42 protein-coding genes, 1 pseudogene and 1 riboswitch are annotated in these 42887 nt (G+C 70.9%); of the genes and pseudogenes, 11 read left to right on the top strand and 32 right to left on the bottom strand.

The features are described 5' to 3' along the window. Positions 1 to 1864, bottom strand: a 1864-nt coding sequence (locus RT051_RS07290; protein WP_313074337.1) for an RNA polymerase sigma factor region1.1 domain-containing protein, incomplete at its 3' end; no start/stop codon positions are given. A 281-nt stretch (positions 1865 to 2145) separates the two neighbouring features. Continuing rightward, positions 2146 to 4008, bottom strand: coding sequence for a DNA primase (gene dnaG / locus RT051_RS07285; RefSeq protein ID WP_313074334.1), 1863 nt, complete (start codon positions 4006 to 4008; stop codon positions 2146 to 2148). Positions 4009 to 4109: 101 nt separating this feature from the next. Between dnaG and RT051_RS07280 the strand changes: the two genes are divergently transcribed. Then, entirely contained in the window at positions 4110 to 5765 is a 1656-nt protein-coding gene (locus RT051_RS07280) for an acyl-CoA synthetase (RefSeq protein ID WP_313074331.1), read from the top strand. Positions 5766 to 5844: 79 nt separating this feature from the next. Here the strand turns inward: RT051_RS07280 and RT051_RS07275 are convergent, their stop codons facing one another. The 4 genes from RT051_RS07275 to RT051_RS07260 form a co-directional block, all read right to left on the bottom strand. Beyond that, entirely contained in the window at positions 5845 to 6906 is a 1062-nt protein-coding gene (locus tag RT051_RS07275; RefSeq protein ID WP_313074329.1) for an Ldh family oxidoreductase, read from the bottom strand. A gap of 153 nt (positions 6907 to 7059) precedes the next feature. After that, the gene (locus tag RT051_RS07270) at positions 7060 to 8148 is read right to left on the bottom strand and encodes an inositol monophosphatase family protein (protein WP_313074327.1); all 1089 of its coding nucleotides are present in this window, start codon (positions 8146 to 8148) and stop codon (positions 7060 to 7062) included. Positions 8149 to 8338: 190 nt separating this feature from the next. Next, positions 8339 to 9382, bottom strand: a complete 1044-nt coding sequence (locus RT051_RS07265) for a YsnF/AvaK domain-containing protein (protein ID WP_313074324.1) — start codon at positions 9380 to 9382, stop codon at positions 8339 to 8341. A 96-nt stretch (positions 9383 to 9478) separates the two neighbouring features. Continuing rightward, positions 9479 to 9997: a YsnF/AvaK domain-containing protein gene (locus tag RT051_RS07260; RefSeq protein ID WP_313074322.1), complete on the bottom strand. Its 519-nt coding sequence runs from the start codon at positions 9995 to 9997 to the stop codon at positions 9479 to 9481. Positions 9998 to 10229: 232 nt separating this feature from the next. Here RT051_RS07260 and RT051_RS07255 point away from each other — a divergent pair, with 232 nt between their 5' ends. Together RT051_RS07255 and cysE are read left to right on the top strand one after the other, a co-directional pair. Next, positions 10230 to 11015, top strand: a complete 786-nt coding sequence (locus RT051_RS07255; protein ID WP_313074320.1) for an RNA methyltransferase — start codon at positions 10230 to 10232, stop codon at positions 11013 to 11015. A gap of 31 nt (positions 11016 to 11046) precedes the next feature. Continuing rightward, positions 11047 to 11853 (top strand): serine O-acetyltransferase, encoded by an 807-nt coding sequence (gene cysE, locus RT051_RS07250; RefSeq protein WP_313074318.1) that lies wholly within the window; start codon positions 11047 to 11049, stop codon positions 11851 to 11853. A 47-nt stretch (positions 11854 to 11900) separates the two neighbouring features. Here cysE and mog read toward each other — a convergent pair whose 3' ends face one another. Together mog and yjgA are read right to left on the bottom strand one after the other, a co-directional pair. Next, on the bottom strand, positions 11901 to 12530 hold the full coding sequence (mog, locus tag RT051_RS07245; protein ID WP_313074349.1) for a molybdopterin adenylyltransferase: 630 nt from the start codon (positions 12528 to 12530) through the stop codon (positions 11901 to 11903). A 16-nt stretch (positions 12531 to 12546) separates the two neighbouring features. Next, positions 12547 to 13203: a ribosome biogenesis factor YjgA gene (yjgA, locus tag RT051_RS07240; protein WP_313074315.1), complete on the bottom strand. Its 657-nt coding sequence runs from the start codon at positions 13201 to 13203 to the stop codon at positions 12547 to 12549. Positions 13204 to 13312: 109 nt separating this feature from the next. Here yjgA and pmbA point away from each other — a divergent pair, with 109 nt between their 5' ends. Next, entirely contained in the window at positions 13313 to 14752 is a 1440-nt protein-coding gene (pmbA, locus tag RT051_RS07235) for a metalloprotease PmbA (RefSeq protein WP_313074312.1), read from the top strand. A 165-nt stretch (positions 14753 to 14917) separates the two neighbouring features. On the opposite strand, the gene RT051_RS07230 is transcribed toward pmbA, so the two are convergent. The 4 genes from RT051_RS07230 to RT051_RS07215 are packed head-to-tail and all read right to left on the bottom strand — an operon-like array spanning position 14918 to position 17963. Further along, the gene (locus tag RT051_RS07230; RefSeq protein WP_313074309.1) at positions 14918 to 15868 is read right to left on the bottom strand and encodes a thiamine phosphate synthase; all 951 of its coding nucleotides are present in this window, start codon (positions 15866 to 15868) and stop codon (positions 14918 to 14920) included. Further along, positions 15865 to 16692 carry a thiazole synthase gene (locus RT051_RS07225; RefSeq protein WP_313074306.1) on the bottom strand — a complete coding sequence of 276 codons (828 nt, stop codon included), beginning with the start codon at positions 16690 to 16692 and terminating at the stop codon, positions 15865 to 15867. Before RT051_RS07225 ends, RT051_RS07230 begins: the two co-directional genes overlap by 4 nt. Before the next feature lie 21 nt (positions 16693 to 16713). Further along, positions 16714 to 16911, bottom strand: coding sequence for a sulfur carrier protein ThiS (gene thiS, locus RT051_RS07220; protein WP_313074304.1), 198 nt, complete (start codon positions 16909 to 16911; stop codon positions 16714 to 16716). Further along, entirely contained in the window at positions 16908 to 17963 is a 1056-nt protein-coding gene (locus RT051_RS07215) for an FAD-dependent oxidoreductase (protein WP_409520568.1), read from the bottom strand. Before RT051_RS07215 ends, thiS begins: the two co-directional genes overlap by 4 nt. Before the next feature lie 145 nt (positions 17964 to 18108). Beyond that, positions 18109 to 18217: riboswitch (TPP riboswitch) on the bottom strand. Positions 18218 to 18299: 82 nt separating this feature from the next. On the opposite strand from RT051_RS07215, the gene thiD reads away from it, so the two are divergent. Beyond that, positions 18300 to 19157: a bifunctional hydroxymethylpyrimidine kinase/phosphomethylpyrimidine kinase gene (thiD, locus tag RT051_RS07210; RefSeq protein ID WP_313074298.1), complete on the top strand. Its 858-nt coding sequence runs from the start codon at positions 18300 to 18302 to the stop codon at positions 19155 to 19157. Positions 19158 to 19185: 28 nt separating this feature from the next. Here thiD and RT051_RS07205 read toward each other — a convergent pair whose 3' ends face one another. Then, on the bottom strand, positions 19186 to 19626 hold the full coding sequence (locus RT051_RS07205; protein WP_313074346.1) for an SH3 domain-containing protein: 441 nt from the start codon (positions 19624 to 19626) through the stop codon (positions 19186 to 19188). Between the two features lie 193 nt (positions 19627 to 19819). On the opposite strand from RT051_RS07205, the gene hyi reads away from it, so the two are divergent. Both hyi and RT051_RS07195 read left to right on the top strand, forming a co-directional pair. Next, positions 19820 to 20602: a hydroxypyruvate isomerase gene (gene hyi / locus RT051_RS07200; RefSeq protein WP_313074296.1), complete on the top strand. Its 783-nt coding sequence runs from the start codon at positions 19820 to 19822 to the stop codon at positions 20600 to 20602. 47 nt (positions 20603 to 20649) lie between these two features. Next, positions 20650 to 21936: a glycerate kinase gene (locus tag RT051_RS07195; RefSeq protein WP_313074294.1), complete on the top strand. Its 1287-nt coding sequence runs from the start codon at positions 20650 to 20652 to the stop codon at positions 21934 to 21936. 36 nt (positions 21937 to 21972) lie between these two features. Here the strand turns inward: RT051_RS07195 and RT051_RS07190 are convergent, their stop codons facing one another. After that, complete coding sequence (locus RT051_RS07190) at positions 21973 to 23289, bottom strand: cytosine permease (RefSeq protein ID WP_313074291.1); 1317 nt, start codon at positions 23287 to 23289, stop codon at positions 21973 to 21975. Positions 23290 to 23538: 249 nt separating this feature from the next. Between RT051_RS07190 and RT051_RS07185 the strand changes: the two genes are divergently transcribed. After that, a complete protein-coding gene (locus RT051_RS07185; protein WP_313074288.1) occupies positions 23539 to 23721 on the top strand; it encodes a BrnA antitoxin family protein in 183 nt (60 codons plus the stop codon). Positions 23722 to 23768: 47 nt separating this feature from the next. On the opposite strand, the gene RT051_RS07180 is transcribed toward RT051_RS07185, so the two are convergent. From RT051_RS07180 to RT051_RS07135, 10 genes are all read right to left on the bottom strand, one after another. Then, on the bottom strand, positions 23769 to 24848 hold the full coding sequence (locus tag RT051_RS07180) for an NAD(P)/FAD-dependent oxidoreductase (protein ID WP_313074286.1): 1080 nt from the start codon (positions 24846 to 24848) through the stop codon (positions 23769 to 23771). Between the two features lie 64 nt (positions 24849 to 24912). After that, positions 24913 to 25239, bottom strand: coding sequence for a ferredoxin FdxA (gene fdxA, locus RT051_RS07175; protein ID WP_209421353.1), 327 nt, complete (start codon positions 25237 to 25239; stop codon positions 24913 to 24915). A gap of 133 nt (positions 25240 to 25372) precedes the next feature. Further along, positions 25373 to 26689: a GTP-binding protein gene (locus tag RT051_RS07170; protein ID WP_313074343.1), complete on the bottom strand. Its 1317-nt coding sequence runs from the start codon at positions 26687 to 26689 to the stop codon at positions 25373 to 25375. 200 nt (positions 26690 to 26889) lie between these two features. Further along, complete coding sequence (gene cysD / locus RT051_RS07165; RefSeq protein WP_313074280.1) at positions 26890 to 27825, bottom strand: sulfate adenylyltransferase subunit CysD; 936 nt, start codon at positions 27823 to 27825, stop codon at positions 26890 to 26892. A gap of 56 nt (positions 27826 to 27881) precedes the next feature. After that, positions 27882 to 28529 carry a phosphoadenosine phosphosulfate reductase family protein gene (locus tag RT051_RS07160; RefSeq protein WP_313074277.1) on the bottom strand — a complete coding sequence of 216 codons (648 nt, stop codon included), beginning with the start codon at positions 28527 to 28529 and terminating at the stop codon, positions 27882 to 27884. Continuing rightward, positions 28526 to 28921, bottom strand: coding sequence for a DUF934 domain-containing protein (locus tag RT051_RS07155; protein ID WP_313074275.1), 396 nt, complete (start codon positions 28919 to 28921; stop codon positions 28526 to 28528). Before RT051_RS07155 ends, RT051_RS07160 begins: the two co-directional genes overlap by 4 nt. 181 nt (positions 28922 to 29102) lie before the next feature. Then, a complete protein-coding gene (locus tag RT051_RS07150; protein ID WP_313074272.1) occupies positions 29103 to 30893 on the bottom strand; it encodes a nitrite/sulfite reductase in 1791 nt (596 codons plus the stop codon). 173 nt (positions 30894 to 31066) lie between these two features. Then, complete coding sequence (locus RT051_RS07145; protein ID WP_313074269.1) at positions 31067 to 33004, bottom strand: FAD-dependent oxidoreductase; 1938 nt, start codon at positions 33002 to 33004, stop codon at positions 31067 to 31069. 15 nt (positions 33005 to 33019) lie between these two features. Beyond that, complete coding sequence (locus tag RT051_RS07140) at positions 33020 to 33685, bottom strand: trimeric intracellular cation channel family protein (RefSeq protein WP_313074266.1); 666 nt, start codon at positions 33683 to 33685, stop codon at positions 33020 to 33022. A 77-nt stretch (positions 33686 to 33762) separates the two neighbouring features. Then, positions 33763 to 34035, bottom strand: a complete 273-nt coding sequence (locus RT051_RS07135; protein ID WP_313074263.1) for an oxidative damage protection protein — start codon at positions 34033 to 34035, stop codon at positions 33763 to 33765. Between the two features lie 141 nt (positions 34036 to 34176). On the opposite strand from RT051_RS07135, the gene RT051_RS07130 reads away from it, so the two are divergent. Further along, entirely contained in the window at positions 34177 to 35199 is a 1023-nt protein-coding gene (locus tag RT051_RS07130) for a sulfate ABC transporter substrate-binding protein (protein WP_313074261.1), read from the top strand. 54 nt (positions 35200 to 35253) lie between these two features. On the opposite strand, the gene RT051_RS07125 is transcribed toward RT051_RS07130, so the two are convergent. The 4 genes from RT051_RS07125 to RT051_RS07110 are packed head-to-tail and all read right to left on the bottom strand — an operon-like array spanning position 35254 to position 38233. Beyond that, on the bottom strand, positions 35254 to 35757 hold the full coding sequence (locus tag RT051_RS07125) for an NAD(P)H-dependent oxidoreductase (protein WP_313074258.1): 504 nt from the start codon (positions 35755 to 35757) through the stop codon (positions 35254 to 35256). Between the two features lie 13 nt (positions 35758 to 35770). After that, positions 35771 to 36223, bottom strand: a complete 453-nt coding sequence (locus RT051_RS07120; protein WP_313074255.1) for a CopD family protein — start codon at positions 36221 to 36223, stop codon at positions 35771 to 35773. Positions 36224 to 36280: 57 nt separating this feature from the next. Further along, positions 36281 to 37729 (bottom strand): L-lactate permease, encoded by a 1449-nt coding sequence (locus RT051_RS07115; protein WP_313074252.1) that lies wholly within the window; start codon positions 37727 to 37729, stop codon positions 36281 to 36283. 51 nt (positions 37730 to 37780) lie between these two features. Beyond that, positions 37781 to 38233, bottom strand: a complete 453-nt coding sequence (locus tag RT051_RS07110; protein ID WP_313074249.1) for a MarR family transcriptional regulator — start codon at positions 38231 to 38233, stop codon at positions 37781 to 37783. A 77-nt stretch (positions 38234 to 38310) separates the two neighbouring features. Between RT051_RS07110 and RT051_RS07105 the strand changes: the two genes are divergently transcribed. Then, positions 38311 to 39255: a zinc-binding alcohol dehydrogenase family protein gene (locus RT051_RS07105; RefSeq protein WP_313074246.1), complete on the top strand. Its 945-nt coding sequence runs from the start codon at positions 38311 to 38313 to the stop codon at positions 39253 to 39255. 36 nt (positions 39256 to 39291) lie between these two features. Here the strand turns inward: RT051_RS07105 and RT051_RS07100 are convergent, their stop codons facing one another. Continuing rightward, on the bottom strand, positions 39292 to 39735 hold the full coding sequence (locus tag RT051_RS07100; RefSeq protein WP_313074243.1) for an RNA-binding S4 domain-containing protein: 444 nt from the start codon (positions 39733 to 39735) through the stop codon (positions 39292 to 39294). Between the two features lie 161 nt (positions 39736 to 39896). On the opposite strand from RT051_RS07100, the pseudogene RT051_RS07095 reads away from it, so the two are divergent. Then, a pseudogene (locus RT051_RS07095) lies at positions 39897 to 40408 on the top strand (tripartite tricarboxylate transporter substrate-binding protein); the annotation flags it as partial. 38 nt (positions 40409 to 40446) lie between these two features. On the opposite strand, the gene hemH reads toward RT051_RS07095, so the two are convergent. The 3 genes from hemH to RT051_RS07080 form a co-directional block, all read right to left on the bottom strand. Further along, positions 40447 to 41457: a ferrochelatase gene (gene hemH, locus RT051_RS07090; RefSeq protein WP_313074240.1), complete on the bottom strand. Its 1011-nt coding sequence runs from the start codon at positions 41455 to 41457 to the stop codon at positions 40447 to 40449. A gap of 163 nt (positions 41458 to 41620) precedes the next feature. Continuing rightward, positions 41621 to 42430, bottom strand: a complete 810-nt coding sequence (locus RT051_RS07085; protein ID WP_313074237.1) for an alpha/beta hydrolase — start codon at positions 42428 to 42430, stop codon at positions 41621 to 41623. Continuing rightward, on the bottom strand, positions 42430 to 42887 hold a 458-nt coding region (locus RT051_RS07080; protein ID WP_313074234.1), incomplete at its 5' end, for a PLP-dependent transferase. The genes RT051_RS07080 and RT051_RS07085, both read right to left, overlap by 1 nt.

Below are 42887 nucleotides of genomic sequence, written 5' to 3'. Positions count from 1 at the left end.
CCACCGCCTTCATCAGGCCGATGTTGCCCTCCTGGATCAGGTCCAGGAACTGCAGACCGCGGTTGGTGTACTTCTTGGCAATCGAGATGACCAGGCGCAGGTTGGCCTCGATCATTTCCTTCTTGGCATCGCGCGAGTTCGACTCGCCCTCGTTCATGCGCTTGTAGATGGCCTTGAGCTCGGCCAGCGGCACCACCACGCGCGTCTGCAGGTCGAGCAGGCGCTGCTGCAGCTCCTGCACCGGCGGAATGTTGCGCTCCATCACGGCGCTCCAGGGCTTGCCCGCGGCGGCCTGCTTTTCCACCCACTCCAGGTTCAGCAGGTTGGCCGGGAATTCCTTGATGAAGGTCTCCTGCGGCATGCCGCACTTGTCCACGATGATGCGGCGCAGCTCGCGCTCCTTCTTGCGCACATCGTCCACCTGCGCACGCACCATGTCGCACAGCTTCTCGATGGTCTTGGCCGTGAAGCGGATGGTCATCAGCTTGGTGGAGATCTCGCGCTGCACCTTCATGTACGACGGGCTGCCGTAGCCTTCCTTGTCGTAGATCTTGTGCATCTTCTCGAACAGCGCGCGCAGCTCGTCGAAACGCTCCAGCGCTTCGTTCTTGAGCTTTTCCAGCAGGCGCGTCATGGCCTTGGAGCCGCCCTTGCCGTCGTCGTCGTCGTCCTCGTCGTATTCGTCGAAGTCTTCCTCGGCCACATAGTCGTCGGCCTCGTCGGGGTCGGAGAAGCCGTCCACCACGGCGGAGATGACGACCTTGCCCTCGCGGATCTCCTCGGCCATGTTGAGGATCTCGGCGATGGTGGCGGGCGAGGCGCTGATGGCCTCCATCATGTCCATCAGGCCGCCCTCGATGCGCTTGGCGATCTCGATCTCGCCCTCGCGCGTGAGCAGTTCCACCGTGCCCATCTCGCGCATGTACATGCGCACCGGGTCGGTGGTGCGGCCGAACTCCGAATCCACGGTGGACAGGGCGGCCTCGGCCTCTTCCTCGGCCTCTTCCACGGTGGTGGCGGTGGGTGTGACGTTGTTCTGGAACAGTGTCTCGGCGTCGGGCGTCTGCTCATAGACGGCGATGCCCATGTCACTGAGCATGGCCACCACCACTTCCATGGTCTCGGCGTCCACCAGCTTGTCGGGCAGGTGGTCGGATATCTCGCCTTGCGTCAGGTAGCCGCGCGTCTTGCCCAGGGTGATGAGCTTTTTGAGCTGCGCGCGGCGCTTGGCCATGTCTTCTTCGGACAGGACGGTCTCGTCCAGGCCGAACTCCTTCATCAAGGCGCGTTCCTTGGCCTTGCTGATCTTCATGCGCAGCGGCTTGACCTTCTCGACGGGCGCGGCAGGGTCGGCAGCAGCCGCCTCGGGCTCGGCCTCGGGCTCGCCTTCCAAGTCGGCTTCGATGTCCGACAGGTCGGCATCGTCGTCGAGCGCGGCCTCATCCTTGGACTTGGCGCCCGCCTTGCGCCCCCGCTTGGCGGGAGCCTTCTTGGCGGCCGCCGGGGTCTTGGCAGCGGCGGTCTTGGTGGCAGCCGTCGTGCTCTTGGCGCGGGTGGCCTTCTTCTTGGCCGGCTCCTCGTCGCCGGCGTCGGCCTGCGCCTGGGGCGTCTCGACCGCGGGGGCGGCGGCCTTGGCGGCGCGGGCGGGTTTTTTCTTCAGGAGCTCATCGGCGGCTTTTTTGAGTTCGGCGGCGGTTCTTGGCGTTGACACGTTCTGGGCTTTCGTCGTGGCCGGGGGCGCGTCCGGTGCGGCGGGGGCAGCCACCTTGGACGCGCGCGCGGCGCTCTTCACGGGAGTGGGGGCAGCTTCAGACCCGGCAGGGGCGGCCGTCTTGGGCGACTTCGCGGATTTTTGAGCGGGCATGGGCGACCTCGGGGTCAAGGGTGGACACACACAAAAAAAGGAGACGCTCAAGCGTTGCCAGGGCGGCTGCGCGCAGCGGGCGCAGCCCGGGCAGGGCCTTTGCGGACCCGGGGCGGGTCTTTACGGGCAAGATGTCTGGGCGAACATTTGGTGTGCAGCCCTTGCGGTGAGGTGGGGTGCGGTTGTGCGCTGTGTCACGGTCGCCCCGGGCCCGGAGGTGCTGCTGTCGCTCTTGCCGACAAACCGTAAATTATACCGGCTGGCTCAAATTCAAGAGCGCGTCAAGCGCCCGGCCGGGGCGCGGTCTCCAGCAGGCGGCGGCGCTCCTGCAGCTGACGGTAGCGGGCCAGGGCCTGGGGGTCGCCTTCGGCGGTTTCGATCAGCTCGCTCTGCTCGCGCTTGATGGCCTCGATCAGCTCACGGTTGAGCAGATCGCGCAGCTCCCAGCGCAGCTCGCGCTCGTCGCCCTCGGTCTGGGCGTGCGAGCCGGTCAGCAGACGCTCGGCCAGTTCCTGGCAGGCGTGCCCCTCCAGCGCCTCGCGCAGCACCGCCCAGGACTGCGGGCCGTGCTCATGCAGGCGCGACTCCAGCCAGACGAACAGCGGGCCGTGCGGCGGCGGCTGCTCGCGCAGCAGGGCATGGTCCTCGTGCGACAGCTCTTCCAAAAAATGCATGTGCGACAGCAGCAGGCGAGCTGCGTGGTCGGCGCGCCCGGCCAGGGGCGCGCGGGGCAGCGGGGGTTGGGACGGACGCGGCGGGCCGCGCCTGCCAAAGCGGCGCGGCGCGTCGCCGGGTGCGCCGGCTGCAGGGGGCGCGGCCGCCGCACCCGCGCGACCGGTGCGGGCGCCGGCGCGTGCCCACAGCTCCTGCAGCTCGCGCACGGGCAGCTGCCCGGCCTGGGCCAGCTGCACCAGCAGCTGGTGCTTGAGCGCCTCCTCGGGCAGCGCGGCCCACAGCGGCTGGGCATTGCTCAGCATGCGCACGCGCCCCTCGGCGGTGCCGAGGTCGCAGTCCTCGCCGGCCGCCTCGGGCAGAAAGCGCGACAGCGGCAGCGCCTCGTCCAGCAGGCGCGCGAACGCCTCGCTGCCGTGTTCGCGGATGAAGCTGTCCGGGTCGTGCTCGGGCGGCAGGAACAGAAAGCGCACGGTGCGCGTGTCGCTGGCATAGGGCAGGGCGGCCTCCAGCGCCTTGCGCGCCGCGCGCCGCCCGGCCGCATCGCCGTCGAAGCTGAAGACCACGTCGTCGGTGAAGCGAAACAGCTTGTGAATGTGCTCGCTGGTGCAGGCTGTGCCCAGGGTGGCCACGGCGTTGCCGAAGCCGTGCTGGGCCAGGGCCACCACGTCCATGTAGCCCTCGGTCACCAGCGCGTGGCCGTGCTCGCGGATGGCGGTGCGCGCCTCGTGCAGGCCGTAGAGCTCGCGGCCCTTGTGGAACACCGGCGTCTCGGGCGAGTTGAGGTATTTTGGTTTCTCGTCGCCCAGCACGCGCCCGCCAAAGCCGATGCACTCGCCCCGCACGTTGCGGATCGGGAACATGATCCGGTCGCGGAAGCGGTCGTAGCGGCGGTCCTCGTCCTCGGCCACGATGACCAGTCCGGCCTCGGCCAGCAGCGGGCTGTCGTACTCGGCAAAGACGCTGGCCAGGCCGTGCCAGCCCTCGGGCGCATAGCCCAGGCCATAGCGCTTGGCGATCTGGCCCGACAGGCCGCGGCCCTTGAGGTACTGCACGGCGCGCGGCGCGCGGCGCAGTTGCTTTTGCCAGGCGCTGGCGGCGTGCTCCAGCACCTCCGATAGCGTGGCCTGGCGACGGCGCTCGCCGGCGGCGCGCTCGCGCTCCTCGGGCGAGGCACGCTCGTCGGGCACCGCCAGGCCCACGCCCTGCGCCAGGTCCTGCACCGCCTCGATGAAGCCCATGCCGGCGTGCTCCATCAGGAAGCCGATGGCGTTGCCGTTCTTGCCGCAGCCGAAGCAGTGATAGAACTGCTTGGACGGGCTGACGGAAAACGACGGCGATTTCTCGCCGTGGAACGGGCACAGCCCCATGTAGTTGGCGCCGCTCTTCTTGAGCGGCACATGGCGGCCGACAATGTCGACCACGTCGACGCGGGCGAGCAGTTCCTGGATGAAGGGTTGCGGAATGGACACGGCGGGGATTTTCCTCCAGCCGGTCTTTCCCGCGCTCAGCACCGTGTCAGGCAGTTTTGCTTGAATCCGCAGCCGTCACCCCGAGGGAACCGTCCGCAGCCATGACCCACGCCACCAGCCTCTTCGACCAGCACCTGCCGCGCACCGCGGCCAACTTCGCCCCGCTCACGCCGCTGTCCTTCATCGAGCGCACGGCCGAGGTCTATCCCGAGCGCCTGGCCGTCGTGCACGGCGCGCTGCGCCAGACCTGGAGCGAGACCTACGCACGCTGCCGCCGGCTGGCCAGCAGCCTGCGCGCCGCCGGCATCGGCAAAAACGATACCGTGGCGGTGATGCTGCCCAACACCCCGCCCATGGTCGAGGCGCACTTCGGCGTGCCCATGGCCGGTGCCGTGCTCAATACGCTCAACACCCGGCTCGACCCCGAGACGGTGGCCTTCATGCTCGACCACGGCGAGGCCCGGGCGGTGATCGTCGACCCCGAATTCACGCCCGTCATGGCGCGCGCCCTGGCGCTGCGCAAGGGCGCGGTGCCGCTGCTGGTCATCGAGGTCGATGACGCGCTGTACGGCCCGGCCGCGCAGCCCCTGGGCGGCACGCCCTACGAGGACTTCATCGCCGCGGGCGACCCGCACTTCGCCTGGGAGCTGCCCGCCGACGAATGGGACGCCATCGCGCTCAACTACACCAGCGGCACCACCGGCAACCCCAAGGGCGTGGTCTACCACCACCGCGGCGCGCACATCAATGCCATCAGCAACGTGCTGGAGTGGGACATGCCCAAGCACGCGGTCTATCTGTGGACGCTGCCCATGTTCCACTGCAACGGCTGGTGCTTTCCGTGGACGGTGGCGGCGCGCGCCGGCGTCAACGTCTGCCTGCGCCGGGTCGAGGCGCAGGCCATCATCGACGCCATCAAGACGCACGGCGTGACGCACTACTGCGGCGCGCCCATCGTGCAGAGCCTGCTGGTCAACGCCCCGGCGGCGATGAAGGAAGGGCTGCCCGCGGGCGTCAAGACCATGGTGGCGGGCGCCGCGCCCCCGGCGGCCATGATCGAGGGCATGGAGCAGCTCGGCTTCGACCTCACGCACGTGTATGGCCTGACCGAGGTCTATGGCCCGGCCACGGTCTGCGCCCGGCACGACAACTGGGATCAGCTGGACATCGGCGAGCGCGCCCGGCTGAACGCCCGCCAGGGGGTGCGCTACCACCTGCAGCGCTCGGCCGAGGTGCTCGACCCCGAGACGATGCGGCCCGTGCCGCGCGATGGCGAGACCATGGGCGAGATCATGTTCCGCGGCAACATCGCCATGAAGGGCTACCTGAAGAACCCCCAGGCGACCGAGGAGGCCTTTGCCGGCGGCTGGTTCCACTCGGGCGACCTGGCGGTGCAGTACCCGGACGGCTACATCAAGATCAAGGATCGCAGCAAGGACATCATCATCTCGGGCGGCGAGAACATCTCCTCCATCGAGGTCGAGGACGTGCTCTACCGCCACCCGGCCGTGCTGGCCGCCGCCGTGGTGGCCCGGCCCGACCCGAAATGGGGCGAGACGCCCTGCGCCTTCGTCGAACTCAAGGACGGGGCCGAGGTCACGGCCGAGGACATCGTGGCCCACTGCAAGAAGCACCTGGCCGGCTTCAAGGTGCCGCGCGCCATCGTCTTTGGCGAGCTGCCCAAGACCAGCACCGGCAAGATCCAGAAGTTCGAGTTGCGCCGCCAGGCGGGCTCGGCCAGCGCCATCGATAGCTGAAGCCCGCTATTGAAAAAGTAGCTGAAGGTCGAGTGCCGGAGCCGTCTCGCGGTCAATTTCCTTGTGATTCGGAGGCCGTTCAGGCCTCGCCCGCCAGCCGTCGCAGCTCCTGCCAGGTGGCGCGCGCCAGCGGCACGCCGTGCGCCAGGGAGTCGGCGCGCTGGCGGTGGCGCTGCTGGCCCGGCAGGCGTGGCTGGCCGGCGGCCGCCAGCGCGTGGGCCAGTTCGCCGCAGCGCTCGGCAAAGGAGCGGCCCGCCGACCTGGCCGGGTCGATGGCGATGAGGAGCTCGCCGGTGCGCGGCGTCTGCGCGCCGGGGTGGCCGCTCCAGTCGAAGCCGAACGAATAGTTGCCGCCAGTGAGCGCCGCGGCCATCAGCTCCACCATCATCGACAGCGCCGAGCCCTTGTGGCCGCCCGCCGCGCCGCCGAAAGGCAGCAGCGCGCCGCCGTCGAGCACGGCACGCGGGTCGCGCGTCGGCCGGCCCTCGGCGTCCACGCCGCAGTTCTCGGGCAGCAGGCGGCCTTCGCGCGCGGCGATCTGCACGTCGCCATGCGCCATGCTGCTGGTGGCCATGTCGAAGACCAGCGGCGCCTCGCCCTCGCCCCGCGGGGCGGCAAAAGCGATGGGGTTGGTGCCAAACAGCGCCTGCCGGCCGCCGTGCGGCACCACGCAGGCCATGCTGTTGACGAGGGCCAGCGCCACCAGGCCCTGTTCGGCCAGCGGTTCGACGTCGGGCCACAGCGCGGCGAAGTGGTGGGAGTCGCGGATGGCCAGCAGGGCGATGCCGTTGGCGCGCGCCTTGGCGACCAGCAGCGCCTGCGCCGCGGCCCAGGCCGGCTGGGCGAAGCCGTTCCTCGCGTCGGCGGCGATGAAGCCGGGCGCCACGTCCTGGACCTCGGGCACGGCGTGCCCGTCCACCCAGCCGCTGGCCAGCGTGGCGAGGTAGCCGGGGATACGGAACACCCCATGGCTGTGCGCCCCGTCGCGCTCGGCCCCGGCGCAATTGGCCGCCAGAATGGCCGCAACCTCGCTGCTCGTGCCATGGCGCTCGAAAATGCGCGCCAGGGTGGCGCGCAGCTGCTCGAAGGGGACGCGCTCGGGAGGTGCGTCGGGGGGCGTGGCGGCAGGCAGATCAGGCATGGCAAAGGGGCGCAAGGGCCGTTGGGGGCGCCGAGGCGGGTCCTCTGCCTGAGGCGCCGGGGTGAGGGTGCAAACCCTGTGCTGGTCGGAGCTTGCTATTCAATAGATAGCTGAAACTCCTTACCGGTAAAGGGCTTGTGGCGGATTTGTCTCTTATTCTCCCAGGGCCCCGCCCTCGCGGCGCGGGTCGGCGGCGTCGGCCTGCGGCGCGGCGCTCTCCGGCACAGGCGCGGCGGACTCGGGCAGGTCCTGCGTTTCCCGGGCTTCCTGCACTTCCTGTGCGCCACCTTCGGCCGCCTGCTTCTTGAGCAGCGGGCGCTCCTGCCGGTCTTCCGTGGCTGCCGGGGTGGATTGCTCCTGCGCCTGTTGCTGTGCCTCGTCGTCCTCCTGCCCGGCCGCGATGGCCTGGCGCACCGCCGCCTTGTCGCCCGCGCCGGCGAACTTGCTGTACTTGCCCAGCAGGGGCACGAGCTGGCCGTAGATGCGCGGGCTGGCCGCCAGGCATTCGCGCTGCTCCAGGAAGTCCGGCTCGCCCGTGAAGTTGCCGATCAGGCCGCCGGCCTCGGTCACCAGCAGGCTGCCGGCGGCCACGTCCCAGGGGGACAGGCCGGCCTCGAAGAAGCCATCGGTGAAGCCGGCGGCCACATAGGCCAGGTCCAGCGCCGCGGCGCCCGGGCGGCGCAGGCCGGCCACGCGCGGCATGACGTCGGCCATCATCAGCAGGTAGCTCTTGAAGTTGTCGCCCGGCCGGAAGGGAAAGCCCGTGGACAGCAGGCACTCGGGCAGCCGGGTGCGCTTGGACACGCGGATGCGCCGGTCGTTCAGGAAGGCGCCGCGCCCACGCGTGGCGGTGAACAGGTCGTTGCGCGTGGGGTCATAGACCACCGCATGCTCCACGCGGCCCTTGACGGCCAGGGCGATGCTCACGCAATAGACCGGAAAGCCGTGGATGAAGTTGGTCGTGCCGTCCAGCGGATCGATGATCCAGACGAAGTCGGAATGCCTGGCGCCGCGCTCCGAGCCCGATTCCTCGGCCAGGATGCCGTGGCCGGGGTAGGCGGTGAGCAGCGTATCGATGATGACCTGCTCGGCCGCTTGGTCCACCTCTGTGACGAAATCGTTGATCTGCTTTTGCGACACCCGCACCGCCTCCACGTCGAGGGCCGCGCGGTTGATGAGGGCGCCGGCGGCGCGGGCGGCCTTGATGGCCACGTTGAGCATGGGGTGCAGGGAGGAGGACATGGGCTGGCAGTGACGAAGGAGCGGGGAGGGGGCGGCCGCAAGACAGGGCAAAGGGGCCGCACGGGCGCAGGCTGCCGGCGATGCGGAGCGCGCAAAGGGCCGATTCTAGGCGTTTACCCGAATTCAAGGCGAGCGCCGGGCAGAAAAAAGCGCCCTTGCGGGCGCCCGGGAGCCGCGTTACGCGGCAGGCTTACAGGCCCTTCTGGTCCCAGCCATAGCGCACGGCGGCCTCGTCGCGGCTCCAGTTGCCCTGGGGGTGGCGCGTGGCGTAGTGGCGCTGCAGGTCGGCCTGCGCAGCGCCCCAGTCGCGCTGTGCGTACTGCGGATCGCGGCGCATGTCCGAGCCGTAGCGGTAGGCGGGCTCGAAGTCCTCGTAGCGGCCGTGCTGCGTCAGGTGCTGGTCATAGTGGCCACGCCACTGGCCGGTGACGACCGGGTCGACCTGCTTCTGGCCGCCCTGCTGGTCCACCTCGACCACGTTGGACTTCACGGTCTCGTTGATCTGGTGGGTCTCGAAGGTCTGCGTTGCGCCCACCACCACCTCCTCGACCACGCGCGCCGTCTTCTGCACCACGGCCTGTTCGGTCGATTCGCGCACCTCGACGGAGGCGCCGCGCTGCATGGCGGCCAGGTCGGCCTCGGAGGCCGGACGGTCCACCGCGCGGCGCTCGACGTTGGCGCGCTGCGTGGTCAGCTCGACCTGCTCGGAGACGGGCTTTTCCACCACGCGCGAGACCACGCGCACGGAGCCCAGCTCCACGTCGCGCTTGCCGACGGCCAGCTCCTCCTGCACCACGGGGATGACGCGCTCGCGCTCGCCGGCGACCTCCCGAGCGGTGTAGGCGGCGGCGCCTGCCTGGTAGCCCTGGTAGCCGTGCTTGCGCCACTGCTCGGCGCGGCCCTTGATGTCCACGGCGCCGGCGCCGGCCAGCGCCGTGCGTGCGGCCTCGACCCGGGTTTCCTCGGTGGTCACGGAGACGACGGCCGAGCCGCGGCGCACCGCCTCGGCGTAGTCGCCGGCGTCATCGCCGCCGAACAGGTCCTCGAAGAAATGGCTGACCTTGGCCATGAAGCCGGTGTCGGCATCGTGCACGGCAAAGCGCTCGGAGGTGCCGGCGCCGGCATGGGCATCCACCCGGATGTCGGACTCGGGGATGCCGGCGGCGAGCAGGGCTTCATGGGCACGCTCGGCCTGGGCCAGGGTGTCGAAAACGCCAACGATGGTCTGTTGCATGGAAAACTCCTTTTTCTCTGGGGTTGCAGTCACGTCGCATGACTGAAGGGAAGGGCCGCCGGGGCGGCATGAAGGGGGCCTGTGCAGACGGGCGCCTCACGAGGGCTCGGGGGCTGACGGAGGCTCGGCACGCCACTGGCCCGAGACCGGGTCGGCACGCTCGACGCTCACCTGCTCGCGCCGCAGGGTGACGGTCTGCTCGCCCGGCCGTGCCTCGCGCACCGTGGTGATGCGCAGCTCCTCGCGCAGGTACAGCTGCCTGACGGCCACCCAGCGCTCCTCATAGACCGGCACCACCCAGGCGTCACCCTCCTGGCGCGGAGCGCGCACCTCGTCGGCGGGCTGATTGACGGGCACGCGCTCGACATGGGCGCGCTGTGCCCAGCCAGGCAGCTGCACGGTTTCCTCGTGCTCCTGAAGGTATTTGCGCACCCGCACCGCTCCCTCGTCGCGGCGCACGGTGGCAATCTCCACCTGCTCGTGCACGACCGGCACGGCCAGGGACTCGCCTGGCTGCAGGACGCGGGCCGGCGGCGCGCCGGGCCCGCATGCGGCGCGGGCGTCGTCCGGGAGCGGGGTGGCGGGGCAGGGCGGGGTGGGCGTCGAAAAGGGCATGGGCTGGCACGGGGGGCAGGTCGAAGGCCGCGGAGATCGAAGGCGGGGCTCCGGCGTCCTACAGGGTTGCCCCAGTGTGGCGAGCGCCGGATGGGCGGCCTGTCGTCGGGCCCCCTGCACCCGAGTAGGCCTGCGCCGGCAGGGTGTGCATGCGGGCGTGCGCGGCGGCAGCTCGGTCAGGCAGCTGTGGCCAGCGGCGACAATCGCGCCTTTGCCCGCGTCCTGCCGCCTCATGCGTACCCGCTTTGTTTTGATCCACACCAGCCATGCCGGCAACGTCGGTGCCGCCGCGCGCGCCATGAAGACCATGGCCTTCGACGACCTGGTACTGGTGGCCCCGCGCTGGGCCAACGTGCTGCGCCGCGAGGAGACCATTCAGCGCGCCAGCGGCGCGCTGGACGTGCTGCAGAGCGCCCGCATCGTCGACACGCTGGACGAGGCGCTGGAGGGCATGACGCACCTGTGCGCCACGGCCATGACGCCGCGCGACTTCGGGCCGCCCACGCGCACCCCGCGCGCACATTTCGAAGAACTCTTAAAAAGAGAGCATTATGCCGAGGCGGGACAAGGGGTTGAGGCTGATTTGGTGTCTAAAGGCGGCGAGGCCGGCGTCGCCTTCCTGTTCGGCAGCGAGCGCTTCGGCATGGCCAATGAGGACGTCTATCGCTGCCACGTGGCCCTGTCCATTCCCACCAATCCGCAGTTCGGCTCGCTCAACCTGGGCGCGGCCGTGCAGCTCATCGCCTACGAATGGCGCCAGGCGCTGGGCGGCTTTGCCGAGCCCGTCGGCGCCCCTGCAGGCGTGCGTGCCGACGCCGCGCAGGTCGCGGGCATGCTCGCGCACTGGCAGGAGGCGCTGGTCGCCATCGACTTCCTCGATCCGGCCGCGCCCAAGAAGCTGATGCCCCGGCTCAACCAGCTGTTCAACCGCGCCCAGCCCACGCTGGAAGAAATCCACATCCTGCGCGGTGTCGCCAAAGCCATGCTGCAGGCGGGCCGAGCCCAGCCGCTAGACTGAACCATTCGCCCCGCGGGGCGAGGACCGAAACATGCTTGCCCGCCTGCGCTCCGACATCCAGTGCATCCTCGAACGCGACCCGGCCGCGCGCAGCCGCTGGGAGGTCGTCACCTGCTACCCCGGCCTGCACGCCATCTGGCTGCACCGCCCCGCGCACTGGTGCTGGGGCCACGGCTTCAAGTGGCTGGGGCGCTTCATCTCGCACGTCTCGCGCTGGCTCACGGGCATCGAGATCCACCCCGGCGCGCGCATCGGCCGTCACGTCTTCATCGACCACGGCATGGGCGTGGTGATCGGCGAGACGGCGGTGGTGGGCGACGGCTGCACCATCTACCACGGCGTGACGCTGGGCGGCACCTCGCTGTACAAGGGCGCCAAGCGGCACCCGACGCTCGGGCGTGACGTGGTGGTGGCCGCCGGTGCCAAGGTGCTGGGCGGCTTCGAGGTGGGCGACGGAGCGAAGATCGGCAGCAATGCCGTGGTCATCAAGCCGGTGCCGGCGGGCGCCACGGCCGTGGGCATTCCGGCGCGCATCATCCCGAGCAAGGCCGGCCAGAGCGCCGACGTGACCGAGGCGGCGCATGCCGACGCCGCGGACGATGCCGCCGTGCGCAAGTTCAGCGCCTACGGCATCACCGGCCAGCAGGACGACCCGCTCACCCAGGCGCTGCGCGGCCTGGTCGATTCGGCCGGCGCGCAGGAGCACCAGATCGCCCTGCTGTGGCGCGCCATCGAGAAGCTCTCGGCCGGGCAGCACGCCGAGGGCTGCGTGCCGGGAGACGCCGCCACGCGCGAGCAGTTCGAGGCGGCGCGGCTCAACGACATCCTGGGGAAATAAGGCAGCGGGCAGCCGCCCGCCGTCGGGGCGCTCCGCGGGCCTTGGCCTCAGGCGTCGGCGCGCACGTGGCGCACGGCCGCCTTGGGCCGGAAGGCCTGGCAGACGCTGGCGCGCGTCTCCAGGTAGGGGCCACCGATCAGGTCGATGCAGTAGGGCACGGCGGCAAAGATGCCGGGCACGAGCTGCGCGCCGCTCTGCCCATCCTTGAGGCCCTCCAGCGTCTCGGCGATCGACTTGGGCTGGCCGGGCAGGTTGATGATCAGGCACTGGCCGCGGATCACCGCCGTCTGGCGCGACAGGATGGCCGTGGGCACGAAACGCAGGCCGATCTGGCGCATCTGCTCGCCAAAGCCGGGCATCTCGCGGTCGCCCACGGCCAGCGTGGCTTCGGGCGTCACGTCGCGCGGCGCGGGGCCGGTGCCGCCGGTGGTCAGCACCAGGTTGCAGTGCGCCTGGTCGGCCAGCTCGATCAGCGCCTGCGCGATGGCCTGGGGCTCGTCGGGGATCAGGCGCGCCTCGAACTCGATGGGGTTGTGCAGCGCCCGCGTGAGCCAGTCCTTGAGCGCGGGCAGGCCCTTGTCCTCATAGGCGCCGCTGCTGGCGCGGTCGCTCACGGAGACAATGCCGATCCGGACGAATTCGGGCGGGGGCAGGGCGGGGGTCGGGTCGGTGGTCATGGTGTCCTCGGCGGGTTCAGGCATCGCGCGAGCGCTGCTCCTCGGCGCCATAGACGGCCGCCTCGGTCATGTGCGCGCGGATGAACTGGAACAGCTCGCGCCAGGCGCGGCCCTTGCGCGCGGCCTGGCCGTCTTCGGCCGGCGCAGCGGTTTCGGCGGCCGCCTCCTTGCGGACCTGGCGAATCAGCGCGCGCAGCTGCTGCACGTCGGTGCGCGGGAACTGCACCAGCCAGTCCTGCAGGCAGGGGTCGTGCGCGGCGAGCTGCTCGCGCCAGTGCTCGGCCTGGTGCAGCAGCAGCTTTTCCTGGGCGCTGCCGCTGCGCTGCTCCTGCAGCGCCGCGTGGATGGCGGCGATGCGCTCTGCGTCGAGTGTGCGCATGAGCTTGCCGACGTACTGCATCTGCCGGCGCCGGCCCTCGAAATTGGTGATGCGCTGCACTTCCTCCAGCGCCTCGTGCAGCTTGTCGGGCAGCTCCAGCCGCATGAGCAGGTCGCCGCGCAGGTTCAGCAGCTCGGCGCCCAGCGACTGCAGGGCTTCGCTCTCGCGCTTGAGTTCGGTCTTGGTGGCACCGGTGGTGCCCTTGAGTTCGGCCTTCAGCTCGAGGTCCAGCTCGCTGCCCTCGGCGACGAACTGGCCTCGCACGAAATAGCCTTTTTTGGGTTTGCGTGGCATCGGTGCGGGGGCGTGGTGGGGGCGAAAAAGGCGCCGCGCCGCGCGGGCGCTCGGGCCCGGGCGCGATGGCTGCGCAGGCGCCAGGGCGGCAAGTATCATAGCCGGCGCTATGAACCAGAAGACCCGCCCAGGCGCCCGCCGCGCAGCCGCCGCCCCCGCTGCGCACCCCCCATCGTCCACCGCGCCGCAGGCCGGCTTCCAATACTCCCGCGCATTTTTTGAGGACCTGGTGGACCACGCCCTGGCGCACGCCCGCGCGCTGGGCGCCACCGACGCGGGGGCCGAGGCCTCCGAGGGCTGCGGCCTGTCGGTGGGCGTGCGCAAGGGCGAGCTGGAGACGGTGGAGCGCAACCGCGACAAGTCGCTGGGCGTCACGGTCTATGTGGGGCAGCGGCGCGGCAACGCCAGCACCTCGGACTTTTCCAGCCAGGCCATCGAGCGCACGGTGCAGGCGGCTTACGACATCGCCCGCTTCACCGCCGAGGATCCGGCGGCCGGCCTGCCCGACGAGGCCGACATCGCCCCCCAGGACACGCACCGCGACCTGCAGCTGTTCCACCCCTGGGCGGTGAGCAGCGAGGAGGCCGCGCGCCTGGCGCTCGAATGCGAGGCCGCGGCCTTTGGCACGCACCGGCGCATCACCAACAGCGAGGGCGCGGGCGTGTCGGCGCAGCAGTCGCATTTCTTCAGCGCACACACGCACGGCTTTCGCGGCGGCTACGCCAGCTCGCGCCACAGCATCTCGGTGGCGCCGATCGCCAGCCTGCCCGGGCGCAATGGCGAGATGCAGCGCGACTCCTGGTACAGCTCGATGCGCGACGCGGCGGCGCTTGCCTCGCCCGAGGCCGTGGGCCGCTACGCCGCCCAGCGCGCGCTGTCGCGCCTGGGCAGCAGGAAGATCAGCACGCGCGAGTGCCCGGTGCTGTTCGAGTCGCCGCTGGCCGCGGGCCTGCTGGGCGCGCTGGTGCAGGCCACCAGCGGCGGTGCGCTGTACCGCAAGAGCAGCTTCCTGCTCGACTCGCTCGGCCGGCAGGTGCTGGCCAGCCACCTGGACGTGGAGGAAGACCCCTTCCTTGCCGGTGGCAAGGGCAGCTCGCCCTTTGACCAAGAGGGCGTGCGCGTGGCACCGCGCCGTGTGGTCGAGGCGGGGCGCCTGGAAGGCTACTTCCTGTCCACCTACTCGGCGCGCAAGCTGGGCATGAAGACCACGGGCAACGCCGGCGGCTCGCACAACCTGGCGCTCGCCTCGCGCCTGACCCGCCCCGGCGACGACCTGCAGGCCATGCTGCGCAAGCTCGGCACCGGCCTGTTCGTGATCGAGCTGATGGGCCAGGGCGTCAATTACGTGACGGGCGACTACTCGCGCGGCGCCAGCGGCTTCTGGGTCGAAGGCGGCGAAATCGCCTACCCGGTGCACGAGATCACTATCGCCGGCAACCTGCGCGACATGTTCATGGGCATCGAGGCGGTGGGGGCGGACGCCTACAACTATGGCGCCAAGACCACCGGGTCCATCCTGGTGAACCGCATGAAGGTGGCGGGGAGCTGAGTCGCAGGTTTTCCACGTCAAAACGGGCCTGGGCCCTTGCCAATCAAGGGCTTGCAGCTATTGGTTTTGACTTGGTCTGCCGTGCCTGTCCGGCAGGCCAGTCCCTCCTGCAGGGACGGGCTCTGAATCTCGAGACGCAGCCCGGCGGTACGGCCTCCGGCAGGGTCAGGCAGCGCCAGGCTGCCGCATGGCCCGCAGCAGCCGCGCCGCTGCCGCCTCGGGGTCGGGCGCGGCGACCAGGGCGCGCACCACGGCGATCGATCCCACGCCTGTGGCCAGCACGGCGGGGAACTGCCCCTCGTCTATGCCGCCGATGGCCACCTGCGGATAGCCGCGCATGAGGCGCGCATAGGCGGCAAGGCGCGCCAGGCCCTGCGGGGCCGTGGCCATTTTCTTCAGGGTGGTGGGAAAGACCGCACCCAGGGCGGTGTAGCTGGGCCGGGCGCGGGCGGCGCGCAGCATCTCGGCGTAACCATGCGTGCTCACCCCCAAGCGTGCGCCCGATGCGCGCAGCGTGGCAAGGTCGGTCGCGGGCAGGGCGTCCAGGTCTTCCTGGCCCAGGTGCACGCCGTAGGCACCGGCGTCCAGCGCCGCGCGCCAGTGGTCGTTGATGAACAGCAGCGATTGCGTGCCCTGCACGGCGGCCACGGCGGCGCGCACTTCGCGCTCGATGGCCGCGCGGTCCTCGCTCTTGAAGCGCAGCTGCACCGTGGGCACGCCGGCGCGCGCCATGCGGCCGACCCATGCGGCGTCGGGCAGCACGGCGTACAGGCCCAGCTGGTGCGGGCACTCGGCAAAGGCCGGGCCGCTGGCTTGGTCGTCGCGTTCGGTCAGACCGAAGTCCTGCGGCGCATCCGGCCAGTGCGCGGCATCGAACTGGCCGGTGCGCTGTGTCTGCGCGGCCCAGGCGCGGGCGATGGCCTCGGCATCGTGGGCGATGAAGCCCAGCGCGCTGGCGGCCAGCAGCGCGGCGCGGTAGGCCGGGTCGTCGCTGGTCGGTGCGGGCGGCGGTTCGGGCGCAAAGCCCGTGAACGTGGCGGCGTGCGCGGACAGGATGCGCTGCGCCAGCGCGGCAGCGCCGCCGCTGTCGGGGCTGTCGGGGAGTTGGGCGCTCATGTCGCGTGGTGCCAGAACGGCGTGCCCAGCACCGGCGTGCTGGCCTGGGCGCTGGCCTGCGGCTGCATGGCGCCGCCCAGGCGGGCGGCCCGGCCGGCAGCCACGGCATCGGCAAAGGCGCCGGCCATGAGGACCGGGTCGCTGGCCTGCGCCACGGCCGTGTTCAGCAGCACGCCGTCAAAGCCCCATTCCATGACCTGGCAGGCGTGCGAGGGCAGCCCCAGGCCGGCATCGACCAAGAGCGGCACGTCCAGCCGCTCGCGCAGCAGCTGCAGGGCATAGGGATTCATGGGGCCGCGCCCGGTGCCGATCGGCGCCGCCCAGGGCATGACGGCCTGGCAGCCCACGTCCACCAGGCGCTGGCAGACCAGCAGGTCGTCGGTGCTGTAGGGCAGGACGTGAAAGCCTTCGCGGATCAGCTGCTCGGCCGCCTGCACCAGGCCGAAGATGTCGGGCTGCAGCGTGTAGTCGTCGCCGATGACCTCCAGCTTGATCCACGGCGTGCCGAAGACCTCGCGCGCCATGTGGGCGGTGGTGATGGCTTCCTCGGCGCTGTAGCAGCCGGCGGTGTTGGGCAGGACGGGCACGCCCAGGCGCTTGAGCAGTTCCCAGAATGCCTCGCCGCCGCTGCCTGGCTGCGCGCCCTGGCGGCGCAGCGAGGCGGTCAGCATGGCCGGGCGGGCGCGCTGCACAGCAGCTTCGAGCACGGCGGGCGAGGGATAGCGCGCCGTGCCCAGCAGCAGGCGGCTTTCGAAGGCCTGGCCGTAGAGCACCAGGGCGTCGGCGTCGGCCGACGGGGTGGCGATGTCTTGGGGTTCGGTCATGGAAGGGTATGTGCCTTGGCTTTAGCCGCCGGTCACCGGCGCGATGATTTCCACCTGGTCGCCGTCGGCCAGGGATTGCTCGGCGTAGCGGGTGTTGGGGATGAACTGCATGTTCACGGCCACGGCAAAGGGCGGGCGCGGCGCCAGGTGTGCCACGGCGTCGGCCACGGTGGCGCCGGCGGGCAGTTCGGTGGGGGTCTGGTTGATCAGGACGTTCATGGCTGTTGATGGGCAAGCTGCACGCGCAGCTCGAAGCGCTGCGCCAGCGGCGATTGTCCGGTGTGCAGCAGCTCCAGCACCGCATCGAGCAGGGCCGGGGCGATCATGAAGCCGTGGCGGTACAGGCCGTTGACCTCCAGCACGCGCGGCTCTCGCACGCGCACGGCGGGCAGGTTGTCGGGCAGGGTGGGGCGCAGCTGTGTGGCCAGCTCCAGAATGCGCGCCTCGGCAAAGCCGGGGTGCACGGCGTAGGCGGCGGACAGCAGCTCCAGTGTCGAGCGCACGCTGGCGGGCGAGAGGTCGTCGGACTCGATCTCGGTGGCGCCGATGACGAAGATGCCGTCCTCCTTGGGTGCGATGTAGATCGGGTAGCGCGGGTGCACCAGCCGCGTCGGACGCTGCAAGTGCACGTCCGGCGCGTGCAGGCGCACGACCTCGCCGCGCACGCCGCGCAGCTCGCGCCACTGCGCGCGCGCGCCCAGGCCCCGGCAGTCCAGCAGCAGATCGGGCTGGCCCGCTTCACCGGGCCGAAAATCCTGCGCGGTGCGCGCGCTGTGCCAGTGCACGGCAACGCCCAGCTCCTGCAGGGTGGCGGCCAGGGCGGCGAGCAGCTGGCGGTTGTCCAGCTGGCCTTCGCCGGGCAGGTACAGGCCCTGGTGGAAGCGCCCGGCCACGGCGGGCTCCAGCGCGGCCAGGCGTGCGCCGTCCAATGTCTCCATGGCGGGCAGGCCGGCCACGGCGCCCTGCGTGCGCGCCAGGGTCTGCTGCAGCCGGGCGGCGTCCCCGGCGTCCTGGCGGTGCCACAGTATCAGCGTGCCGTCTTGTTGAAAGAACACCGGCTTGGACAGCTGCGCCAGCAGCTCGGGCCAGCGCGCCAGGCCGTGCTGGCCCATGCGCACCACGCCCGGCTCGGTGATGGCCGACTCGGCCAGCGGCGCCAGCATGGCGGCGGCCACGCGCGCGGCGCTGCCCTCGGCGTCCGGGCCGCCGATGCCGTGCACTTCGACCCGGTGGCCGGCGCGCGCCAGCTGCACGGCCAGCAGCCGGCCCATGAGACCCGCGCCCAGGATGGTAATGGCGCGGGGGGTGTCGAGGGAGGGGATGAGGGAGGGGATGAGGGAGGGGATGAGGGAGGGGGGAAGGGTGTGCATCGCGTTCCTGCGGCCCGTGCGGGCCAGGGGAACAAAACGGGCGGTGCCACACCTGCCGAAAACTCCCCACGCCAGCATGACCTGGATCGGGTTGGAGGGTATTTCTCAGCCGTGGCCTGCGGGCTTGCAAGGCGGCGGCACCCCTGTTTCGTTCGAAGCGCGGATTACAGCACAGCGCCTGCAACCTTGATGTTGACGTGGCGCAGGCCCGCGCGGCCATGCCGGATAATTTTTGCCATGAAGCACGAACACCAGCAGACACCCCCGCACGGCCCTGGACGCTACGCGCGCGTGCTGTCGATCGCCGGCTCCGATTCGGGCGGCGGCGCGGGCATCCAGGCCGATCTCAAGACTTTCGCCGCCCTGGGCTGCTACGGCATGACGGCCATCACCGCCATCACCGCGCAAAACACGCGCGGCGTGGCGGCCATCCACGGCGTTCCGCCCGGGATGCTGCGCGCGCAGATCGATGCCGTGGCCGGGGATATCGGCGTCGATGCGGTCAAGATCGGCATGCTGCACTCGCCCGAAGTGGTGGCCGAGGTGGCCGCCGCGATCCGCCGCCATGGCCTGCCCCACGTGGTGCTGGACCCGGTCATGGTGGCCACCAGCGGCGACCGCCTGATTGCCGAGGAGACGGTGGACGCGCTGGTGCGCGAACTGTTTCCGCTGGCCGAGGTGGTGACCCCCAACCTGGACGAGGCCGGCTGGCTGCTCGGGCGCAACATCGACAGCGAGGCACAGCTGGGTGACGCGGCCGACGCGCTGCTGGCGCTGGGCGCGCGCGCCGCGCTGGTCAAGGGCGGGCACCTGCCCGGCGACCGCGTGGTCGATCTGCTGGCCTGCCGCCCCGGCGAGCACGAGCGGCTGGAGGCGGCGCGCATCGCCACGCCCAACGGCCACGGCACGGGCTGCACGCTGTCCTCGGCCATCGCGGCCCACCTGGCGCTGGGCGAGAGCCTGCCCTCGGCCGTGCGGCTGGCGCGCGGCTACATCCTGCGGGCCATCGCCGCCGGTGCCCAGGTGCGCACGGGCCAGGGCCAGGGGCCGCTGAACCACGGCTTTGCGCCCGTGGCCCAGCGGGTGTTGCGCTGAGAGACCGTGGGCAGGCTCCGGGGAGCGTTCACCAGCCCCAGGTCAGCCGCTTGGCGACCCAGCCGGTCTGGCCGCCGTCACGGCGCACCCGGGCCCAGCTGCCGCGCTCGCCCAGCGTGCGCACGATCTCGTTCTGCTCGAGCCGGCCGAGCACGCGGCTGCTGGTGCCGGGTTTCTCGCGCAGATTGGCGGTGCGCGCGGTGACCACGCGGTGCGGCTCTTTGCTGGTCAGCGGAGCGAACACCCAGCCCAGCGGCGCCTCGTGGTCGCGCACCCTGAGCCACTGGCCCCTGCGGGCGCTCACCTGCAGCGGATAGCCCGAGGCCAGCTCCCACAGCGTGTCGGAGCCGGTCGTGGGTTTCTCGCGCACATTCACCACCCGGCCCTTGATGCTCACGAAGTCGGCCGCATGGGCGACGGACAGGGACAGCGGCAGGGCTACGGCCAGGGCGGCGGCGCAGGAGGCCAGCCGGCGGGAGAGGCTGGGCAGACGGGGCAGACGGGGCAGGCGCGTCGGGTTCAGGGGCACGAGGGGATGTCCTTTCTCTTTCGGTCGGTGGATGAACAGCCCCTGTGGAGGCAAAGGGCTTGCGCGAAGTTCCTGCCGATGTGCCGCGCCTTGCCTCGCGGGCGCCTCGGTGGAACTGGAGTACGCTGCAGGCATGCCCCGCTTTGCCGCCAACCTGACCCTGTTGTTTACCGAGTACCCCTTCCTAGAGCGCTTTGCAGCCGCCCGCAAGGCGGGGTTCGAGGCGGTGGAATTTCTCTTCCCGTATGCGTGGCGCGCTGCCGACCTGCGCGAGCAGCTGGACCGCCATGGTCTGCAGCTGGTGCTGCACAACCTGCCGGCCGGCGACTGGGACGCCGGCGACCGCGGCATCGCCTGCGACCCGGCGCGGCGTGCGGAGTTTCGCGAGGGCGTGGCGCGCGCCATCGAGTACGCCACGGCGCTGGGCGTGCCGCAGCTCAACTGCCTGGCGGGCAGGACGCCGGGGGGCGTGGTGCCGCAGCATGCCACCGAGGTGCTGGTGGACAACCTGCGCCACGCCAGCGCCGAGCTGGCGCGGCACGGCCTGCGGCTGCTGATCGAGCCCATCAACACCTTCGACATTCCGGGCTTTCACGTCAGCCGCACGCAGCAGGCCCTGGAGCTGATCGGGCAGGTCGGCGCGGACAACCTGGCCCTGCAATACGACATCTACCACGCGCAGCGCATGGAGGGCGAGCTGGCCGCCACGCTGCAGCAGCACCTGGCACACATCGCCCACATCCAGATCGCCGACAACCCGGGCCGCCACGAGCCGGGCACGGGCGAGATCCACTACGCCTTCCTGTTCGAACACCTGGACCGCATCGGCTACAGCGGCTGGGTCAGCGCCGAGTACCGCCCCGCCGGCCGCACCGAGGACGGCCTGGGCTGGCGCGAGCGGCTCGCGCGGCAGTGACCACCCGCCGCGGCGCGGCACCCTCCCACCCATCGGTCGAAGAATCCATGTACCAAGACATCGCCTCGCTGCTGCGCGCCCTGTTCGATGCAGCCATCGCCTCGGCCCAGCCGGCGCTGTGCGTGCCGCCGCACCTGCCGCGCCCTGGGGACGTGCGTGGCCGCCTGGTGGTGATCGGCGCTGGCAAGGCTTCGGCCGCCATGGCGCAGGCCGTGGAGCAGCATTACACGGGTCCGCTGTCGGGCCTGGTGGTGACACGCTACGGCTACGCCGTGCCGTGCCAGCGCATCGAAATCGTCGAGGCCGCCCACCCCGTACCCGACGCGGCGGGCGAGCGGGCAGCGGCGCGCCTGCTGGAGCGGATCGGGGGCCTCACGCCGGAGGACGTCGTGCTGTGCCTGATCTCGGGCGGCGGCTCGGCGCTGCTGCCGCTGCCCCTGCCCGGGTTGACGCTGGCCGACAAGCAGCAGGTCAACCGCCAGCTGCTGGCCAGCGGCGCCAGCATCGGCGAGATGAACACCGTGCGGCGCCACCTGTCAGCCATCAAGGGGGGGCGCCTGGCGGCCGCCTGCCACCCGGCGCGGGTCCTCACGCTGCTGCTGTCGGACGTGCCGGGCGATGACCCGGTGGACATCGCCTCCGGCCCCACGGTGGCCGATCCGACCACCTGCGCGGATGCGCTGGCCATCGTGCGCCGCTACCGCCTCGACCTGCCCGAGCGGGTGCTTGAGGTGCTCGCCAGCGGCGCGGGCGAATCGGTCAAGCCGGGCGATGCGCGCCTGGCGCGTTGCGAGGCGCGCGTCATCGCCGCGCCGCAGCAGGCCCTGGAGGCCGCCGCCCGCGTGGCGCGCGAGCACGGCTACGCCGCACACATCCTGAGCGACGCCATCGAGGGCGAGGCGCGCGACGTGGGCAAGGTGCTGGCGGCGCTGGCGCTGCAGGCGGCCGGGCGCGGTGGGCCGTTCGAGCCGCCCTGCGTGCTGTTGTCGGGAGGCGAGACCACCGTAACGCTGCGCGGCCAGGGCCGGGGCGGGCGCAACGTGGAATGCCTGCTGTCGCTGGCGATCGCCACGCGCGGGCACGCGCGCATCCACGCCCTGATGGGAGACACCGACGGGGTCGATGGCGTGGAGGAGATCGCCGGCGCGCTCGTCGGCCCGGACACCCTGGGGCGCGCCTTCGCCCTGGGGCTGAGCCCGCGCCAGAGCCTGGACGACAACGATGGGCACGGCTTCTTCGGCGCGCTGGGCGACGCCGTCGTCACCGGCCCCACGCTGACCAATGTGAACGACTTCCGGGCGGTGCTGATCGAGCGGGGCGGCCCGCCGACCTGACCCGGGAGTCGGGTGACACCCGGCCCGCGGCCGTCTTCAGGCCGGCGCCGGTGCGCGCGGGCGGGTCAGGCGCGCCAGCAGCAGGCACAGCAAGAGCGTCGGCAATGCAGCGCCCATGCCAGGCAGCACCTTGGGCGCCAGGTGATAGAAGGCGATGCCCGCCAGCCACAGTGCCACCGATGGCCCGTGCACGGCAGGCGCTGCGTCCAGCCGGACTTGCGCCGCCACACCGCCGCCCAGGCGGCCCAGCACCACGCCGAACAGCGGCACGAAGACCGAGCTGAGCGTCAGCAGGAACGGCTCCAGGCTGTGCATGGGCAGCACCAGCGCCAGCAGCGTGCACAGCGCGGCAATCGCGATGCCGAGCTGGCGGATGCTCCAGCGCGGCAGCAGGCTGTGCGCGGAGACCGCGCCCGAGTACGCATCGCCATAGGCGTTGTCCACCTCGTCGATCAGGATCAGTGACAGCGCAATCAGGCCGCCCTGCGCCAGCAGCAGTGCCGTCACCAGATCCGCGCTGGGCAGCACCAGGGCGACCAGCACGCCCAGGCTGTAGCACCAGACGTTGGCCAGCAGATAGCCCGCCCAGGTTCCGGACAGCGCCGTGCGCCCGCTCCTGCCGTGCCGCGCGTAGTCGGCCACCAGGGGCAGCCAGGACACCGGCATGGCGATCACCAGATCGAGCGCACCCATGACGCCCAGCCCGCCTGTGCCGGCCTGGTTCCACAGCGCGGCGAAGCCCTGCACCTGCGCCAGCGCCAGGAACTGCCAGGACAGCCAGATCAGCGACAGCACCACCAGTGGCAGCGCCACGCGCGCAATGATGCGCCGCACCAGCTGCACCATGGAGCCGCTGATGAGGGCAGCGACCACACCGCCCCAGAGCAGCGTGGCAGCCAGCGTCCAGCCGCTGCCCATGAATGCGCCCGCGCCGCCCGACTGGCGCGCAATCGCCAGGGTCGAGTCGCGCATGACCACCAGCTCGAAGGTGCCCCAGCCGACCAGCTGCACGATGTTCAGCACGATGGGCAGACCGGCAAAGCGTCGGCCATAGACGGCGTGCATCAGCCCGGCGCTGGACAGGCCGCTGTCGCAGCCCAGTTTTGCCACCCAGCCCAGCAGGCCTGCGCCGACCAGCGAACCGGCGACGATGGCCAGCAGCGCCTCGCGCGGCGACAGCGCCGGCATCAGGTAAGCGCCCACCTGCATGACCAGCAGGCCCACCCCCAGGCTGAACCACAGCGAGGCATGGTCGTGCCAGGCAAACACGCGATCGCCCGGCGCCACCGGCGACAGGGCCTGGTTGACGGGGCCACTGGCGGTGCCTGCGGGCGAAGAGGTGGGTGGGTTCATGGCTTGCGCTACTCCAATGACCAGGCGCATGGGTCGCAGGCCCTGGCGCATCGCCGCGCAGGCAGCAGGGCTGCACCGATGTGGCAGATGGGTGGAGCTTGGCTTCCCTGCGCGAGGATGATCTCGGGCCTGTCTAAGTAAAACGCAGACAGGCGCATCAGGTTCAAAGGGTGTGATCTCAGTCCTGGCTTTGTCGGCCAGGACACCCCCAGCGTTGCGCCACGTCGTGGCGCGGGCCGGATTCTACCGATGCACATTGGTGAGTTGATCGCGCGCAAGCGTGGGCGGCCTGTGGCAGGAGAGAGCAAGACCGCCATCTCGCTGCGCGTTCCAGACTCGGTATTGGCCGGTTTCAAGGCCACGGGGCCTGGATGGCAGACCCGCATGACGGATGCGCAGGCGGAATGGCTGCGCGCCCAGGGCCCTGCGTGAATTCAGCAGTCGATGACGACGGGCCCGTGAAAATCCGCAGGAAAGGCTCACTCCCGCGCCGCTGAGCCCACACCCAGCAACCCCTGCAGCCGCTCACTGCTGGTTGTGTACTCCAGCGGCAATTTGCGCCCGGCCAGCCATTCGGCCGCACCGAAGGCCGCCAGTGTGGCCTCGTGGAAGCCACTCAGGATCAGCCTGCGCTTGCCGGGGTAGGTGATGGCGTCGCCCACGGCGTGGATGCCGGGCACGTTGGTGCAGAAGGTGGCGGTGTCCACGACGAGCTGCTTGCGCTCGAGCTGCAGGCCCCAGTCGGCCACGGGTCCCAGGCGTGGCACCAGCCCCAGGCGCACGAGCAGCAGATCCACCGGCAGGCGCAGGGAGGCGCCCTCAGGCGTGGTCAGCTCCAGGGCCGCGAGGCGGCCTTCTTCCTCCACGATGCCGCCCGGCACGCCGATGGCGACCTGGATGCGACCGGCAGCGCGCAGCGCCTGCAATGCATCGAGCAGGGCCGGCGCCGCATCGAACACATCACGCCGATGCTGCAGCGTGACGCGCGCGGGCCGCAGCGCCTCGGGCGCGGTGGCGCAGTCGATGGCCTGCTGCACCGCAGGCTCGTCGCCGCCGTGCACCACGACCTGCCGCCCGGCCAGGCTGGCCGTGCCGTCCCAGTGGTATTGCACCTGGCGGCCCTCATGCGCCGGCAGGCCGGGTAGCTTGAGCGTGCGCGGCGTGAAGGCGCCCATGCCGCTGGCGATGAAGACGGCGCGCGCCTGCAGCTGCGTGCCCGGGACCGTGCCGACCAGGAAGCCGCCCTCCGGCAGCGCCTGCAGCGTGTCCACCGGCTGGCCGAGGTGGAAGGTGGGGTCGAACGGCTCCACCTGCGCGCGCAGGCGCTGCACCAGCCCATGGCCGGTGCAGACCTGGATGCCGGGAATGTCGTAGATGGGCTTGTCGCCGTACAGCTCGGCGCACTGGCCGCCGAGGTGGGGCAGCGCATCGACGACGTGCGCCCGCAGGCCCTGCAGACCCAGCTGGAAGACCTGGAACAGGCCCACCGGGCCGGCGCCGATGACCACGGCATCGGTGCTCAGGGGGGTCGGTGGACGGGGGAGGAGGTCGGCGGGCACGCGAGAGGGGCGAGGCGAGGGTGGGATCAGGCAGGCAGGCCGGGCCGCCCGCCAGGGCGGTCGATCACCACTTTTCCAGGTACTTGAGCTTGTCTTCCTTGCCGTTCCACTCGTCGGCATCCGGCAGGGCACCCTTGCGCTTGGTGATGCTCTTGAACTTCGGGGTCAGGTCGGCGTTGATCTTGATGTAGGGCAGCTGATCGGCCGGCAGGTCTTCCTCGGCGAAGATGGCGTTGGCCGGGCACTCGGGGATGCACACGGCGCAGTCGATGCACTCGTCGGGGTCGATCACCAGGAAGTTGGGACCTTCGCGGAAGCAGTCCACCGGGCACACGTCCACGCAATCGGTGTATTTGCACTTGATGCAGTTGTCGGTGACAACGTGAGTCATTTCTCGTCTCGCAGGGTTTTGGTATTCGGGATAGCCCGCAATTTTAGGCTGCAGCCATCCCCAGGGCAGGCGCGAGGCCATGCCCCGAAGCTGGTTGTCTTGATGCGTATCAAGCAAGGGGCGGGCTGGCGCCTCAGCGCACCAGCACCGCCCCTGCCGTGCGGTGGCTGGCCGTGTCCACCAGGATCAGCGAGCCGGGCACGCGCGCGCGGGCAAAGGGCGCGGCGGGGATGGGTTCCTGCAGCTGCAGCTCGACCAGACCGATGGCGTTGGGTTCGAGTTGCTCGGCGGCCTCCTGGGCCAGCGTGTGGATGTTCAGCCGATGCGCCACGCGGCGCACGCGCGCCTTGACCCAGCGGTGGCCATGCAGCGCCCAGTACACGCGCCCAGCGGTGAGGGGCTCGTCGTCCAGCCAGGCGACGGTGGCCTGCAGCTCGCGCTGGCCCGGCCAGGGGCTGGCGGCGGCAGGGGCTGGGCTGTCCCAGTTGTCGGCAGTGGTGCCGGCCTGCTGGGGTGGCAGGGGCGCGGCGACGATCCAGTCGCCCCGCGAGACGTCCACCTCGCGGTCGAGCACGATGCCGGCGCTGGCTCCCGTGGCGGCCTGGACCCTACCTGCTGGGCGGCGCGCGTGATCCAGCACCTGGGCCACCTGCGCCTGCTGGCCGCTCGGGAAAACCTGCACCTGCGTGCCCGGCGCCACGCTGCCGGCGGCCACGCGGCCCCAGAACACGCGCCGGCCGCGCTGTGTATCGGCCGAGGCGGCGGCGGTTTTCTCCACCCACTGCACCGGCAGGGCCAGGGGCAGCTGGCTATCCGCCGGCGTGCAGGGCAGCTGTTCGAGCAGCTGCAGCAGGCTGGGGCCGTCGTGGCCGCACCAGCCGGGGTGCGGGTCGGCCACGTTCCAGCCCTTGAGGGCGGAGATCGGCAGCACGGCGGTCACGGCAATGCCGGCATCCTGGGCGAACTGCAGCAGCGCAGCGCGGATATGTTTGAAGGCCAGCGCCGGATCGGCCACGGCGTCCAGCTTGTTGACGGCAAGGACCAGCGAGGGCACGCGCAGCAGGTGGGCCAGCAGGGCGTGGCGGCGCGTCTGGGGCAGGAGCTGCAGGGCGTCGCTCTGCCAGTCGAGCTTGGTGGCGTCCACCAGCACGATGGCGCAGTCGGCCTGGGAGGCGGCGGTGACCATGTTGCGCGTGTACTGTTCATGGCCCGGCGCGTCGCCGATGATGAACTTGCGCGCCGGCGTGGCGAAGTAGCGCCAGGCCACGTCGATGGTGATGCCCTGCTCGCGCTCGGCGGCCAGGCCGTCGGTGAGCTGGGCCAGGTCGGCCTCGCCCGAGCGCGACACGCCGGCCAGCTGGTCGGACAGCACGGCGCGGCTGTCCACCAGCAGGCGGCCGATCAGCGTGCTCTTGCCGTCGTCCACGCTGCCGCAGGTGATGAAGCGCAGGGCGGGGAGGGGACCAGCGGCGCCTGGTTGTTCAGCCGTGGCGTGCTGTGCAGGCTGGCCCCCATCCCCGCCTTCCCCCAGAGGGGGAAGGAGCGAGAGCCCGCTGGCGGGCGGAAGTTGGGCATCCAATATGCCGCCTGCGCCCGCCTGTAGAGCGTGAGCAGCTACGTTTTCGATAGTGTTCACAGTTGCGGTGTTCATCAGAAATACCCATCCTTCTTGCGCTTTTCCATCGAGGCGTCGCTGGTCTGGTCGTCCATGCGCGTGGCGCCGCGCTCGCTGACCTCGGCGGACAGCGTCTCGATCACGATCTCGGCGGCGCTGGCCGCGCGGCTCTCCACCGGGCAGGTGCAGGTGATGTCGCCCAGAGTGCGAAAGCGCACGGCGCGCGTCTCGACCAGCTCGCCCTCGCGCGCCAGGGTGAGCGGCGTGACGGGCACCAGCAGGCCCCGGCGCTCGACGACCTGGCGCGGGTGGCTGTAGTACAGGCTCGGCAGGGCCAGGGCCTCGCGCTCGATGTATTGCCACACGTCCAGCTCCGTCCAGTTGCTGATGGGGAAGACGCGAAAGTGCTCGCCCGGCGCCAGGCGCGTGTTGAACAGCTGCCACAACTCGGGCCGCTGTGCCTTCGGAGCCCACTGGCCGAAGCTGTCGCGGTGCGAAAAGATGCGCTCCTTGGCGCGCGCCTTTTCCTCGTCGCGGCGCGCGCCGCCGATCAGCGCGTCGAAGCGGTGCTCCTCGATGGCTTCAAGCAGCGTCACCGACTGGTGCGCGTTGCGCGGCTCGTCCGGCCGGGCCAGGCGCACGGTGCCGCGCGCCATCGAGTCCTCGACGCTGCGCACGATCAGCTCGGCGCCCAGCTCGGCCGCGCGCTGATCGCGAAACTGCGTGACCTCGGGGAAGTTGTGCCCGGTGTCGATCATCAGCAGCGGAAACGGCAGCTGCCCGCGGCCAAAGGCCTTCTCGGCGCAATGCAGCATGACCAGCGAATCCTTGCCGCCGGAAAACAGGAGCGCCGGGCGCTCGAAGGCGGCGGCGACTTCGCGCAGCAGGAAGATGGTTTCCTCCTCCAGCGCATCGAGGTGGTGGTTGCCGGGCTGGCGCTGCAGCAGCGGGAGGTCGACACGGGCGTTCATGGGCTCTCTCTCAGATCGACAAGGGGACACGTGGACGGGGGCGGGAATGAAAAGATTCAATGCACCAGGTGCAGGCCGCACTCGCGCTGTGCTTCGCCCTTGGTCGGGTCCACGTAGTCGAAGTTGTTGGGCAGGCCGTGCGCCATGCAATACGCGTGCAGGTCGCGGGCTGTCCAGTGCAGCAGCGGCGCGACCTTGAGCAGGCCGTCGGGGTTGCGGCTCACGGGCTCCATCTGTGCGCGCACGGCGCTGTCGCTGGCGCGCAGTGCGGTGAACCAGACTCGGGGCGCGGTCTCGCGCAGGGCGCGGGCAAAGGGTTCGAGCTTGACCTCTTCGGTGAAGGCGGCGTGGCGCGGGTCGTCCAGCGCCGGCGCCGGGCCGTCCAGCGCCTCGCGGTGCGCGCGTGAGCGCAGCGGCAGGTAGGTGCGCAGATTCAGCCCCAGCAGGCGCGTCACCTCGTCGGCGTAGCGGTAGGTGGCCGCGGTGTTGTAGCCGTTGTCCATCCAGATGACGGGCACGTCGGGCTCCACCTGGGTGAGCAGGTGCAGGATTACGGCTTCAAAAGGCCGGAAGTTGGTGGTGACGATGGCCGGCTGGCCCAAGGCCAGCGCCCAGCGCACCAGCGCTGGCGCGTCGCGGCCCAGCTCGGCGTTGATGCGGGGCAGCTCCAGCGCGGCGTTCAGGTCGAGGTCGGGCGCGTTCATGCAGCCTCCCGGGCAAACAGCGGGCGCGGCTCCAGCACGTCGCCCTGGTAGAAGGCGGCGTAGCGCTCGAACTGGCGCTGCGCGGCGCCGGCGTCCACCCCGGGGGCCAGCACGGCGCTGGTGAAGCCGCTCCTGTGCATGTGCACGAGCTGGTCGATCAGCACATCGCCCGTGGCGCGGATGTCGCCCGCGAACTGGTAGCGCCGGCGCAGCAGCAGCGCCTGGGTGTAGGCGCGGCCATCGGTGAACTTCGGGAATTGCAGCTCGATGCGCTCGACGCCGGCGAGGGCGCCGTCGGCGGCCAGGGCGGCCAGGTCGGCGTCGTTGGCGATTTGCAGGGTGTTTTCGGCGCTTTCCGTTGCTGGGTCAGCGGCGTTAGCTATTATTTTCATAGTTACAGGCAAGTCTGGAAGGTTTTCATTCCCTCCCCCTTTTGGGGAGGGCAGGGTGGGGGCCGGCTGGCGATGGCCGCGGCGGCTGGATGACGGGCCGTCGCTGGCCCCCACCCCAACCCTCCCCCAACGGGGGAGGGAGCAAGGTCCCAACCCTCCCCAGAGGGGAGGGACAGGGCGCTCAATCCACCAGCCCCTCCTCCTCCACCTTCGGGTGCCGCGCGCCGTTGGCGGCGGCCTTGAAGGGCTCGTGGCCGATGCGGCGCAGGGCGTCGATGAAGGTCTCGCCCGGCTTGCGCAGCTCGCGAAAGACGTCGAGCACGGCCTCGATCAAGTCCGGCAGTTCGGCGGCGTTGAAGGCCGGGCCGACCACCTTGCCGCCAATCGCCGGGCCCGACAGCTGCGAGCCGTCCGAGCCGCCCAGCGTGACCTGGTACCACTCGCGGCCGTCCTTGTCGACGCCCAGGATGCCGATGTGCCCGCTGTGGTGGTGGCCGCAGCTGTTGATGCAGCCGCTCATGTGCAGGTCGATGGGGCCGAGGTCGAACAGCTCGTCCAAATCCTGATAACGCTCGGTGATGGCGTGGGCGATGTGCAGCGAGCGTGCATTGGCCAGCGAGCAGAAATCCCCGCCCGGGCAGGCAATCATGTCGGTCAGCAATCCGATGTTGGGCTGCGCCAGACCCAGACGGCGTGCCGCCTCGTACAGGGCGGGCAGGTCGCTCTGGTGTACCCAAGGCAGCAGCAGGTTCTGCTCGTGCGTCAGGCGCGCCTCGGCGGCGGAGAAGGTTTCCGCCAGCTGCGCCAGCGCATCCAGCGTGTCGGCATCCGCGTCGCCAGGCGCAAAGCCGGGGCGCTTGAAGGACAGGGTCACGGCCGCCAGGCCGGGCAGGCGGTGGCCGCGCACGTTGTTTGCGAGCCAGCGCTGGTAGAGCTGCCCGTTCGGATCGACGCGCGAAGGCAGGTTGGCCGGGCGCAACTCGGGCGTGACGAAGTGGCTGGACACACGGTCGAACTCGGCCTGGGTGATGGTGTGCGGCGCGCCGTCGCGCTCCACGATGGCGGCAAACTCCTGCTCTACCGCATCGATGAAGGCCTGCCCCTCGGCCTTGACCAGGATCTTGATGCGCGCCTTCCACTTGTTGTCGCGCCGGCCATAGCTGTTGTAGGTGCGCACGATGGCTTCGATGTAGTTGAGCAGCTGCGCCCAGGGCAGGAACTCGCGCACCACGGTGCCGATGATGGGCGTGCGCCCCATGCCGCCGCCCACGTGCACGGCAAAGCCCACGGCGCCGTCCGCAGCGCGCACGGCCTGCAGGCCGATGTCGTACCAGCCGATCGCCGCGCGGTCTTCCAGCGCGCCGTTGAAGGCAATCTTGAACTTGCGCGGCAGGTAGGTGAACTCGGGGTGCAGCGAACTCCACTGGCGCGTGATCTCGGCAAACGGGCGCGTGTCCACGATGCCGTCCTCGGCGATACCCTCGTAGGCATCGCAGGTGATGTTGCGGATGTCGTTGCCGCTGGTCTGGATGCCGTGCATGTGCACGCTGGCCAGCAGGTCCATCACGTCGGCCGCCTTGGAGAGCGGAATCCAGTTGAACTGGCAGTTGGTGCGCGTGGTGAAGTGGCCGTAGCCGTACTGGAGCGGCGCGGCCCGCAGGGTCTGGCCGGGCTGCGCGGCCTCGAGCGCGTCCTGCGTGGCCTGGGCGCGGGCCAGCAGTTCGGGGTCGGGCCGGTCGTACTCGCGGGCGATGTGCGCCAGCATGCGCAGCTGCGTGCTGCTGATCTCGCCATAGGGCACGGCGATGCGCGCCATGGGGGCGTAGCGCTGGATGTACCAGCCGTTTTGCAGGCGCAGCGGCAACAGCTGCTCGTCGGTCAGCTCGCCGCGCTCCCAGCGCTCGAGCTGGTCGCGAAATTGCTGGGCGCGCAGCTGGACGAACTGGCGGTCGAAGGCGGTGTATTGGTACATGGGCGCTGGTTCTCGGTACGGGAGCCGCGCCGCGCCTGGTCATGTCTGCCCGGCAGCGACGCGCAACGGGCGCACTGTAGGCAAGGGTGGCTTAAAACCAAACGAATATTTAATGCTTCACATATGCCAGCCCTGGCATATATGGATGTGGCCTTGAGGCCGAGGCCAGGCTCTCAGGGCCGGGCCAGGCGTTCGCTGGACAGGGCTCGCGCCAGGCGCGCCTCCAGCGGCAGGGGCTCGCCGTGCAGGCGTGCGGCCAGCAGTTCGCCGCACAGCAGCGACAGGGTCAGGCCGCGCGCGCCCATGGCGGTGCAGGTCCACAGGCCGGGCAGGGCAGCGGCATCAACCGGGCCGACGATGGGCAGGCGGTCCGGTGCGGCGCAGCGCACGGCGGCCCAGGTGTGGGTGGGAGGGCCTTCTGCGGTTTTGATAGCTGAAAGTCCTTGTACCGCCTGGGATGGAGGCTGTTTTTCCTTCACTTTTTCGTGGGGGAAAGGACGGGGGTGAGGGGGCGGATGCAAGGCCCCAGCCAGTCTTTGTCCCAGCGCCGGCAGCAGCTGCGCGAGCCTTGCCGCATTGTCCGCACGGCCGGCGGCAATGTCGGCGGCGCTGGGCGGCAGCTCGCTCTGGTCGCGCTCGAAAGTCGAGCCCAGCACCCAGCCGGGCGCATCGCCGGCGTGCGCCAGCGGAACGCAGGGCACCAGGTTGCCGTGGCCGTTGACCGGGCGCTCGGGCCAGGGCGGTGGGGGCGGCGCGTCGGCATGCAGGCCCCAGGCGATCTGACCGCGCAGGAGTTGCAGGGGCAGGGCCGTGCCTGCCACGCTGCCACTGGCCGGGCCGGCGCAAACGACGGCCAGCTCGGCCTCTGCCAGCACATCGCCCCGGGCATCGAGCGCGCGCCACAGGGGGCCAGCGCGCTCCAGCCGGGCCACTGCAGCGCCGCCCTGCCAGGCGATGCCCGGCTGCGCCAGCAGGCGCTGCACCAGGCGCGGCGGGCGCACCCAGCCGCCGCGCGCATGCCAGCAGGCGCTGGCGCCCGCGGGCAGGTGGTTGTCGCGCAGCTCGGCCGCGCTGGCCGGGCGGCTCCAGTCCAGGCCGGGGCCGCTGGCCCAGGCCAGGCGGATGGGGGCGTCCACGCCGTGCTCGATCACCCCGCCATCGTCCCAGTCGCTGCCGCGCGTGTCCGCCAGCAGGGTGGCCAGGGCCTGCAGCGTCAGGCGCACGCCGGCACGCGACAGGCGCGACAGCAGGCTGTCGTCGGGCGAGACGTGCGAGGCGAACAGCCCCGCCGGCAGGCCCGACGCGCCCGCCGCCGGGGTGCTGGCGGCGTCGAGCACCATGACCCGCCAGCCGCGCCGCGCCAGGCTGGCTGCGACGGCTGCACCGGCCAGGCCCGCGCCGATGACCAGGCAGCGCGCGGGCGCCATGCCTTCGGGCAGGGCGGCGTCGGGCAGGGACGGCTGGCCGGCGCGCGGCTGCCAGGGCGGATCAAAGGTCGCGTGCAAGATCGTGTGGGGGGCCGGCCCCTGCCCGGGCGTTTCGCCAGGCGGGTGCAGCGCGAAACCGCAGGCCGCCAGCGCGTCCGGCGCGGCAGGGGGCAGGCCCGCGCCCGCCAGGCGCGCCCCGCGGCGGCAACAGCGCGCCACGGCCTTCAGCATGGCAGGGTGGTTCATGGCGGCGCCGCCCTGCAGCAGGACGCTGTCGGCGACCGGCTGCTGCTGGCGCAGCAGCGCCTGCGCATCGCCCAGGCAGAGCGTGAGCAGCACGCGCCCGTCCTCGAACGACAGGCGGTGCACGCCTGGCAGCAGCCCCCACAGCCGATCGGCCAGTTGCCGCGCAAGCGGCTGCAGGACAGGCTGGTGCGCCGCCGTGTCCAGCAGCCCATGCGCGCTCGCCGGCTGCGCCGCGCAGGCAATGAAATGCAGAAGGCGGGGCCGTGCGGCATCCGCGCGCCAGGCGGCCCAGATGGCAAGAAAGTCCAGCCCCGGGGCGACATCTGCCAGGCCGAGGATGCGCCACTGCGCCTGGCCCGCCCACGCCGCCGGCAAGCCGCAGGCGGCAGGCAGGTCGGGCGGCGCTGGGGCGCCAGCCGGCTGTGCGGGTTCACCCATGGCGGGGGGTGGGCCTCATTCCCAGCGCTGCTGGTAGGAAAACACCGGCAGCCGCCACTCAAAGCGTATAGCCAGCAGTCGCAGCGTCAGCCCCAGGGCGAAGCACACCACGGTGCTGAGGTCCGTGTGGACCTCGAGCGCGCGCAGGCCTAGGAACAGCAGGCACACGGCCAGCGAGACGCTGGCGTACAGCTCGCGGCGAAAGACCACCGGCACCTGGTTGCACAGCACGTCGCGCAGGATGCCGCCGCTGATGCCGGTGAGCATGCCCGAGAGGACCACCACGAAGGTGGGGTAACCCAGCTCCAGCGCCACGCTGCAGCCGATCAGCGAGAACGCGATCAGGCCCATGGCGTCGAGCAGCAGGAACACGCGCTTGAGCCGGTGCATGTGGCGCGCCACCAGGGTTGTGAGCAGCCCGGCGGTGATGACGAGATAGACGTATTCGGGGTGCTGCGTCCAGCCGATGGGGTAGTGGCCCAGCACCATGTCGCGCAAGGTGCCGCCGCCCAGGGCCGTGACGAAGGCGATCACCGCGACGCCGAAGACGTCCATGTTGCGCCGGCCCGCGGCCAGTGCCCCGGACATGGCCTCGGCCGTGATGGCGACGAGGTAGATCACCAGCATGGTGCTCCATTGCGAGGCCTGGAACGACTGCAGCAGTGAGACCGATGGAAGCATGGCGCGGGATTCTCCTGGGCGGTGGCCGGCCGGCGCAGGGCTGCCGCCCGGCCACGCACAGGGCCTGGCTGGTCGCGTTACGCCGTGGGCGGCACGTAGCCGGCGGCGGCGTCGGCACCGCCGCCGAAGAAGTGCGCCTCCATCTGCCGGGCCAGGTATTGGCGCGCGCGCGCGTCGGCCAGGTTCAGGCGGTTTTCGTTGACCAGCATGGTCTGGTGCTTGAGCCAGTCGCCCCAGGCCTGCTTGCTGACGTTGTCGAAAATGCGCTTGCCCAGGTCGCCGGGGTAGGGCGGGAAGGCCAGGCCCTCGGCTTCCTTGCCGAGCTTGATGCATTGAACGGTGCGGGTCATGTCGATATGTCCTTGGAAGGGATTTCAGCGGTCTTGCGAATAAGCAGCTGAAATCTTGTTGGTTGGGAGTTTGCAGGGCGGCTTTCAGAATGCCGGGCAATCCTTGTTTGCCCTCTTTTCCTGCCGAGAAAGCCACCACGAATGACGAATCGCCGCAACTTTATCAAGCTTGGCCTTGCAGCCAGTGCCGGTGGGGGCTTGGGCGCACTGTCCCTGGCCGCCCGTGCCCAGGTGCCGGAGCTGCTCAACGTCTCCTACGACCCGACGCGCGAGTTCTATGCCCAGTACAACCCGCTGTTCGCCCGCCACTGGAAAGCCCGCGGCGGTCAGGACGTGCAAGTGCGCCAGTCGCACGGCGGCTCGGGCAAGCAGGCGCGCTCCATCATCGACGGCCTGGCCGCCGACGTGGCCACGCTGGCCCTGGCGGGCGACGTGGATGCCCTGGCGCGCCACGGCCTGGTGGCGGCGAACTGGCAGCAACGCCTGCCGCACAACGCCGCGCCCTGCACCTCGACCATCGTCCTGCTGGTACGCCAGGGCAACCCGAAGCAGGTACGCGACTGGGGCGACCTGGTGCGCCCGGGCGTGCAGGTCATCACCCCCAACCCCAAGACCAGCGGCGGCGCGCGCTGGAACTACCTGGCCGCGTGGGAATACGCGCGCCGCGCCCTGGGCGGCGAGGCCCGGGCCCAGGATTTCGTTGCCCGGCTGCTGCGCAACGTGCCGGTGCTCGATACCGGCGCGCGCGGCGCGACCATGACCTTCACCCAGCGCGGCCTGGGCGACGTGCTGCTGGCCTGGGAGAACGAGGCGCACCTGGCGCTGCGCGAGTTCGGGGCGAACCGTTTCGAGATCGTCACCCCGTCGATCTCGATCCTGGCCGAGCCCAGCGTGGCCGTGGTGGACAAGGTGGTGGACCGAAAAGGCACGCGCGCCGTGGCCGAGGAGTACCTGCGCCACCTGTACTCGGCTGAGGCGCAGGAGCTGGCCGCGCGCCACTTCTACCGCCCGCGCGATGCGGCGGTGCAGGCGCGCTACCGGACGCAGTTCGCGCCGCTCACCCTGGCCAGCGTGGACGAGGCCTTCGGCGGCTGGGCGCAGGCCCACCAGGACCACTTCGCCGACGGTGCGAGCTTCGACCGCATCTACAGCCAGAAAAAATGATAAAAACGGCTGCAGCCCTTGCTGGAAAAGGGTATGCAGCTATCAAAAGCAGAGTCAATAAATGCCCAGCGCCAGCCCCGTGGCCAGCGCCTCGCCGAGTGCCCGGCACTGCGCCAGGTCAGCGGCGGCGAGGGTCTTGGGCGCCTGGATGGTTTCGGGGGTCTGCGCGTGCGTGCACACGATCAGCGGCTCGGCCACGCTTTTCAGGCGCCAGCCGGTGGCGATGCGCGCCACCTGCCGCGCCGTGCCCGCGCCGTCGCTGCCGGCGCAGACCAGGCTGGCGTAGGGCCGGCCCTCGATGCGCCCGAGAGCCGGGTAGTAGCAGCGGTCGAAGAAATCCTTGAGCTGCCCGCTCATGGCGGCCAGGTTCTCGGGCGTGCAAAACAGGTAGCCGTCGGCGGCCAGCACGTCCTGCGGCCCGGTCTCGCTGGCGTGCAGCAGGCGCGTGGCGCAGCCGCTCTCGCTGGCGGCCCCCGCCCGGGCCGCCTCGGCCATCTGGCGCGTGCCGCCGGTCTGGCTGTGCCAGACGATCAGGAGCGTCCTGCGCTGCTCTGCCATGCCGCGCGCCCCATCACCACAGCAGCACGACCACGACGATGGCCGTGCCCAGCAGCAAGTTGACGCCCACCACCGAGCGGATGCGCGCCAGCACCGCCCCGCCCGCCGCCCAGTCGCCAGACGCCACGGCCGCGTCCAGGCGCGCCATCAGCGACAGGAAGAGATAGGCGTAGAGAGCCATCATCAGCAGGCCCGTGCCGGACATGAACATCCAGTCCCAAGGCATGGCAAAGCCCCCGCCCATGCTGACCATGCCGATCATCGCCAGGCCTGTGGTCAGCACCACCACCACCGCCGCGCCCACGGCGCCCAGGAAGCGCTGCAGCACGCCGTGCATCAGCGGCACCCGCTGCGCCGCGGGCAGCTGCTGTGCGGCCGGCCGCAGAAAGAAGTGCGCGAACGCCATGCCGCCCACCCAGACGATGATGGACAGGACGTGCAGCAGTTTCAGGGCGTTGTAGAGCATGGACGAAGCGGATGATCAGACAGATGGGCGCGCATTGTGCCCACGCCGCCAGAACCCTCAGGGCCGGTGCGCGTACAGCGCCAGCGCGGCCACGCCGGCCAGCGCCACCAGCACCGCGTTGGCGCAGGCCAGCACGAAGCCGAAGCGCACCAGCGCGCCTTCCTCCTCGCGCGAGCCGCGGGCCAGGCCCAGGGCCACCATGGCGATGGGGATGGAGCCCATCGCCGCATGCCCGGCGGCGCTGTTCTGCAGCGCGGCCAGGAGCGGCCGCAGGCCCTCGGGCAGCAGCGCGATGGCTGGCATGAAGAGGGCGTTGCCCCCCAGCGTCGAGCCCGTCAGGTAGCCCGACAGCGCGCCCAGCAGAGCGACCACCGGCGCGACGGCGGCCGGGTGCAGGGTGGACAGGGTCTGCGTCAGCGCCCCGAAAAACCCGCCCTTGACCAGGATCTGCGAGAGCGCGAGAAACCCGGCGATGGTGAGCAGCGGCCGCGCGGCCCGCGCCCGCAGGGCCCGGCCCAGCGGCGCCTGGTCCGCCGCACGGCCCAGCCGCCCCCGGTGGTGCCACCCGACCCAGGCGAGGGCGGCCGCCAGGGCAATGCCGGGCGAGGTCAGCGGCTGCCACACCACCGCCTGCCCGGTGATGCGCCACAGCTCATCCGCCTGCGTGGCCAGCACCAGGCCCTTGAGCAGCAACACGCAGCCGATCAGCGCGAGGTAGGGCCAGGCCGCACGCGGCCAGGTGGCGCCCGGCGGCCGCTTGCGCCAGGACGGGATGAGCACCGCCAGCGCCACGGCCAGTCCGGCGCCCACGCCCGCCATCTCCGGCCCCGTGGTGCGGCTAAAACACCACAGCACGGCAAGAAACAGGGCGCTGTGCCCCGCCAGCGCAAGCCAGGCGCGCGCTCCGCGCGATCCCGTCCACCACAGGGAGAGGGCGGCGATGGCGACGAACACCGCGGCACTGGTCAGCACCGTGTCGGCCGCTAGCCGCTCGGGCGCCAGGCCCGCCAGGGGCGCGCCCACCACGGTCGCCAGGCCCAGCGTCCCCCAGGGCATGATGGCCATGCCCAGGATCGCCAGCCGCAGCGCCACCGGCCGCGCGAACAGCGCCAGCAAGAGCGGCACGGTGGCCACCATGGACACGCCAAAGCCGGTGAGCGACTCCAGCAGCGGCCCCAGGCCCAGCACCACCAGCAGCACCTGGCTGGCGCGCGGCAGCGCCAGCGATTGCACCGACTGGCTGAGCTGCTGGTTGATGCCCAGCCGCTCGATCACGATGACGAAGGCCAGGCCCGGCACGATGATGCTGGCGGTGATGGCAAACAGCACGGCCGTGTCGAGCGCCGCGGCAGTCAGGGCCGCCCCCTGCATCGGCTGCGCCGCACCCGCCGCCCACAGTCCAAGCGCCAGCGTGCAGCCCGCCAGCGCCGCCTGCAGGGGCGGGCGGCGCAGCACCATCAGCGCCAGCAGGACGAGCAGCAGGGGCGACAGGTGCAGCAGCATCATGAAGAAAAGAGGGGTTCTGGACGGTGGGGCGAGGACGCCCGTGGGGGCGCATCAAGTGCCGTGGCGGCGGTGCATGCGCTTGAGCAGGTCCTGCAGCACACGCTGGTCCGATGCGCCGAGCTGCCCGGTCAGGGGCGCCAGCGCTTGCTGCGTCTGCGCGTGCAGGCGCTCGACCAGCGCTGCGCCTTCCTCTGTGAGCGAGACGTCTGTCGCCCGGCCGTCCTGCGCGTTCGGCGCACGCGCGACCAGGCCGCGCTTTTCCGCACGCGCCACCAGGCCCGACAGGGTCTGCTTCTCCAGCCCCAGGTGCTCGGCCAGCTCCGTCATGCGCGGGCGGCGGTCGCGCAGGATGCCCAGCGTGCGAATCAGCGTGAGCGACAGCTCGTTCTCGGCGCCAATTTTGTTGAGCACCGCCATGGTGGCAAAGGCGACCGGCACCAGGGCATCGACCAGGCATTCGTGCGGCGTGTCGGGCGGCGGTGCAGCCATTCGTTTCTGGTTCATTGTGGAACGCATCTTGACATAGTTCGCATTACGCATCAAAAATGCATCGTATTACGAACTTTATCCAGGAGCCATCCATGAAAGCTGCCGTCATCACCGCCTTCGACCAGGCGCCGCGCCATGGCGATTTCGACGAGCCCGTGCCATCCGGGCCCGACGGGATGCTGGTCGACGTGCTCGCCGCGGGCCTGCACCCCCTGGCTCGCGGCCGGGCGTCGGCCGCGCACTACGCCAGCGGCGCAGGGCTGCCGCAGATCGCGGGGGTGGACGGCGTCGGACGCGGCGCCGATGGCCGGCTGCGCTACTTTGCGCAAGGCCCGGGCCAGCCCGGCACGATGGCGCAGAGGACCGTGATCGCGCCCGGCCACAGCATCGAGCTGCCGCCTGGCAGCGACCCGGTCGCCGTGGCCGGGGCGATGAACCCTGCCATGGCGTCGTGGCTGGCGCTGCGCTGCCGCGTGCCGTTCCGGCGCGGGCAGAAGGTGCTCATCCTGGGCGCCACGGGCAGCTCCGGCCGCATGGCCGTGCAGATCGCACGCCACCTGGGCGCATCGCAGGTCATCGCGGCAGGGCGCAACGCGCGCCAGCTCGCCCAGCTGCCCGCGCTGGGCGCGTCGGAGACCGTGGCGCTGGGCGACGCAGCCCGTCTGGGCGAGCTGGCGCGCAGGGTGGATGTCGTGCTCGACTTCGTCTGGGGCGCGCCCGCCATGGCGGCGCTGCAAACACTGGTGGAGCGGCGCGCAGACCGCAGCCAGCTGCTGACCTGGGTACACATCGGCTCGGTGGCGGGCGAATCGGCCGCGCTGGCCGGCGCGCTGCTGCGCTCGGCGAACCTGCGCCTGGTCGGCAGCGGGCTGGGCTCGGTGCCGCAGCAGGAAATCCTCATGGAGCTGCCAGCGCTGGTGCGCGAGATCGTCCGCGGCAGCTTTCGCATCGACGTGCGGGCCGTGCCGCTGCGCGATGTGGAGCAGGTGTGGAACGTAGCCCCGCATGCCGGCGAGCGCATCGTCCTCGTGCCATGAAGCACGTCACGGCCGCTGTTTCCACGGACCCGGCCGTCAGGAGCCCGCGCCCTCGTCGTCCAGCGATGCACTCCACCGGTCCCCCCAGCCGCCGCGCAGCTGGTCCATGCTGCGCCGGTCCCGTTTCGTGGGCCGGCCATCCCGCAAGCCATCCGCCGGCTCCGGCGCCAGCCGGCGTGCCTGCGCCGCCTGCTCGCGCGCTGCGATGCTCCCGGGTGTTTCCTCATACAGCTGCTGCGCCACTGGCGCCGGCCCGCGCATATTGCTCAAGCCCCGCACCACCACCGTGCGTGCCATCGGGCCCTGGCGCAGCGCCACGGTATCGCCCGGGCGCAGCTCGCGCGCGGCCTTGGCCAGCTGGCCGTTCACGGTGACGCGGCCGCGGCCGATTTCATCGACGGCCAGGCCGCGCGTCTTGTAGAAGCGCGCGCACCACAGCCATTTGTCCAGACGCATCGATTCGAGGGGGGTGGCAGTCATCGCGGCAATTCTTGCACGCTGACCGCGCCGTGCGCGCGCCTGCGATCGGTGATAACCCGGGGCCTGCCAGGGGCGGCGCAGCGGCCGGGCGCAGGCCTGACCAAACGCTGTTGCTGCCCACCGCATCCCCATCCCTATTGCCAAGAACAGGAGACACGATCATGCGCCGCGACACCTTCCTCAAGTCCCTCGCTGCCCTGGCCTCGTCCGTCACCTACGAGAACAAGGGTGGCGCGGGCGGCGCCATTGGTCTTGCGCAGTTCGTCAACGGCAGCAAGAGCGACCCGAACGCGCTCATGGTCATGGGCGCGGTGATGCTCGGCGGCATCATCACCGCCAAGCCGCCCGTGGGGCTGGACCGCGTCACGCCGATCGCGCGGCTGACCAGTGAATACAACGTCTTCGTGCTGCCGGCCAACTCGCCCTTCAAGGGCATGGCCGACGTCATCGCGCAGCTGAAAAAAGATCCCGGCAGCGTGAAGTGGGGCGGCTCGCGCGGCTCCACCGAGCACATCGCCGCCGCGATGATCGCCCGCGAGGTGGGCATCGATCCGTCCAGGATCAACTACGTGGCCTTGCGTGGGGGCCGGAGGCGACCGCCGCCATCCTGGGCGGCAACGTGACCGTCGGCGGCAGCGGCTACAGCGAGTTCGCCGCCTTCGTCGACGCCGGGTTCGCCAGCCTGCGCGCGACCATGGGGCGCTGAGGGTGTCAGCCCACCGGCCAGCCCGCCAGCTGCTGCTGCGCGATGCGCGACAACGCGTCGATCCAGGCCGCATCGTCGTTCAGGCAGGGGATGTAGCGAAACTCCTGCCCGCCTGCCTGCAAAAAGGCTTCGCGGGCTTCCTGGTTGATCTCTTCCAGCGTCTCCAGGCAGTCGCCGGTGAAGCCGGGGCACATGACATCCACCCGGCCCACGCCGGCCTGCGCCAGCTCCACCAGGGTGGGTTCGGTGTAGGGCTCCAGCCAGCGCGCGCGGCCGAAGCGCGACTGGAAGGTGACCAGGTACTGCTGCTGCGCCAGCCCCAGGGCTTCGGCCAGCAGCCGCGCCGTGGTGCGGCACTGGTCCGCATAGGGGTCGCCCAGGCGCACGTTGCGCTCTGGGATGCCGTGAAAGCTCATGACCAGCCGCTCGGCCGGCCCCCCCTGCTGCAGCCAGTGCCCGCGCACGCTGGCGGCCAGCGCGGCGATGTAGTCCGGATGGGCGTGGTACTCATTGGCGAAACGCAGCTCCGGGTAGCGGCGCGCGCGGCGCACCCAGGCGGCCACATCGTCGAACAGGCTGGCGGTGGTGGTGCTCGAATACTGCGGATACAGCGGCAGCACCAGCACGCGCTCGACGCCCGCGTCTTGCAGGGCCCGCAGCTGCGCGGCAATCGCTGGCTGGCCGTAGCGCATGGCGTGCAGCACGCGCACCTGCATGCCGGCCTGGCCCAGCGCCTCGCGCAGCAGGACGGCCTGGCGTTGCGTCCATACGGCCAGGGGCGAGCCCTCGGGCGTCCAGATGGACGCGTACTTGGCGGCCGAGCGCCTGGGACGGGTGCGCAGGATGATGCCGTGCAGGATGGGCAGCCACAGCAGGCGCGGGATCTCGACCACGCGCGGGTCGCCCAGGAATTGGGCCAGGTAGCGGCGCAGCGCCGGCGCGGTGGGCGCGTCGGGCGTGCCCAGGTTGCACAGCAGGATGGCGGTGGTGGGTGGCTGGGGAGGGGTGTGGGGCATAGGGCGCGATTGTGGCTTCCAACTCCCTCCCCCGTTGGGGGAGGGCCGGGGTGGGGGCCAGCGCGGCCGGCGGACCATCCCAGGTGTCCAGCGCCAGCCGGCCCCCATCCCAGCCTTCCCCCAGAGGGGGAAGGGGTGGCAGCCGCTGCCGCGCCTTGGCAGGTTACTGGCGCAGAAAATCCCGGATCGCCAGCAGCGTCTCGTGCGGGGTCTCGGTCATCTGGTTGTGGCCCACGGGCAGGTGTGCCACCTGCACCTGCCTGCCGGCGGCACGCGCGCCGTCGATCAGCCCCTTGGCGGCGCGCGGCGGCGTCATCTGGTCGCCCGTGCCCAGCACGAACAGCACCGGGCACTGGATGCGCGCAATGGCTTGCTCGCCACCGGCGTAGCTGTCGCAGGCGACGAAGCCGCGGTGAAAGACGTTGGCCTCGCGGTTGCCCTGCAGCACCCGCCGGCCCAGCGCCATACCCGCGCCATAGACCCAGAAGCCCGCGCCCGTGGGCGGTGCCAGCGTGCTGCGCGAGAACACGTTGATCATCTTGAGCGCCGCCTCGGGCGTGTTCTGTGCCGACTCGATCAAGGCCGGCGAAACCTTCATCGGATAGGCCGTGCCCACCAGCACCAGGTGGCTGATACGCTCACCCAGGCGCGCCGCCGCTTCCAGCGCAATCAGCGAACCCCAGCTGTGGCCGATCAGCGCCGCGCGCTGCACGCCGGCCGCATCCAGCAGCGCGGCGATGAAGTCGGCCGCCTGCTCGACGCTTTGCGGCGCCTCGCCGCCGCTCCTGCCGTGGCCGGGCAGATCGACGGCCAGCACGTTCCAGCCGTGGTGTGCCAGGTAGCGGCTCTGCCAGGCCCAGACGCTGTGGTCGCCCAGCACGCCGTGGATCAGCACGGCGGTGGGCTGCGCGGCATCGAAGGGCTTGCGGCCGGTGTAGCAGTAGGCGCGGGCGCCGTTGACTTCGTAGTTCATTACGCACCCGCCTTTCCAGCGTGCTTTTCCGCTGCTTTCAGGGCGCGCTTGAGGTCGTCGATCAGATCGTCGGCCTCCTCCAGTCCGATGGACAGGCGGATCGTCCCCTGGCTGATGCCGCCGGCGGCCAGCGCCTCGTCGCTCATGCGAAAGTGCGTGGTGCTGGCCGGGTGGATGACCAGGCTCTTGGCGTCACCCACGTTGGCCAGGTGGCTGAACAGCTGCAGGCTTTCGATGAACTTCTTGCCCTGCTCTCGGTTGCCCTTGATATCGAAGCTGAAGACCGAGCCGGCGCCGCGCGGCAGGAGCTTTTGCGCCAGCTGGTGGCTGGGATGCGACTCCAGCATCGGGTGGCCCACGCGCGAGACAAAGGGGTGGCTGGCCAGGAACTGCACCACCTTTTCGGTGTTGCGCACGTGCCGCTCCATGCGCAGCGGCAGCGTCTCGATGCCCTGCA

Origin of the sequence: Melaminivora sp. (assembly GCF_032059615.1) — a bacterium.
GTDB lineage: Bacteria > Pseudomonadota > Gammaproteobacteria > Burkholderiales > Burkholderiaceae_C > Melaminivora.
The sequence above is the reverse complement of the archived record's forward strand: the minus strand, read 5'-3'. Positions and strand labels throughout refer to the sequence as shown.

Excerpts from the sequence above, each read along its gene's own strand:
- RT051_RS07280 (WP_313074331.1), top strand. The coding sequence starts at position 4,110 with ATGACCCACGCCACCAGCCTCTTCGACCAGCACCTGCCGCGCACCGCG.
- RT051_RS07275 (WP_313074329.1), bottom strand. The coding sequence starts at position 6,906 with ATGCCTGATCTGCCTGCCGCCACGCCCCCCGACGCACCTCCCGAGCGC.
- RT051_RS07270 (WP_313074327.1), bottom strand. The coding sequence starts at position 8,148 with ATGTCCTCCTCCCTGCACCCCATGCTCAACGTGGCCATCAAGGCCGCC.
- RT051_RS07265 (WP_313074324.1), bottom strand. The coding sequence starts at position 9,382 with ATGCAACAGACCATCGTTGGCGTTTTCGACACCCTGGCCCAGGCCGAG.
- RT051_RS07260 (WP_313074322.1), bottom strand. The coding sequence starts at position 9,997 with ATGCCCTTTTCGACGCCCACCCCGCCCTGCCCCGCCACCCCGCTCCCG.
- RT051_RS07255 (WP_313074320.1), top strand. The coding sequence starts at position 10,230 with ATGCGTACCCGCTTTGTTTTGATCCACACCAGCCATGCCGGCAACGTC.
- cysE (WP_313074318.1), top strand. The coding sequence starts at position 11,047 with ATGCTTGCCCGCCTGCGCTCCGACATCCAGTGCATCCTCGAACGCGAC.
- mog (WP_313074349.1), bottom strand. The coding sequence starts at position 12,530 with ATGACCACCGACCCGACCCCCGCCCTGCCCCCGCCCGAATTCGTCCGG.
- yjgA (WP_313074315.1), bottom strand. The coding sequence starts at position 13,203 with ATGCCACGCAAACCCAAAAAAGGCTATTTCGTGCGAGGCCAGTTCGTC.
- pmbA (WP_313074312.1), top strand. The coding sequence starts at position 13,313 with ATGAACCAGAAGACCCGCCCAGGCGCCCGCCGCGCAGCCGCCGCCCCC.
- RT051_RS07230 (WP_313074309.1), bottom strand. The coding sequence starts at position 15,868 with ATGAGCGCCCAACTCCCCGACAGCCCCGACAGCGGCGGCGCTGCCGCG.
- RT051_RS07225 (WP_313074306.1), bottom strand. The coding sequence starts at position 16,692 with ATGACCGAACCCCAAGACATCGCCACCCCGTCGGCCGACGCCGACGCC.
- thiS (WP_313074304.1), bottom strand. The coding sequence starts at position 16,911 with ATGAACGTCCTGATCAACCAGACCCCCACCGAACTGCCCGCCGGCGCC.
- RT051_RS07215 (WP_409520568.1), bottom strand. The coding sequence starts at position 17,963 with ATGGGCCGGCTGCTGGCCGTGCAGCTGGCGCGCGCCGGCCACCGGGTC.
- thiD (WP_313074298.1), top strand. The coding sequence starts at position 18,300 with ATGAAGCACGAACACCAGCAGACACCCCCGCACGGCCCTGGACGCTAC.
- hyi (WP_313074296.1), top strand. The coding sequence starts at position 19,820 with ATGCCCCGCTTTGCCGCCAACCTGACCCTGTTGTTTACCGAGTACCCC.
- RT051_RS07195 (WP_313074294.1), top strand. The coding sequence starts at position 20,650 with ATGTACCAAGACATCGCCTCGCTGCTGCGCGCCCTGTTCGATGCAGCC.
- RT051_RS07190 (WP_313074291.1), bottom strand. The coding sequence starts at position 23,289 with ATGAACCCACCCACCTCTTCGCCCGCAGGCACCGCCAGTGGCCCCGTC.
- RT051_RS07185 (WP_313074288.1), top strand. The coding sequence starts at position 23,539 with ATGCACATTGGTGAGTTGATCGCGCGCAAGCGTGGGCGGCCTGTGGCA.
- fdxA (WP_209421353.1), bottom strand. The coding sequence starts at position 25,239 with ATGACTCACGTTGTCACCGACAACTGCATCAAGTGCAAATACACCGAT.
- cysD (WP_313074280.1), bottom strand. The coding sequence starts at position 27,825 with ATGAACGCCCGTGTCGACCTCCCGCTGCTGCAGCGCCAGCCCGGCAAC.
- RT051_RS07160 (WP_313074277.1), bottom strand. The coding sequence starts at position 28,529 with ATGAACGCGCCCGACCTCGACCTGAACGCCGCGCTGGAGCTGCCCCGC.
- RT051_RS07155 (WP_313074275.1), bottom strand. The coding sequence starts at position 28,921 with ATGAAAATAATAGCTAACGCCGCTGACCCAGCAACGGAAAGCGCCGAA.
- RT051_RS07150 (WP_313074272.1), bottom strand. The coding sequence starts at position 30,893 with ATGTACCAATACACCGCCTTCGACCGCCAGTTCGTCCAGCTGCGCGCC.
- RT051_RS07145 (WP_313074269.1), bottom strand. The coding sequence starts at position 33,004 with ATGGGTGAACCCGCACAGCCGGCTGGCGCCCCAGCGCCGCCCGACCTG.
- RT051_RS07140 (WP_313074266.1), bottom strand. The coding sequence starts at position 33,685 with ATGCTTCCATCGGTCTCACTGCTGCAGTCGTTCCAGGCCTCGCAATGG.
- RT051_RS07135 (WP_313074263.1), bottom strand. The coding sequence starts at position 34,035 with ATGACCCGCACCGTTCAATGCATCAAGCTCGGCAAGGAAGCCGAGGGC.
- RT051_RS07130 (WP_313074261.1), top strand. The coding sequence starts at position 34,177 with ATGACGAATCGCCGCAACTTTATCAAGCTTGGCCTTGCAGCCAGTGCC.
- RT051_RS07125 (WP_313074258.1), bottom strand. The coding sequence starts at position 35,757 with ATGGCAGAGCAGCGCAGGACGCTCCTGATCGTCTGGCACAGCCAGACC.
- RT051_RS07120 (WP_313074255.1), bottom strand. The coding sequence starts at position 36,223 with ATGCTCTACAACGCCCTGAAACTGCTGCACGTCCTGTCCATCATCGTC.
- RT051_RS07115 (WP_313074252.1), bottom strand. The coding sequence starts at position 37,729 with ATGATGCTGCTGCACCTGTCGCCCCTGCTGCTCGTCCTGCTGGCGCTG.
- RT051_RS07110 (WP_313074249.1), bottom strand. The coding sequence starts at position 38,233 with ATGAACCAGAAACGAATGGCTGCACCGCCGCCCGACACGCCGCACGAA.
- RT051_RS07105 (WP_313074246.1), top strand. The coding sequence starts at position 38,311 with ATGAAAGCTGCCGTCATCACCGCCTTCGACCAGGCGCCGCGCCATGGC.
- RT051_RS07100 (WP_313074243.1), bottom strand. The coding sequence starts at position 39,735 with ATGACTGCCACCCCCCTCGAATCGATGCGTCTGGACAAATGGCTGTGG.
- hemH (WP_313074240.1), bottom strand. The coding sequence starts at position 41,457 with ATGCCCCACACCCCTCCCCAGCCACCCACCACCGCCATCCTGCTGTGC.
- RT051_RS07085 (WP_313074237.1), bottom strand. The coding sequence starts at position 42,430 with ATGAACTACGAAGTCAACGGCGCCCGCGCCTACTGCTACACCGGCCGC.